This is a genomic window from Chitinophaga sp. 9-1-y (assembly GCF_059511905.2).
The window spans coordinates 6915857-6973527 of record NZ_CM197955.1 but is presented as its reverse complement, the minus strand read 5'-3'; the positions used below and the strand labels follow the sequence as shown (position 1 = coordinate 6973527).

56 protein-coding genes and 2 tRNA genes (1 of these 58 cut by a window edge) are annotated in these 57671 nt (G+C 45.0%); 24 read left to right on the top strand and 34 right to left on the bottom strand.

Going from position 1 to position 57671, the window contains the following annotated elements; all coding sequences use genetic code 11:
- Positions 1-1729: the 3' portion of an ATP-binding cassette domain-containing protein gene (locus AC5ZC7_RS27595; RefSeq protein ID WP_496162262.1), read on the top strand. It extends 182 nt beyond the left edge of the window; only the last 1729 of its 1911 coding nucleotides appear in the window; the start codon falls outside the window, past its left edge; its stop codon occupies positions 1727-1729.
- A gap of 149 nt (positions 1730-1878) precedes the next feature.
- Here the strand turns inward: AC5ZC7_RS27595 and AC5ZC7_RS27590 are convergent, their stop codons facing one another.
- From AC5ZC7_RS27590 to AC5ZC7_RS27580, 3 genes are all read right to left on the bottom strand, one after another.
- Positions 1879-3300 (bottom strand): hypothetical protein, encoded by a 1422-nt coding sequence (locus AC5ZC7_RS27590; protein ID WP_496162261.1) that lies wholly within the window; start codon positions 3298-3300, stop codon positions 1879-1881.
- Positions 3301-3391: 91 nt separating this feature from the next.
- Positions 3392-3466: transfer RNA gene (locus AC5ZC7_RS27585), tRNA-Arg, on the bottom strand.
- A 47-nt stretch (positions 3467-3513) separates the two neighbouring features.
- The gene (locus AC5ZC7_RS27580; RefSeq protein ID WP_496162260.1) at positions 3514-4080 is read right to left on the bottom strand and encodes a MarC family protein; all 567 of its coding nucleotides are present in this window, start codon (positions 4078-4080) and stop codon (positions 3514-3516) included.
- A gap of 87 nt (positions 4081-4167) precedes the next feature.
- On the opposite strand from AC5ZC7_RS27580, the gene AC5ZC7_RS27575 reads away from it, so the two are divergent.
- From AC5ZC7_RS27575 to AC5ZC7_RS27560, 4 genes are all read left to right on the top strand, one after another.
- Entirely contained in the window at positions 4168-4752 is a 585-nt protein-coding gene (locus tag AC5ZC7_RS27575) for a helix-turn-helix domain-containing protein (protein ID WP_496162259.1), read from the top strand.
- A gap of 104 nt (positions 4753-4856) precedes the next feature.
- Entirely contained in the window at positions 4857-8069 is a 3213-nt protein-coding gene (locus AC5ZC7_RS27570; protein ID WP_496162258.1) for a SusC/RagA family TonB-linked outer membrane protein, read from the top strand.
- A 28-nt stretch (positions 8070-8097) separates the two neighbouring features.
- Complete coding sequence (locus AC5ZC7_RS27565) at positions 8098-9684, top strand: SusD/RagB family nutrient-binding outer membrane lipoprotein (protein ID WP_496162257.1); 1587 nt, start codon at positions 8098-8100, stop codon at positions 9682-9684.
- Positions 9685-9847: 163 nt separating this feature from the next.
- Positions 9848-11164 (top strand): DUF5690 family protein, encoded by a 1317-nt coding sequence (locus AC5ZC7_RS27560; RefSeq protein WP_496162256.1) that lies wholly within the window; start codon positions 9848-9850, stop codon positions 11162-11164.
- An 82-nt stretch (positions 11165-11246) separates the two neighbouring features.
- Here AC5ZC7_RS27560 and AC5ZC7_RS27555 read toward each other — a convergent pair whose 3' ends face one another.
- From AC5ZC7_RS27555 to AC5ZC7_RS27500, 12 genes are all read right to left on the bottom strand, one after another.
- Positions 11247-11462, bottom strand: a complete 216-nt coding sequence (locus tag AC5ZC7_RS27555; protein ID WP_331968682.1) for a Sec-independent protein translocase subunit TatA/TatB — start codon at positions 11460-11462, stop codon at positions 11247-11249.
- A gap of 129 nt (positions 11463-11591) precedes the next feature.
- Positions 11592-12149, bottom strand: a complete 558-nt coding sequence (gene cobC / locus AC5ZC7_RS27550) for an alpha-ribazole phosphatase (protein WP_511911282.1) — start codon at positions 12147-12149, stop codon at positions 11592-11594.
- On the bottom strand, positions 12134-12910 hold the full coding sequence (locus tag AC5ZC7_RS27545) for an adenosylcobinamide-GDP ribazoletransferase (protein ID WP_496162254.1): 777 nt from the start codon (positions 12908-12910) through the stop codon (positions 12134-12136). Before AC5ZC7_RS27545 ends, cobC begins: the two co-directional genes overlap by 16 nt.
- Positions 12907-13953 (bottom strand): nicotinate-nucleotide--dimethylbenzimidazole phosphoribosyltransferase, encoded by a 1047-nt coding sequence (cobT, locus tag AC5ZC7_RS27540; RefSeq protein ID WP_496162253.1) that lies wholly within the window; start codon positions 13951-13953, stop codon positions 12907-12909. The genes AC5ZC7_RS27545 and cobT overlap by 4 nt, the downstream gene beginning before the upstream one ends.
- A gap of 10 nt (positions 13954-13963) precedes the next feature.
- Entirely contained in the window at positions 13964-14479 is a 516-nt protein-coding gene (gene cobU, locus AC5ZC7_RS27535) for a bifunctional adenosylcobinamide kinase/adenosylcobinamide-phosphate guanylyltransferase (RefSeq protein WP_496162252.1), read from the bottom strand.
- 93 nt (positions 14480-14572) lie between these two features.
- Positions 14573-15907 carry a DUF5074 domain-containing protein gene (locus AC5ZC7_RS27530; RefSeq protein WP_496162251.1) on the bottom strand — a complete coding sequence of 445 codons (1335 nt, stop codon included), beginning with the start codon at positions 15905-15907 and terminating at the stop codon, positions 14573-14575.
- A gap of 158 nt (positions 15908-16065) precedes the next feature.
- Positions 16066-16659: a DUF6580 family putative transport protein gene (locus AC5ZC7_RS27525; RefSeq protein WP_496162250.1), complete on the bottom strand. Its 594-nt coding sequence runs from the start codon at positions 16657-16659 to the stop codon at positions 16066-16068.
- A 17-nt stretch (positions 16660-16676) separates the two neighbouring features.
- On the bottom strand, positions 16677-18638 hold the full coding sequence (locus AC5ZC7_RS27520) for a TonB-dependent receptor domain-containing protein (RefSeq protein WP_496162249.1): 1962 nt from the start codon (positions 18636-18638) through the stop codon (positions 16677-16679).
- A 94-nt stretch (positions 18639-18732) separates the two neighbouring features.
- The gene (locus tag AC5ZC7_RS27515; protein WP_477077206.1) at positions 18733-19383 is read right to left on the bottom strand and encodes a tetratricopeptide repeat protein; all 651 of its coding nucleotides are present in this window, start codon (positions 19381-19383) and stop codon (positions 18733-18735) included.
- Between the two features lie 67 nt (positions 19384-19450).
- A complete protein-coding gene (locus AC5ZC7_RS27510) occupies positions 19451-20323 on the bottom strand; it encodes an EamA family transporter (protein WP_496162248.1) in 873 nt (290 codons plus the stop codon).
- Between the two features lie 282 nt (positions 20324-20605).
- Positions 20606-21829: an MFS transporter gene (locus AC5ZC7_RS27505; RefSeq protein WP_496162247.1), complete on the bottom strand. Its 1224-nt coding sequence runs from the start codon at positions 21827-21829 to the stop codon at positions 20606-20608.
- A gap of 157 nt (positions 21830-21986) precedes the next feature.
- Positions 21987-22661 (bottom strand): GntR family transcriptional regulator, encoded by a 675-nt coding sequence (locus tag AC5ZC7_RS27500; protein ID WP_496162246.1) that lies wholly within the window; start codon positions 22659-22661, stop codon positions 21987-21989.
- A gap of 76 nt (positions 22662-22737) precedes the next feature.
- On the opposite strand from AC5ZC7_RS27500, the gene AC5ZC7_RS27495 reads away from it, so the two are divergent.
- From AC5ZC7_RS27495 to AC5ZC7_RS27455, 9 genes are all read left to right on the top strand, one after another.
- Complete coding sequence (locus tag AC5ZC7_RS27495) at positions 22738-23460, top strand: sterol desaturase family protein (RefSeq protein ID WP_496162245.1); 723 nt, start codon at positions 22738-22740, stop codon at positions 23458-23460.
- 81 nt (positions 23461-23541) lie between these two features.
- Positions 23542-25935: a prolyl oligopeptidase family serine peptidase gene (locus tag AC5ZC7_RS27490; RefSeq protein WP_496162244.1), complete on the top strand. Its 2394-nt coding sequence runs from the start codon at positions 23542-23544 to the stop codon at positions 25933-25935.
- A 189-nt stretch (positions 25936-26124) separates the two neighbouring features.
- Complete coding sequence (locus AC5ZC7_RS27485; RefSeq protein WP_496162243.1) at positions 26125-27003, top strand: helix-turn-helix domain-containing protein; 879 nt, start codon at positions 26125-26127, stop codon at positions 27001-27003.
- A 14-nt stretch (positions 27004-27017) separates the two neighbouring features.
- Entirely contained in the window at positions 27018-27479 is a 462-nt protein-coding gene (locus tag AC5ZC7_RS27480) for a DUF983 domain-containing protein (protein WP_496162242.1), read from the top strand.
- Positions 27480-27564: 85 nt separating this feature from the next.
- Entirely contained in the window at positions 27565-27864 is a 300-nt protein-coding gene (locus tag AC5ZC7_RS27475; protein ID WP_496162241.1) for a hypothetical protein, read from the top strand.
- 108 nt (positions 27865-27972) lie between these two features.
- Entirely contained in the window at positions 27973-29325 is a 1353-nt protein-coding gene (locus AC5ZC7_RS27470) for a TolC family protein (protein WP_496162240.1), read from the top strand.
- Between the two features lie 13 nt (positions 29326-29338).
- Entirely contained in the window at positions 29339-30568 is a 1230-nt protein-coding gene (locus AC5ZC7_RS27465) for an efflux RND transporter periplasmic adaptor subunit (RefSeq protein WP_496162239.1), read from the top strand.
- Positions 30565-31317: an ATP-binding cassette domain-containing protein gene (locus AC5ZC7_RS27460; protein WP_496162238.1), complete on the top strand. Its 753-nt coding sequence runs from the start codon at positions 30565-30567 to the stop codon at positions 31315-31317. The genes AC5ZC7_RS27465 and AC5ZC7_RS27460 overlap by 4 nt, the downstream gene beginning before the upstream one ends.
- A gap of 14 nt (positions 31318-31331) precedes the next feature.
- Positions 31332-32552 carry an ABC transporter permease gene (locus tag AC5ZC7_RS27455; protein WP_496162237.1) on the top strand — a complete coding sequence of 407 codons (1221 nt, stop codon included), beginning with the start codon at positions 31332-31334 and terminating at the stop codon, positions 32550-32552.
- Position 32553: 1 nt separating this feature from the next.
- Here the strand turns inward: AC5ZC7_RS27455 and AC5ZC7_RS27450 are convergent, their stop codons facing one another.
- Positions 32554-32880, bottom strand: a complete 327-nt coding sequence (locus AC5ZC7_RS27450; protein ID WP_496162236.1) for a hypothetical protein — start codon at positions 32878-32880, stop codon at positions 32554-32556.
- Between the two features lie 85 nt (positions 32881-32965).
- On the opposite strand from AC5ZC7_RS27450, the gene AC5ZC7_RS27445 reads away from it, so the two are divergent.
- Complete coding sequence (locus AC5ZC7_RS27445; RefSeq protein WP_496162235.1) at positions 32966-33505, top strand: GNAT family N-acetyltransferase; 540 nt, start codon at positions 32966-32968, stop codon at positions 33503-33505.
- A 73-nt stretch (positions 33506-33578) separates the two neighbouring features.
- Here the strand turns inward: AC5ZC7_RS27445 and AC5ZC7_RS27440 are convergent, their stop codons facing one another.
- Entirely contained in the window at positions 33579-33884 is a 306-nt protein-coding gene (locus AC5ZC7_RS27440) for a hypothetical protein (RefSeq protein WP_496162234.1), read from the bottom strand.
- Positions 33885-34076: 192 nt separating this feature from the next.
- Here AC5ZC7_RS27440 and AC5ZC7_RS27435 point away from each other — a divergent pair, with 192 nt between their 5' ends.
- Positions 34077-34652 carry a hypothetical protein gene (locus AC5ZC7_RS27435; protein WP_496162233.1) on the top strand — a complete coding sequence of 192 codons (576 nt, stop codon included), beginning with the start codon at positions 34077-34079 and terminating at the stop codon, positions 34650-34652.
- A 73-nt stretch (positions 34653-34725) separates the two neighbouring features.
- On the opposite strand, the gene AC5ZC7_RS27430 is transcribed toward AC5ZC7_RS27435, so the two are convergent.
- On the bottom strand, positions 34726-35121 hold the full coding sequence (locus AC5ZC7_RS27430; RefSeq protein ID WP_496162232.1) for a nuclear transport factor 2 family protein: 396 nt from the start codon (positions 35119-35121) through the stop codon (positions 34726-34728).
- Positions 35122-35266: 145 nt separating this feature from the next.
- Here AC5ZC7_RS27430 and AC5ZC7_RS27425 point away from each other — a divergent pair, with 145 nt between their 5' ends.
- Entirely contained in the window at positions 35267-36262 is a 996-nt protein-coding gene (locus AC5ZC7_RS27425) for an AraC family transcriptional regulator ligand-binding domain-containing protein (RefSeq protein ID WP_496162231.1), read from the top strand.
- Here the strand turns inward: AC5ZC7_RS27425 and AC5ZC7_RS27420 are convergent.
- Positions 36250-36837, bottom strand: a complete 588-nt coding sequence (locus tag AC5ZC7_RS27420) for an SMI1/KNR4 family protein (RefSeq protein ID WP_496162230.1) — start codon at positions 36835-36837, stop codon at positions 36250-36252. The two genes, AC5ZC7_RS27425 and AC5ZC7_RS27420, sit on opposite strands and share 13 nt — an antisense overlap.
- 144 nt (positions 36838-36981) lie before the next feature.
- Here AC5ZC7_RS27420 and AC5ZC7_RS27415 point away from each other — a divergent pair, with 144 nt between their 5' ends.
- Positions 36982-37263, top strand: a complete 282-nt coding sequence (locus AC5ZC7_RS27415) for a hypothetical protein (protein WP_496162229.1) — start codon at positions 36982-36984, stop codon at positions 37261-37263.
- A gap of 62 nt (positions 37264-37325) precedes the next feature.
- Here AC5ZC7_RS27415 and AC5ZC7_RS27410 read toward each other — a convergent pair whose 3' ends face one another.
- Entirely contained in the window at positions 37326-38168 is an 843-nt protein-coding gene (locus AC5ZC7_RS27410; RefSeq protein WP_496162228.1) for a helix-turn-helix domain-containing protein, read from the bottom strand.
- Positions 38169-38254: 86 nt separating this feature from the next.
- Between AC5ZC7_RS27410 and AC5ZC7_RS27405 the strand changes: the two genes are divergently transcribed.
- From AC5ZC7_RS27405 to AC5ZC7_RS27390, 4 genes are all read left to right on the top strand, one after another.
- The gene (locus AC5ZC7_RS27405) at positions 38255-38653 is read left to right on the top strand and encodes a DoxX family membrane protein (protein WP_496162227.1); all 399 of its coding nucleotides are present in this window, start codon (positions 38255-38257) and stop codon (positions 38651-38653) included.
- The gene (locus AC5ZC7_RS27400; RefSeq protein ID WP_496162226.1) at positions 38653-39600 is read left to right on the top strand and encodes a polysaccharide deacetylase family protein; all 948 of its coding nucleotides are present in this window, start codon (positions 38653-38655) and stop codon (positions 39598-39600) included. The genes AC5ZC7_RS27405 and AC5ZC7_RS27400 overlap by 1 nt, the downstream gene beginning before the upstream one ends.
- A gap of 71 nt (positions 39601-39671) precedes the next feature.
- Positions 39672-40409, top strand: a complete 738-nt coding sequence (locus tag AC5ZC7_RS27395) for a hypothetical protein (RefSeq protein WP_496162225.1) — start codon at positions 39672-39674, stop codon at positions 40407-40409.
- A gap of 36 nt (positions 40410-40445) precedes the next feature.
- Positions 40446-40805, top strand: a complete 360-nt coding sequence (locus tag AC5ZC7_RS27390) for a DUF4180 domain-containing protein (RefSeq protein ID WP_496162224.1) — start codon at positions 40446-40448, stop codon at positions 40803-40805.
- A 57-nt stretch (positions 40806-40862) separates the two neighbouring features.
- Here AC5ZC7_RS27390 and AC5ZC7_RS27385 read toward each other — a convergent pair whose 3' ends face one another.
- Positions 40863-41939 carry an aminotransferase class V-fold PLP-dependent enzyme gene (locus tag AC5ZC7_RS27385; protein WP_496162223.1) on the bottom strand — a complete coding sequence of 359 codons (1077 nt, stop codon included), beginning with the start codon at positions 41937-41939 and terminating at the stop codon, positions 40863-40865.
- Positions 41940-42139: 200 nt separating this feature from the next.
- On the opposite strand from AC5ZC7_RS27385, the gene AC5ZC7_RS27380 reads away from it, so the two are divergent.
- On the top strand, positions 42140-42781 hold the full coding sequence (locus tag AC5ZC7_RS27380; RefSeq protein WP_496162222.1) for a NeuD/PglB/VioB family sugar acetyltransferase: 642 nt from the start codon (positions 42140-42142) through the stop codon (positions 42779-42781).
- Positions 42782-42847: 66 nt separating this feature from the next.
- Here AC5ZC7_RS27380 and AC5ZC7_RS27375 read toward each other — a convergent pair whose 3' ends face one another.
- Both AC5ZC7_RS27375 and AC5ZC7_RS27370 read right to left on the bottom strand, forming a co-directional pair.
- Positions 42848-43285, bottom strand: a complete 438-nt coding sequence (locus tag AC5ZC7_RS27375; protein ID WP_496162221.1) for a GNAT family N-acetyltransferase — start codon at positions 43283-43285, stop codon at positions 42848-42850.
- A gap of 47 nt (positions 43286-43332) precedes the next feature.
- Positions 43333-44691 (bottom strand): redoxin family protein, encoded by a 1359-nt coding sequence (locus tag AC5ZC7_RS27370; protein ID WP_496162220.1) that lies wholly within the window; start codon positions 44689-44691, stop codon positions 43333-43335.
- A 305-nt stretch (positions 44692-44996) separates the two neighbouring features.
- On the opposite strand from AC5ZC7_RS27370, the gene AC5ZC7_RS27365 reads away from it, so the two are divergent.
- A complete protein-coding gene (locus AC5ZC7_RS27365) occupies positions 44997-46262 on the top strand; it encodes an MFS transporter (protein ID WP_496162219.1) in 1266 nt (421 codons plus the stop codon).
- A gap of 37 nt (positions 46263-46299) precedes the next feature.
- Here AC5ZC7_RS27365 and AC5ZC7_RS27360 read toward each other — a convergent pair.
- From AC5ZC7_RS27360 to AC5ZC7_RS27310, 11 genes are all read right to left on the bottom strand, one after another.
- A tRNA-Arg gene (locus AC5ZC7_RS27360) sits at positions 46300-46371 on the bottom strand.
- Between the two features lie 54 nt (positions 46372-46425).
- A complete protein-coding gene (locus AC5ZC7_RS27355) occupies positions 46426-48243 on the bottom strand; it encodes an AMP-binding protein (RefSeq protein ID WP_496162218.1) in 1818 nt (605 codons plus the stop codon).
- 29 nt (positions 48244-48272) lie between these two features.
- Positions 48273-48560, bottom strand: a complete 288-nt coding sequence (locus tag AC5ZC7_RS27350) for a 2TM domain-containing protein (protein ID WP_496162217.1) — start codon at positions 48558-48560, stop codon at positions 48273-48275.
- Positions 48561-48645: 85 nt separating this feature from the next.
- A complete protein-coding gene (locus tag AC5ZC7_RS27345; protein WP_496162216.1) occupies positions 48646-49311 on the bottom strand; it encodes a YceI family protein in 666 nt (221 codons plus the stop codon).
- A 63-nt stretch (positions 49312-49374) separates the two neighbouring features.
- Positions 49375-51030: a phenylacetic acid degradation protein PaaN gene (paaN, locus tag AC5ZC7_RS27340; RefSeq protein ID WP_496162215.1), complete on the bottom strand. Its 1656-nt coding sequence runs from the start codon at positions 51028-51030 to the stop codon at positions 49375-49377.
- Between the two features lie 94 nt (positions 51031-51124).
- Positions 51125-52198, bottom strand: a complete 1074-nt coding sequence (locus tag AC5ZC7_RS27335; RefSeq protein ID WP_496162214.1) for a tetratricopeptide repeat protein — start codon at positions 52196-52198, stop codon at positions 51125-51127.
- Between the two features lie 103 nt (positions 52199-52301).
- Positions 52302-53153, bottom strand: a complete 852-nt coding sequence (locus AC5ZC7_RS27330; protein WP_496162213.1) for a CPBP family glutamic-type intramembrane protease — start codon at positions 53151-53153, stop codon at positions 52302-52304.
- 67 nt (positions 53154-53220) lie between these two features.
- Complete coding sequence (locus AC5ZC7_RS27325) at positions 53221-54465, bottom strand: DUF1015 family protein (RefSeq protein WP_496162212.1); 1245 nt, start codon at positions 54463-54465, stop codon at positions 53221-53223.
- A 131-nt stretch (positions 54466-54596) separates the two neighbouring features.
- Complete coding sequence (gene serC / locus AC5ZC7_RS27320) at positions 54597-55706, bottom strand: 3-phosphoserine/phosphohydroxythreonine transaminase (protein ID WP_496162211.1); 1110 nt, start codon at positions 55704-55706, stop codon at positions 54597-54599.
- 156 nt (positions 55707-55862) lie between these two features.
- Complete coding sequence (locus AC5ZC7_RS27315) at positions 55863-56843, bottom strand: zinc dependent phospholipase C family protein (RefSeq protein WP_496162210.1); 981 nt, start codon at positions 56841-56843, stop codon at positions 55863-55865.
- A gap of 91 nt (positions 56844-56934) precedes the next feature.
- Positions 56935-57543, bottom strand: a complete 609-nt coding sequence (locus tag AC5ZC7_RS27310) for a DUF502 domain-containing protein (RefSeq protein WP_496162209.1) — start codon at positions 57541-57543, stop codon at positions 56935-56937.
- Between the last annotated feature and the right edge of the window lie 128 nt (positions 57544-57671).

Below are 57671 nucleotides of genomic sequence, written 5' to 3'. Positions count from 1 at the left end.
GATACATAAGGATGTTACCGTAGTAATGCTGGAACAACAGGCAGATTTTGATATGTCTAAAACCGTGATAGAGAACATCTTCAATCACGACAATCCCATTTTAAACGCCATCAAAGCCTATGAACTCCTGACCGAAGAAGGCCATGAAGACCCCGATCTCGATAAATTAACAGAGGCCATTGCCAAAATGGATGAGCTAAATGCCTGGCACTTCGACTCAAAAGTAAAACAGATATTAGGAAAACTTAATATACACAATCTGGATCAACCGGTAGGTTCCCTCTCCGGCGGCCAGCAAAAAAGGGTAGCACTTGCGAAAGTATTGATCGAAATCGGCTTCGAACATAAGCACGTTTTACTGATCATGGATGAGCCTACCAACCACCTGGACGTATCTATGATCGAGTGGCTGGAAAATTATCTTGATCAGGAAAGAGTAACCCTGCTGCTGGTGACCCACGACCGTTATTTCCTCGATAGCGTGTGTAATGAAATCATGGAACTGGACCAGGAGCAGCTGTTTATCTATAAAGGAGATTATGAAAACTACCTGGAAAGGAAAGCCACAAGGGAGGAAATGGACAAAGCCAGTGTAGACAAAGCCCGTAACCTTTACCGTAAAGAGCTGGAATGGATGCGCAAGCAGCCTAAAGCCCGTACTACCAAGTCGAAGTCCCGCCAGGATGCTTTTTATGAAGTAAAAGATAAAGCAACCACTAAAGTCGCGGATCAGCAACTGGAACTCAATGTAAAGATGACCCGCCTGGGGGGCAAAATCCTGGAACTCAAAAAAGTATATAAATCTTTCGGAGATCTGAAAATCCTGAAAGGAATGGATTATACTTTCAAGAAAGGAGAACGTGTGGGTATTGTTGGTAAAAACGGAGTGGGTAAATCTACCTTCCTGAACATGCTGCTGGGCACAGAACAACCAGACTCCGGTAAAATCAATATAGGTGAAACCATCGTGTTTGGTAACTATTCCCAAACAGGATTGGTGGTGAAGGAAGATATGCGCGTGATTGAATTTGTGAAAAATATAGCAGAGAATTTTCCTTTAGCAGATGGTACTAAAGTGAGTGCTGCCCAGTTCCTGGAATTATTTCTCTTCCCCGCAGAAAAGCAATACACCTATATTTCCAAGTTGAGTGGAGGAGAAAGAAGAAGGCTACACCTGCTCTCTATTCTGTTCCGCAATCCCAACTTCCTGGTATTGGATGAACCTACCAACGACCTGGATTTGCCCACCCTCAGTATCCTGGAAAGCTTCCTGCAGGATTTCCAGGGCTGCGTCATCATTGTTAGTCACGATCGTTACTTTATGGACAAGCTGGTAGAACACCTGTTTGTTTTTGAAGGAGATGCCAACATCCGCGACTACCCGGGCAACTACACCCAATACCGCGAATGGCAAAAAGAAGAAGATAAGAAGAAAACGACAGCGCCTAAAAAGGAGATAGCGCCCGAACCGATAGTTACTGCTGCCGCCGCACCTGCCGCCGAAAACAAAGGCCGCAAGATGTCGTTCAAAGAAAAGCGGGAGCTTGAAATGTTGGAGAAAGAAATTGAAACCCTGGAAACAGAAAAGAAAACGATTGAAGCTGCCCTGTCCAGTGGAGAACTGGCATTCGATAAAATGGAGCCCATGACTCATCGCATTGGCGAAATCATTCAATTACTGGATGATAAAGGCATGCGCTGGCTGGAATTGAGCGAAATGAATGGATAATGCAACTCAGTATATAAACAAAGAAGCAGGCTATCAAAATAGCCTGCTTCTTTGTTTAGGTGTGTACCGTTTGCGCTGACAAGGTGTATATTGAAAAAGCCGTAAACATTGTGTATAACGTTTACGGCTGTATGATAATATTGTAAGAATTATTTTGTCTTTTTCTCCTGCTGCATCTTCCACTCTTCCAAAGCGGCTATCTTCCTATTCTGCTCAATAAGATACAGTGTTAACTCTTCTATTTTTGCCAGCAATTTTTTATTCATATCACCTACATCAATACCTTCTTTTTCCACTTCGGCTGCCGAAGGAATACCTTCCAGGTGCTGGTGGGTATCTACATATTTTTCCACTTCGGCTAGTGTAGGGAGCTGGTAGTTTTTATGGAATACGTAATCGGCCCAGCCAGTTTGTGTTACTTTAACCTGTCTTGCAGTAATCAGGCCGTTCACAGAGAGCGCAGTCTGCGGATTCACAGCAGTATTACCTGGGGCAATAGTCGCCCCTTTTTCATTAAGGAGAAGTATTGTCTGGTTGCTACTGGTAGTTCCTCCGGCAAGCTGTAATGGAATATATTTTGTTGCACCGGTTGTTCTGTCGAAGCCGATCAATGAGGCGATGTTGGCTGCTGTAACCCCTATCTCCGCCGCCATGCCTGTTCCATTGGCAGTATACCATCCCTTAAAACGCCCTTGCCCTCCAAGATCCAGTGCCCCAAAGCCATCTAACCGGCCTACCTGAGAAATGCCCGCATAAAATTTAAAGCCCTGTGTATTAAGTTGAGAAGGAACGCCAAACCACATATGATTACCTTCCATACCTATGTCCCAGCCAGTATTGGAAGGGCCGGGAACTCCACTCCTCAACGAAATTTTGCTTCCTATACTTCTGGAGTTATAAGTAGGGGCTCCTAAGCCAGACGGGGCAAAGTCTAAGAAAGGGTTGTTAGTATTTGTGAAGCTCAACCCATTTGCAATAGTAACAAGTCCATTCGCATCAATACGCATTCTTTCAGGCTGGGAAACACCTCCACCACCTGTGCCTGTATGAAAAGAAAGTTCGCCGGGTGTAGAGCTGTAAGTACCTCCCCGAAGACCTATCTCTGCCCCACGGTAGCTGTCTACGCCTGCGGCACCTCCGTAAATACTTAGTGCTCCCTGGGAATTATTACTACTAATTGTCTTGCCTGCGAGGCTGGCTATGCTTACAATACCGGAGGCCCTTGAAATAGAAAATGGATTAAGGAGCAAGGTGCCGTCATCCTGATAGCTGCATATCCTGAAATCAGATCCGGTGTTGCTGCCGCTTTCTGCGCCCTGTAACACCATCCTCCATCTCAAATTAACACCAGCTGGGGTAGCTGCACCACCAAAGAAATCGTGATGCGAAACGCCATCAGGATTGGTACCGGTACCCCGAAAAGTCTGTACGTAGCTGGAGGTAAAGCGTCCATTGATCCAGGCATCGGCACTTTGTGCAGCAGCTCTTTGGTTTTGAATGTAAGTGTTATCTTGGCTCTGTGCTAATAACGCACTGCCTGACATGAACAGACAAAGGAGTATTCTTCTCATAGATGAAAGTGGGATTTATGGCTACAAAATTATCTAAGCTGTATAGGCAGTTAAAAAAATGTCCGCAAATGATTCATTTGCGGACATTGGGTGGTAGCCTCGTCAAGAATCGAACTTGAATCTGGAGCTTCGGAAACTCTTATACTATCCATTGTACTACGAGGCCGGAAAGAACGCAAAACTACATTTTCTAAAGTATAATCCCAAATCAGGTTAAAGATTAATATTACTCTTAAATATTTTAACAGCTATCGCCAACAGGATGACCCCGAAAAATTTCCGCAAAACCATTAGCCCAGCCTTACCCAGCATGCGTTCTATGTAATTCAGGGAGCGTAATACAATATACACAATGACCAGGTTCAAACAGATACCCGCCAATATATTATACTGGTCGAAATTGGCTTTTAACGACATAATGGTGGTCAGGGTACCTGACCCGGCTATTAATGGGAAGGCAATAGGGACCACGCTGCCGGCTTTGGCGTCCTGGTCCGTTTTGAAGAACTCCAGCCCCAGGATCATTTCCAGCCCAATAACAAAAATCACAATAGAACCTGCTACGGCAAAGGAATGTACGTCAACACTCAGTAATTTAAGGAACGGCTCCCCCACAAACAGGAATAGGATCATCAGGAAACCGGAAGCCAGCGTGGCTTTCCCGGCGTCTATATGCCCCAGCTTTTCTTTCAGGGAAACGAGTACGGGTATAGAGCCTACAATATCAATGACCGCAAATAACGTAAAGGTAATAGCCAGAATTTGGTCGATACTGAACATGAATGCTAATTTGTGTAAATATAGGTAGAATGCAGAACGTTTATCCTGGCAGCTTTCTGCTTATATTTGTTTCAATATTACTTATATATGACCGAGGATATTATCATTCAGATCAGTAATAAGATCAAAGAAAAGAGAAAAGGGAAAGGGATTACTATCCAGGAATTGGCAGACCGGGCACAGGTGAGCAAAGGGCTGATATCTCAGATAGAAAACAACAGAACCGTGCCTTCCCTGCTGGTATTGATCAATATTATCAAGGCCCTGCAGCTGGATATGAATGAATTCTTCAATGAAATTGACCAACAAACCCAAAGTGCTAAAGTTATTATTAAACAAAAAGCCACTTACCAGGAGTTTGAAAAAGAACCGGCCAAAGGATTCCTATATAAGAGAGTGCTCACCAAAAATGTTAAAAATTTCCCGGTAGACATCGTACTGCTGGAACTCAAAAAAGGCGCTACCCGCACGCAAACCGTGAAAACCGATGCCTACGAGTATAAATATATTATCAAAGGCACCGTTGAATACCTGATAGATAACGAAAAATATGTGCTGGAAGAAGGCGACTCCCTGTTTTTCGACGGCCGCTTAGGCCATAAACCCAGCAATATAGGCGCAGACAATGCCCTCATCCTCGTGATATATTTCTTCCTGGATAGCGATAAATAACCATTTACAAATACTTAACATTAAATTTAGTATAGCTTAACATTCTGATCACATTGGACCCTAAACTTTGCGTGTAAATAAACAATACCCAAACCTACATTTACATGCAATCAAATCTACGTCGAGCGCTTAAAAGGCAGCTATGCGCCTTACTATTGCTGCTATTTACTACCACCTCCCTTTTTGCACAACGGGCTATTACCGGGAAAGTCATCTCAGGTGACGACCAGCAGCCTGTTATCGGAGCCACTATTAAAGTGAAAGGCGCTACCCGCGGCGCCATAACAGATGCCGCCGGAAACTTCGCCATCTCCGCTGCCAACACAGATGTACTTCAAATCAGCTTCATAGGCTTTTTACCACAATCCTATCCCCTGAAAGGTGCTACGGATGTTACCATCACACTGCAACCAGATAAAAAAGCACTGGATGAAGTAGTAGTAACTGCACTGGGTATACGTAAAGAAGTTAAACGTGTGGGTTATGCCGTACAGGAAGTAAAAGGAGCCGACCTGGTAAAAGCCCGCGAACCCAACCCTATCAACGGTCTGGTAGGTAAAGTAGCCGGTCTGACTGTAGGTGCCTCTGCAGAATTGCTCGCTGCCCCACTGGTATTATTACGTGGTAATAATATTGGTCTTTATGTAGTTGATGGCGTGCCTATCAACTCTGATACCTGGAACATTGCCCCCGATGATATTGAAAGCTACACCGTACTGAAAGGGGTAACCGCTTCTGCGTTATATGGCTCCCGTGGCCTGAATGGCGCTATTATGATCACTACTAAAAAAGGAACAAAAGATAAGCGCGGCCTTTCTATTGATTTTAACTCCAGCACCATGTTCGAAAAAGGGTTCAATGCCATCCCAAAAGTACAGGATGAGTATGGCCCCGGCGACCATGGTAAATATGCATTCGTAGATGGTAAAGGTAATGGTACAAACGACGGTGACTATGATGTATGGGGGCCTAAATTCGAAGGCCAGCTGATTCCTCAATATGATAGCCCCGTAGATCCGGCAACGGGTAAACGTAGCGGCACTCCCTGGATTGCCCGCGGTAAAAACAACCTGCAACGCTTCCTGCAAACCGGTATGCTGAGCACCAATAACATTGCAGTAGCTTCGCATACAGATAAAGCGGATCTGCGTTTCTCCCTGTCGCACTCTTATCAGAAAGGTATTGTACCCAATACTTCCCTGAATATTACCAACTTCAATATCTCCGCAGGATACAATTTCTCTTCCCGCCTGCGCCTGGATGCCTATATGAACTACAACCGTCAGTATTCCAATAACTTCCCGGATGTAACATATGGCCCTAACAGTCTTATCTATAACACCCTGATCTGGGCTGGTGCCGACTGGAGCATGGATGATATGCGTAACTACTGGCAGCCTGGTAAAGAAGGTATTCAGTCTATCTATGCAGAATACCAACGTTATCACAACCCATGGTTCATGACTTACGAATGGTTACGTGGCCACTACAAAACCGACATCAACGGCTACGCTAAACTGAACTACAAAATCAATGATAAACTGGAGCTGCTGACACGTACACAAGTTACCAGCTATGACATGATGAGGAATGAAAAAGTACCTTATTCAGCTCACCCTTATGGCCGCGAAGAAGGTAAAGGAGACTACCGGGAAGACAAGCGTTCTATGTTTGAAAACAACACCGATGTGCTGTTGTCTTATACCAACGTATTCCCTCACAAAATAGGTGTACATGCTTCAATAGGAGGTAATGCACGCTCTTACAAGTATAACTCCAGCTACGTTTCTACCAACTATCTGAACGCACCGGGATGGTATGGATTTGCTAACACCCGTGATCCTTTGTTTGCTACCAATTATTCGGCGCCGATGCTGGTATTGAGCACTTATGGCTATGTAGATATTGATCTGGGTAAATATGCCACTGTGTCCCTTACAGACCGTATAGACAAGGCATCGAACCTGCCTATCCGGACCAACGTATATTCTTATCCGTCCGTAGCTGTAAGTACAGTTGTATCTGACTATTTAGACTTGCCAACGCCGATTTCTTTCCTGAAACTCAGAGGTTCCTACGCCAATGTGAAAGGTGGATTTACCGCGAAGACAATTGGCGCTACACCGCTGGCTACCTATCCGCTGGGTTATGGTGCAGAGTACCAGTCTGCCTATGACGGACCTATTTATAATACACCGTTTTACAACGTAACACCAGTATATCAAAACCAGGCAGGTGCTTATATTTCACAAACCATTGCCAACCCTGACCTGAAACCTTTTGCTACCAAAGTATTTGAAGTAGGTGCGGATGTACGCTTCCTTAAAAATCGTATAGGCATAGACGGTACTTACTTTACCAGTCAGAACGGTCCGCAGATTTATGATGTAATTATTTCCAGCGCTACCGGTTATGCTAAAAACCGTATCAATGGGGTGAATACAAAGAAAACCGGTTATGAGTTCACACTGACTGGTACACCACTTAGAAATCCGAATGGTCTTAACTGGAACATTACTGCTAACTGGTCTACTTTCACAGAGAAGTATGTAAGCATCTATGGTGACGAAACCAAGCTGAATGCGTTTGTAGGCGTAGGAGACAGGGTAGATAAATTCTATGGATCTACTTTCGCAAAAACAAGCGATGGAAAAATCATCAATGGCCCGGATGGTCGTCCTATTGTAACCCCTACACAACAATTCCTGGGTTATGCCAGTCCTGACTGGGTTTGGGGCGTGAACAACAGCTTCAACTACAAAGGTATCAGCCTGAGCTTCCAGTTCGATGGCCGTGTAGGTGGCAGCATGATTGATTATATTCAGCAGCAAACCTTCCGTGGTGGCCGTAATATCCTGACCACACAAGGTGCAATGGGAGATGCCCGCTACCAGGACTATAAAGGGGTGAAATCTTACCAGGGTGAAGGTGTAGTGGTGAGCAACAATGTACCTGTTCAGTACGACAATAACGGTAATATCACTAACTACGATAAGTTGCAGTTCTCACCAAATACCACTAAGTCATTCCTGCAAGACTATATCAGCGTTTACTACAAAACCAATGAAGCGAATGTGATCAGTAAAACATTTGCGAAGCTCAGGGAAGTAACTATTGGGTATGCATTACCGGCTAATCTGCTGAAAGGTACTTTCATCAAGGCAGCCAATATTTCGTTTGTAGGCAGAAACCTGCTTTATTTCGCTAAGAATAAAGACGTGGACCTGGATCAGTATCCCGGCGCAGACCAGGGATCATCTACCCTGCAAACACCTACTACCAAAAGATATGGCTTTAACCTGAATGTTTCCTTCTGATCCCTTTCATTTATTAAACATGCATTGTATGAAATCATTTAAAATATTTACCATCATCGCTTTAGCAGGTGCTGTACTCAGCAGTTGTAACAAGAAGTATGAGGAATATGCTATCAATACCAACAAACCGGAGAAGGTACCACCCAGCCTGGTGCTGGGCGGTGTACTGGCCGACATGAATGCGGATAAACCATGGAGCAGCGTAATGCGCTGGAACCAGTTCGACTGCTGTAACTATAACTACTACGGCGACCAACGGTACGACTGGGGCGGTGCCGATTTCAGCAGCTACTATTCTATGATGAACGTAGTGCAGATGGAAGGCGAAGCCACCCGTCTCGGCGGACAAGCAGTGAACCCATATAATGCACTCGGTAAGTTTTTCCGTGCCTGGTTCTTCTATCGTATGACGAACCTGGTAGGTGATTTGCCTATGAAAGATGCGTTGCAGGGTAAGCTAGGCCTGACGCCTAAATATGATGATCAGAAAACGGTGTTTATACAAATTCTGAAATGGCTGGAAGATGCCAATACCCTGCTGGCACAGCAGATTGCCAACCCCGATAAAAGTGCCACTGCCGACGGACAAGTGCTGAAAGGTGATTTTTATTACGGTAATGATCTGACCAAATGGCAACGTGCCATCAACACTTTTCATTTACGTGTACTCATTACGTTGAGCCAGAAAGCTTCCGATAACGAGCTGAATGTAGCCCAGCAGTTTAAAGCCATCGTAAGTGATCCGGTGAAATATCCGCTGATTGAGTCAATGGATGGTAACCTGCAATTCATCTATAATAACATCAACAAATATCCATCCAACCCGGATAACCTGGGCTTTGATGCTACCCGTTACAACATGTCCGCTACTTATCTGAATACACTGGTAGGACTGAATGATCCACGGGCTTTTGTGACAGCAGAACCAGCTACACAGCAACTGAATCTGTTGCATAAATCACCCGCTGATATCACTGCTTATGTAGGTGCGGAACCAGGTATCAGCCAGAGTGATATGTCTTCCAATATGTCAAACGTAGATACAGCAGTATATTCTGTTCGCAGCCGTAGCCGCTATTATAGCAACTATGCCGCAGAACCTGGTGTAATGCTGGGCTATCCTGAACTGTGCTTTAACATAGCAGAAGCCATTAACCGTAACTGGATCAGTGGAGATGCAGAAGCGTGGTACAAAAAAGGTATCAAGGCTTCCATGGGCTTCTATGGTGTGCCCACTGAAAATACCGGATCTGTGGTAAAAACGTATGGTGGTAAGCGTTACGAAATACCTTTCAATTTCGAAGGGGTGTATTACAACCAGACCAGTGTGAAATATAAAGGTAACAATGCACAGGGCCTGGCGCAGATCCTGACCCAGAAGTACCTGGCCTTCTTTGAAAACTCTGGTTGGGAAGCTTATATCAACTGGAGAAGAACAGGTATTCCTACTTTCAGTGTAGGTGCCGGTACGGGTAACAGTGGCGTTATTCCTAAACGTTTCAAATATCCTGATTCAGAGCGTTCTGCCAATGCCATCAACTGGACCGCCTCGCTGAAAAGTCAGTTTAGCGGTACTACCGACGATATCAATGGCGCTATGTGGCTATTGAAGTAATAAGCGATTAACCCTTTTCAAAAAGCAGCGGAGAGCCATCTTCGCTGCTTTTTTGTTTAGAACCGGGCTCGTTTGTTTAATAATACTTAACAATTAGTTCAGCTATTGTTAACAATGCGTTTACATTGAACCTGCACCTTTGTCCCAAACCATTTGTTACGATATGCTACATATTCCCTGGTTACAGCAACGGTTGCAGCGGGCACATCATCTTACGTTTTCTTTATATGCCGCCCTGGTGGCTTTTGGTACTTATTCCTGCATGTATGCTTTCCGTAAACCGTTTACGGCCGGCATTTTTGAAGGCGTAACTTTTTTGGGAATAGATTATAAAATATGGCTGGTCATTACCCAAACGATTGGATATGCCTGCAGTAAGTTTTATGGTATCCGTTTTATTGCAGAAATGAAGGGAGATAAGCGTGCGCAGAGTATCATTATCCTCATAGCTATGTCCTGGCTGTCACTCTTATGTTTTGCCGTAGTACCAGCGCCGTATAATATTCCTTTTCTTTTCCTGAATGGGTTTCCGCTGGGTATGATATGGGGGCTGGTATTTAGTTACCTGGAAGGCAGGCGCAGTACAGAATTTATGGGCGCCGTATTATCAGTGAGCTTTATTTTTTCTTCTGGTTTTGTAAAGTCAGTAGGCAAAATGACGGTGGTAGACTGGCATGTAACAGAGTATTGGATGCCTTTTGTAACAGGGTTAGTATTTATAGTGCCCATCCTGGTTTGTGTATTATTACTGGAGCAGATACCACCGCCTTCGGCAGAAGACGAACGGCTGAGAACCAGGAGAGCACCAATGAATAAACAGGAGCGTAAAGACTTTCTGCAGGCTTTTTTACCCGGGTTGGTATTGTTGATTGCCAGCTATGTGCTGCTCACGGTATTAAGGGATATGCGGGATAATTTTGCGGCAGATATTTGGAAAGACCTGGGTTATGGTGCACAGGCGGGTATTTTTACACAAACAGAAATACCTATATCGCTGGCGATCATTCTGATTATGGGATTGCTGGTATTTGTAAAGAATAATTTCCAGGCCTTTATGCTCAATCACGTAATTGTGATAGCAGGCTTTGGTATTGCATTTATCAGCACGATTTTGTTTAAGCAACATCGGCTGGATCCGGTGTGGTGGATGACTTTAACAGGACTGGGACTATATATGGGATACATTCCGTTCAACTGTATTTTTTTTGAACGACTGATTGCCGTATTCAAATATGTGAGCAACGTAGGCTTCATCATTTATGTAGCAGATTCCTTTGGATATCTTGGAAGTGTACTGGTGATGTTGTTTAAGAACTTTGACGGGATGTCTTTATCGTGGAGCCAGTTTTTTATGGATGCCGTATTGGGTGTATCGTTGACCGGTATTGTGATGATGATGGTTGCGGCGTGGTATTTTAAAAAAAGATTCAGTTCAGTGAACAATAAAAGTATAGCAACAGATGTGCAACTGGCCGCCTGATAACAGGTTACCGGGCATTAAAAAAGGCAAATCACCCCAATATGGATGATTTGCCTTTTAAGTTTTATAAAGCGGAATTCAATTAGCTTTTTGCGTCTGCATCAGCATTGCTTCCTTTCTTTGATGGCTCATCTTTGGCATCTTTGAACTCACGTATGCCGCTACCCAAACCACGCATCAGTTCAGGTATCTTCTTACCACCAAACAATAACAGTACTACTAATGCAATTAGCAGTAATTCTTTGATACCTATTTCCTGCAAAAATAACAGCGGGATATTCAGAAAAGATGTTGTCATTATATCAGATTTAATTGTGTTCTTTTATATACGGTATATGCAAACATAAAGTTAGCACGATTTACCAGTTTTTTTGTTTTTTAAAAAGATATTTAAAAATTTTAACATAATTGTTTTACAGGCAATAAGTTACAAATTAGAAAATATCACTTTAATCTCCTCATTTTCCACCTGCAGGTGCGAAATCCGGCCATAATCCACCTGGATATCGAAGGCATCTACCAGTGCAGTATCGGTCACATGCGCTAAAATGCACCGGATGACTCCGCCGTGTGTTACCAGCACCGCATCGTTTCCTTTGGCGATTACTTCCTCCAACAGGGTGATACTGCGGGTATATAGCTCCTCGTAGCTTTCACCGCCCGGAATATGCTCAAAAACAACATTATCGGCCCATTTGCGGAGTGCATTACGGCTGATATTATCCCAGGGCAACATTTCCCAGGAACCGAAATTCATTTCTTTCAGCCGGTCATCGGTGGTGTATTGACTGCCAAACAAGGCAGCCGCCAGTTTTTCACAACGTTGCAACGGACTGGCATATACATCCATTGTTTTGGCGGGAAGCAGGGGCTTTATCCGTGCTACTTCCGTATCAAAGCTGGCCGCAACATCCACATCAGATGCGCCGTAGCAAATACCACTTTCTATGGCCGGTGTGGTATGCCGGATCAGGTATATTTCCATGTGAGAATACAAAAGCATAAATAAATAACTGTTTCAGACAGCTGCTGTACGGCGCCGAGGCAGTCGCCGGTATAGCCGCCAATCCACTTTTGCATGAGCCGTACCAGGTACCATCGTGCCAGCAATAAAGCCGGGATGGTTAATAGCAGGGTATAGTTATGCAGGTAAAGGATCACCGCTATAAACGGGACGCATCCGAATGCCGCTGCTATTCCCAGGTCCGATAAACCAATGCCTTGCGCAATAGGTTTGGCTTTACTGTCGTCGTTTTCACGTACATAGCGATGCGTATATATCACGGTAACTGCCACAAAGCGACTCAATGGCTGTGCTGCCATAATGGTCAGCATCACCATGGGTAATGATAGCTCCCGCAGTGCCAGGAACTTCATGGCCATTATCAGTAAAAGCCCCAGCATACCATAAGTGCCGATACGGCTGTCTTTCATGATATCCAGGATTTTTTCTTTGGACCAGCCACCGCCGAAGCCGTCGCACATGTCAGCAAATCCATCTTCATGAAAAGCACCGGTTACCCATATACCCATAATCAGTGCTAACAGGATACTGATCATAGGAGGCGCTATAGTACCCAGTATATATAAGATGGCAATCATAAAGCTACCGGTTATCCATCCGATCAGGGGAAGATAGCGTGTAGCTTTGGCAAGCATTTCCGGTGTATAGGGAATACCAACGGGAACGTGTATACGAGTATAGAACAGGATAGCGGTTAGCAATAACTGCCATTGTTTCTTCATATAGTACGATTTGATACCTGGGCACTGTTAAAGCTGGCCATTTCCTGCAGAAACGCTACTGCACTCTGTATCAGGGGAATTGCCAGTGCAGCGCCTGTGCCTTCTCCCAGGCGCATATTCATTTGTAGTAAAGGAGATACTTCGAGGTATTGCAGCATGGTTTTATGTCCTTGTTCTTCGGAGCAATGTGCAAAAATGCAGTAGTCTTTTACATCGGGCTGCATGGCGGCTGCCACTAACAACGCAGCCGTTACAATGAAACCGTCTATCACTACCAGCATTCCAAGGGCAGCCGCCTGCAGTATGGCACCACAAATCATGGCAATTTCAAAACCACCAAAGGTGGCTAATGCCTGTTCCGGTGATGCAGGAGAGGCATGTTTGGCCACTACCTGTTGTAAGATGGCGCGCTTTTGTGCCAGCTGTTGCATATTGCTGCCAGTACCTGTACCGGTGCAGGAAGCGACCGGTATTTTGGTAAAGTGGCTCATCAATAAGGCCGCTGCAGAAGTATTGCCAATGCCCATTTCTCCAAAGCCAATAGTATTACAGCCTTGCGCATGCAATAGCTTTACTTCTTCTGCACCCGCCTGCATCGCCAGTTTGCACTGATCGAGCGACATAGCCGGCATATGCAGAAAGTTCTGTGTACCCATGCCTATCTTACGGTTTTTCAGCAATGGGTGGGGCGGAAACTCATGATTCACACCGGCATCTACTACCGTGAGCGACAACTGGTGCTGCCGGCAAAATACGTTGATGGCGGCGCCACCGTGCAGAAAATTATATACCATCTGCGCGGTAACAGCCTGGGGAAATGGATTCACCTGGCCATCTGCGGCAATGCCGTGATCTCCTGCAAATACAATAATGGATGGATGACTGATAACGGGCGTCAGGGTATTTTGTACCAGGCCTGCCTGTAAGGCGATCGCCTCTAATTTTCCCAGTGAGCCGGGAGGCTTGGTTTTCTGATCTATTTTATCCTGTAAGGCGGCTTTCAATTCCTTTGATACAGGTGTTATGCGGATATTGTTCATCATGCCGGTGAATTTATTGCGCTTCCTTTTTTATGATAACCGGTATGCCGGATACCATTAATACTACGGTGTCGGCTACACGTGCAATGTATTGATTAACCCAGCCTTGTAAATCCGTAAAACGGCGGCCAATGGCTGTTTCAGCATGCACGCCCATTCCTATTTCATTGGTCACTACAATAAAGGTACCTGCCTTTTGTTGTAGTGCATCTATTTCCTTTTTAATGGCTTCCAGGGTAAGATTAATATCATACGCCTGTTGCTCGAAGTAGTTGGTTAACCAGAGCGTTACGCAGTCAATAACGACGGTATGTCCCTCCAGTGGTAAACGGCTTACATACAGCTCTTCTTCATAGTTGGTCCACATGGAACCCCGTTCTGCTTTATGTCGCTGTATCCGTTCTGCAAAATCATCATCCCATACTTTGGCAGTTGCTACATATACGGGGTGCGTACTTTGAGATAACGCCATTTCCTGTGCATACCTGCTTTTACCCGACCTTGCACCTCCCGTAATCAAATGAAGCATATCTATAGCTTTTAGCTTTTAGCCATTAGCTGTTAGCAAATGTTAGTCTTCGCTGCATTTACTAACAGCTAACAGCTAAGGGCTAAAAGCTGTTTAGTTAAATACTGGTATAGACGGGAAGAAGAAGCCGGTGTAAGCTACACTCTTCTTCAGTCCACCGCTGCTGGCATCATAGATGTAAAGCGCATTGTCTTTTGAATTCTGACCGAAACCAGTTTTCATATCTGTAATGACCAGGGTATTATTGCCAGGATTATATCTTACACCAGCGCCATAAAAGGCACGTCCGGATGGAATGGTAATAAATGGTGTTTGTAAGGAAGCAGGATTACCTACGGTATACTTGTACACTTCTCTGCCGCTGTTACCCCATTCGTTGTCTGCTTTGCCGATGAATACTGCATTCTCCACTGTGGAGGCAGTCATCATACCTGGATTCCAGGCGCCCCAGGAACCATACATGTTGAAAGGACTGGCAATGGTATCTACGGTTAATGTTTGTGGATGAATAGCAAACAGGTATTTTGCCTGACCTGCCCAGATAGTACCATCCGGTGTTTTGGCAAAACCAGCATCTGCGGCTGCCAGTTTTTTGGCAACGCTGAAATCATTGCTGTTTAAGGCCACAACGCCATCAGTTTGTGACATCACAAATACATAGGCATCCGCCTGGATCATACCGCCTATCTGGCCACCAACACCAGCTATTTTGGTGCCTACCGTCAGTGTTTGCAGGTTCACCGGGTAAACACCGTCTTGTGTGCCTATTAAGCCTGTATTAGAATTTACACCTATAAAGGAGTTGCCACCAGCCGGCAGCTGATCAATACGGCCTGTTTCTTTCATGGTACCAGCATCGGCTACTACCAAACCAGCACCCTGTTTGGATACGAAATAAAATTTATTGTTGAAGATAGTACCAAAGTCGGTGGTGGTACCTAATGTTTTACCTGGATTGTTGCGTTGAAATACATATTGGTAAACAGAGTCTTCTCCATTGCGGTAAAAATTCACATCACCCGGCTCATGACCAAACCAACCTTCATTTACCAGGAAAAACCCGTTTTCAAATTTACCCAGTACTTTCACCTGGTAGTAGTAGTTAGCCAGGGCATTACCGGAAATAACTTTATAAGAGATAGTATAATCACCTCTTTCTGTTGGCTTGAAGGTGAAGGTAGAATCTGTACCAGCCAGCACACCATTTACCAGCCATTGGAAGGTAGGGTTCTTTGTACTTGCCAGTTGGGGACTTAACACTCTGCTATCTCCGATATAGATGGTGTCCTTACCGTTTTTTAAACCCGGCGCTACAATCTGCGGAACAATTACTTCTGCCTGGTTATCCTTGGAGCAGGAGGCTAACCCTGCTATAGAAATGGCTGCTACAAGAAAAGAAAGTTGAAATTTGCGTGAAATACTGCGCATGTTTAGTTATTTATTTACGTATGGTTTTTACCGTTAGTGAGCCGTACAGAATGCTGGTGCAGGGGAGAGAAACCTCCTATAATGATTTAGAGATCTGGAGTCAGGCTAATGTACCCATCTGCCCAATATCCAAATCTCTAAAAAACAAATTCAAAATATTACTGTGCAAAACGCAATCTGCGTTTTACCAATTCAAAGCTGCCGAAGAAAATAGCGCCGTAAATCAGGTTACCTATCAGGGTATACCGCATGTAAGGAATTGCCTGTGCGTAGCAACTGGTGAGGCCCGCCAGATCTTTGGTGAAAGGCTTTCCGGTCAGGAAATCGGTAGAACCGCTGATCCACACACCAAAGTCGGAAACCACGAAGTGAATCAATGCAGCACCTATAGCTCCCATTACTACATTGGCAACCGTTGCTTTTTTGATCATGAGCTGTCCCAGTAATACGATCAGCGCAAAGCTGGCGTAATTCCAGATCCAGCCGTTGTACAACAGGCCTGATGCATATTCTTTGTGGAAGAACTGCATTAAAATAATGTCACTGATAAATAAAGCCAGTAAAGGGAAAGCATATGATTTCCACTTTTCAGAAAAGGAAGCCCCGCCAAATAAGGCCATGGCGCCAACCGGCGTGAACATCGCTATAGGCGACATGTTCTTATCAGCTCCCAATACAACGCGTATTATACCGGCTGCTATGATGAAAAGCAGCAATACACCAAACCGCGGATTAAGATTTTTTAAAGACATTATGTTGATTTTAATGTTTACAAATTAACAAAAACACCGGCGTTAAAGTTAAACCGCCTTGAATTATAACCAGATATATCAAAATACTTATAATCTGTAATATTCCTGAACCCGGCGTAAATTTTAAGCAAGTTACCAAATTTATACTCACCGTATAAATCCAGGGTATAATAATCCCCCATGGGGAGAGATTTACCTGAGGAAAAGTCAAGCTCGTACCGCTCCGTAGCATACCTACCACTGGCAGATACATACAGGGCTGGGGTTACCTGGTACCCTAAAGTTCCATTGGCCGTAAATTTAGGTACCCTGTACAGGTTGAAGTAAGAAGTATCTTTTTTACCCTGTGAAATGGTAATACGGCCATCCACTACCGTGTAATTAGTGGTCAATGTCAATTTCTTCGTAATCTGCCAGCTCACTTCCAGTTCGGAACCATAGGCTTTTTGCTTATTGGCATTACGGAACTGGCTCGCATACGTTACCGGGTCAGAATAGAAAATGATCAGGTCGCGGGTATCTCTCCAGAAATCGGTTACCCGGAAGTATAGCCGGTTATGTGCCACACTGGCCTGGTAGCCTGCTTCATAGCTGGTAGTGGTTTCTGGCTTTAGTGCGGTGTTACCATAGCCGTTTGTATACAACTGGTACAAAGACGGAACACTATAAGCAGAAGATATATTAACAAATATTTTATGATGTTCATTGATCAGGTAAGACGGATTAAAGGAAATAGTCTGGTTATTTCCATACCGGCTATGGTAGTTAAAACGTCCACCCAGTTCCAGGTTAAAGCCGTTCAGGTTATGTAACAGCAGAGAGGCATACAGGCTGGTTTGGCTGGTATGCGAACTGTCGGGCGACAACATCGTGGTTTCCGGTCCGGGGCTGTAGAACGACTGGAGATAGTCTTTCTGCTGCATATCGGAGCGGGTATAAGCTGCTCCGCTAATCAGCCGGATCTGGTTGGTAACATCCCAGTTTACATAGGTTTCTACCTGGTGGGTATTCGCCGTAAACAAGGTGCTATCGAACTTTGCATAGGCGCCTGGTACCTGGAACGCAGAATCATTCACGATGGTCCGGTTGGTACGCTGGAAGCTGTACAACACATGCCAGGAGCCATTTTTAAAGCGGTATTCACTGCTGAAGCCATTGAGGAGGAATTTAGACTTACCCGTATAATCTTTATCGTCCTGGTAGCCGCCTTCGTCGAGGTCGTGGTGGTAGTTGTTCCAGTTCAGCAGGTACTGGAAATTCCAGCGTTTACCGGCACTGAGGCCCAGTTTGGCAAAGACGGCATCCTGGCGGAAGCCATCTTTATCGAAGCCTGCTTTACCGGTAGAATCATAAGCATCAGAAAAACCGTCGGTTTTCTCATGCTGATAGCTTACCAGGTAAGAGAAGCGTTGTACGTTGCCATGTATATTTACACCACCCTGGAAGTCGCGGTAGCTGCCATAGCTGCCATTGAGGCCAACGCCAAACTTTTTATCGCCGTTTTTGCGGGTAATGATGTTGATAACGCCGGCTACCGCATTGGAGCCATATAAGGTAGACTGGCTACCACGGAGTATTTCAATTTTTTCTACCTGGTCAGGGGTAATAAAATTCAGGTCGAAACTATTATTGGATTGGGAAGCATCCATTACCGGCAGGCCGTCTACCAGGATAAGGGCGTTACCATTGGTGGCCCCCCGCATGCTCACAGAAGGTACGGTGCCCCGGTTGTTTTCAGCTCCAATCAATGCTAATCCTGCTTGTTGATTCAGGATGCTGGCAATGCTCTTGCCGCTGTTCTGCTGTAGATATTCGCGGGTAAGTATGGTCACTACTTTACCGGTTTCGCTGGCCTTTTGGGGGCCTTTATTGGCGGTTACCGTCACTTCATTCAGCTGGTTTACCCTGCTGGAATCCTGGGCAGCAGCGCCCAACCATAATAAGGAAAAAAGGGAGGCGGTGTAAAATTTTAATTGCATCTCGAAATTTTGGTATCAGTAAAACTAAAAATGCAGCGAAGATAAAAGTTTGCTACTTCATCTACGCTGCATTTCTAACAAGGAGAGCGGAAAGTTATCCCGGCATTCTCGAAATATATTTGTCCATTTCTTTAATCTGGTTCACGATCTGTGCAGTGGTAGGCTTTTGTGCCTTGGCTCTGCGGAAGTATTCTTTGGCAGATTTAAAGTCGCGGCGGCTCATGGCAATAGAAGCCAGGGTCAACAGGGCGGCAGCCGTGTTTTCCTTGTCAGGTAACCCTTTACGCATAGCGATTTTCAGGTTCTGATCGGCCGTTTTTAAGTCGTTTTTCTGGTAGGCAATGGTTCCCAGCTGAAAGTACTGCATACCTTCATATTCCTTCATCGGGCTACCGGAGTTGATACTCTGGCGGATAGTAGCCTCCGCTTTATCAAGGTCGTTAGAATACATGGCCATATTGCTTTGCATAAAATAATATACAGAGCGGATAGGTTTGTATAACAGCTTAGGAAATTTTACCTGGTTCATCAGGGCGCTGGCCCTTTCAATATCACCTGCTTCCACGGCTTCCTGTACCATTCTCATGGGACCAAACATCACGTGTGTTACCAAACATACCAGTGCCAACACCAGCACAATAGTAGCTTCCCACCAGCCTACGGTTAAGCCGAGTGCAATACCGCCTGCTAATAATACGATACCTATTGGGAGGCGATATAGAATAAAAAAATTAAATGCTTTCATGAAAAAACAGTTCGTAAATCACTAATAGAGGGTGCAAAGATAGATAAAAAAAACACCTTATGGGTTTTCATTTACGACCTTTCAGGTTGGCCATGGCAATAGCACTTAATATAATCACCACGCCCACGATCTGTAAGGGAGACACCCTTTCATGCAGGAAAATGGTGGCAGCCAGCATGGCTACTGGTAATTCTGCCGTACTGAGGATAGCGCCCAGCGATACCCCCGTTTGCGGTATCCCCTTAGCAAAAAGGAAAGGTGTTAATATGGTGCCAAAAAGGGAGAGGGGGATACCCCAGATCCATAGGTTTGTACTGGTAAAGCGTCCGTTTACCAGGTAAAGTGGCGGGAAAATCAGGGAAACAATTACAAAGGCACCCGTAACAATCCAGGCACTTTTCAATACGGGTCCCAATGACGCACCTATCCGGCCACTGACTACCATGAATACGGTATAGCATAGTGCGGCCAGCAAACCAAAACCGATTCCTTTCCAGTTAAGGGCGCTGGTATTGGCATTAAATAAGCCACTTGCCAGTAAAGTGCCTGCTAATATGAAAAATACGGCGATCCACTGTACCCGGGAAGGCCGTTTTTTATAAATAATCCATTCTGCCAACATGCTCATCCAGGTAAACTGCATCAGCAATACAATGGCGATACTGGCCGGAATATAATGTACACTCTGATAATAAGTAACACTTACCAGGCCCGTGGAACTACCCAATACAAAACAGGTACGGGCATCTTTATTCAACAGCCCACGGGTTTTGCGACCCGATAAAAAATGAATGACCCATAATGTCAGCATCCCAAACCCTGCCTGTACACTGGCGAATTCTGCTAATGTATATCCTTCGCGGTACCCGGATTTAACAATCGTTGATAATACGCCAAAACAACAGGCGCCAATAAGTACCAGCAATATCCCTTTCCACATAACAAGTTTATTTAAAATACAAAAGTATAGGTATTTTGTTGGGAGCAGAAAGCTGCTGTAGCGAATGATCAGAGCGGATGTTGTCTTTGTACAGGATTATACTGATTATACTGATTATTATTTTTAGGATTAAGAAAGATATTGGGAAACCAAAGCATAAATATTCGCTGAATATCTTTTCTCATCTTCTAAAATCTTAAAAACGAAAATCAGTATAATCAGTATAATCAGTATAATCCTGTACAAAGACAACATCCGCTCCGATCATTCGCTATATTATTTTTATGCTTTTCGCTTTTCCAGGTTAGGAAGCAATGCGGTGAGGATTCCTATTAACGGGAGATAAGCACATACCTCATATACGTAAGCAATGCTGGTAGCATCTGCCAAACGGCCCAGGATAGCAGAACCTACGCCCGCCATACCGAAAGCCAATCCAAAGAATAAACCGGCAATCATACCTACTTTACCCGGTACCAGTTCCTGTGCATATACCAGGATAGCAGAGAAAGCGGAAGAAAGGATAACGCCAATGAATACACTTAATATGGCGGTCCACATCAACGAAGCATGTGGCAATAGAAGTGAAAACGGCGCTACGCCCAGGATGGAAATCCAGATCACATACTTACGGCCAATACGGTCGCCAATAGGGCCACCAATGAAGGTGCCGGCTGCTACGGCAAACAGGAATATGAACAGGTACACCTGCGCACTCTGCACGGATACATGGAAGCGGTCTATCAGGTAAAAAGTATAGTAGCTGGTCATGCTGGCCATGTAGAAATATTTAGAGAAAATCAACACCAGCAAAATACCCAGTGAAAATACGATCCGTGTATTCGACAACGTTGGCTGATCCAGCTGTTGCACGGCCTTCTTAGGCTTAATACGATGGGTGTTGCGCAGGTACCATTTGCTAATGTTCAGCATTACCACAATGGCCAGCAGCGCCGCAACGGAGAACCAGATGACATGAAACTGGCCGAAGGGTACAATCACCATCGCGGCCAGCAAGGGGCCGAGTGAACTGCCGGCATTACCACCCACCTGGAATAAAGATTGTGCCATACCATGTTTACCACCAGAGGCCATATAAGCCAGCCTGGAGGCTTCCGGGTGAAATACCGCAGAGCCTATGCCTACCAGCCCTACGGATACCAGTACCATGGGGAAGTTATGCGCCATAGACAAGCTTACCAGTCCTATCAGTGTGAAACCCATGCCAATGGCCAGGGAATAAGGTTGTGGCTTTTTATCGGTGTACAGGCCCACCAGTGGCTGTAGCAGGGAGGCAGACATCTGGAAGGTGAGCGTAATCAGCCCTACCTGTGTGAAATTTAATTTGAGTGAATCCTTGAGTACCGGGTACATGGCCGGAATGAGCGACTGCATGGTGTCGTTCAGGAAGTGGGTAAAGCTGAGGGCCAAAAGGATAGATAGTACCGTTTGCTGTGCTACCTGTTGTGCCGTTGCTTTGGGCTGATCAGTAAGCGTTGTTTCCATTTTTTGTTCTTTTAAGATCAGATCATCTGATGTTTAAGGGTAAAAAATTAGTTCGTTAATAATAAACCGTTTTTAGTGTGATACAGTGGGAGGTAATGAAAAAAGCAAAAACCAATTGCTGTTAACAAACTGGCTTCTCTAAACAGGCTGCAACATTTCATCGCGGCGCATCACTGATCTTTGTTGCCCATACCAGCGCTCTCTTCGGGTCTTTATCGACGATACTCTGCAACAGCGCATCATGGTAATGTTGCGATTCAATGAAACTATTGGTATTGCTGTAACGCAGCAGGAATGAATTCTTCAGATGCTCAGACACTGTTTTGTACAGGTCGCGCAAAATTTCATTCTTACCTGCTTCGGCAATGGCATTGTGAAAATTAATGTCAGCTTGTATACAAGGTTCCAGCTGTTGATTAGCGGCGTATTCAAAGCGTTTCTTTAAAAAGCCTTTCATCTTCTCGATGTCCTTGTTGTTACGATGCATGGCCGCTTTCTCGGCAATTTTCACTTCGATTAAAAAACGTACTTCATTCAGGTCTTCAAAGTCCGCGCGCTGTAAACGCTGCGATAACGCTTCTCCCGGTCCCGACTGCGACAATACAAAGGTGCCAAGCCCCTGTTGTACCCGTACCAGTCCTCTGTGCGCCAATATCTTTATCGCCTCCCGGATGCTGGATCGCCCAACAGAAAATTGGGTCATTAATTCCGGTTCCGTAGGCAGCTGCTGACCCACTACATATTTACCGGAAACAATTAGTTCCTGTAGCCGGTTGGCTACTTCCTCAGCTAAGCTGAGCCGCTTTAAGGGAGAAATGTTTAAACTCGTCATATCATCTGATGATTGCAAAGGTAATCGCTTTTTTAATTTTTTTAAGAATTTTTTGGGAGATTGTTTACCGAAACAAATGGATACACTACTCAACATATTACGGAACCTTCCTTCCTGGCTGCTTTGGATAGTATTCGGGGTGGAAAACACGGCTATTTTGCTGGGGGTGTTGGTATGGGGACATCACCTGCAAAAGAAATATGGACCGCAGCAAACAACGGCTCGTAGCCACCCGTTTGCCTATAATGCCCGGCAGTGGCGCATCGCATTGCTTACTACGCTGCTCAATACCGCCATTACGTATGCAGGCTACTGGCTGTGGACACACCGTGCTATCCGCATTACCACCAGTATCAACTGGCATATATTATGGGATGCGCTCTTGCTCTTTTTCGCTATGGATTTGCTGATGTATCTGTTTCACTACGGCATTCATAAAACCCCGCTATACCGATGGCTGCATGCGCTGCATCACGAAGCAGTTGACCCGGAACCGATAGATCTGTTCATTTTACACCCGGTTGAAACGGCCTGTTTCGGCGCGCTGTGGCTGCTGTTATTATTATGGTTTCCACTGAATATTTATGGGATGCTGCTGTACCTTATTATCAACGTTATGTTCGGTATGGCCGGCCACCTGGGCATGGAGCCATTACCCGAGAAGGTGCGACAGTGGCCCGTGTTGAAATACCTGGGTACTTCCTCTTTTCATCACGCGCATCACCGGGATGAGCAGTGTAATTTTGGATTTTATACCAGCATCTGGGATCATATTTTCCGCACAGTAAATCATAAATAGCGTTGCACTCATCACTTTCTGCTTTGTAAGCTGTGGCAATAAGTTTATTTTGGCCAATTGCTTATAAATACTAAACGCTATATGAGAAAACTGATTTTATCATTATCCTTATTCGTCACCTTTCGTGCCTACGCCCAGGATGCACTGAAGTATCAAACACCTCCTGCCAGTATCCTGGAACTGGTAATGGCAGCGCCTCCCGCCATTACTGAATTTAGCAGCAACGGCGCAACGATGTTGATCATGGACCGCGCCAGCTTTCCTTCCATCGAAGAATTATCACAGCCAGAGTATCGCCTGGCAGGACTGCGTATTAATCCTACCAACTTTGGAACCAGCCGGGCCGCTTATGTAACGGCCATTCGCATTAAAGACATTAAAACCAACAAGGAATACGCCGTCACCGGTTTGCCTGCCGATGCGCGCATCAGCCATGTAAGCTGGTCGCCTTCACAAAAAAGTATTGCCTTTACCGTTAGTGATAACAACACCATTCGTTTATGGAAAGCGGATGTCGCTACGGGTATAGCTGCCCAGGTAAGCAGCCGTCGCCTGAATGATATAGCCGGTCCCGTATTTACCTGGCTGGATGATAACCGTATCCTGGCGTTGGCTGTACCTGCTAACATTGGGAAAGCACCGGAAAAACCACTGGCGCCGGAAGGTCCCACTATTCAGCAAACCAGCGGGAAAGCGGCGCCAGCTGCCACTTTCCAGGATATGCTGAAAAACCCATTCGATGAGCAACTGTTTGATTATTATTTCCAATCAGAACCAGTGATCATCAGCAATAGCGGAGAACAGGTAATCGGGCAGCCAGCTGTTTACACTACTGCTGCTCCATCGCCCGACAATCAATACCTGTTGATAGAAACACTACATCGTCCCTATTCCTACCTGGTAGGCGCCAGCCGCTTTCCAACAGATGTAGCCATATGGAAAATGAATGGGGAACTGGTGAAGAAATTAGCCAGCAATCCTTTGGATGAAGTAAGACCCAAAGGCTTCGATGCTACCAGCAACTATCCGCGGCAGTTCTCCTGGCGCAGTGACGCTGCGGCTACCATCTGGTGGGTACAAGCCCTGGACGGCGGCGATCCTAAAAAGAATGTGCCTTTCCGGGATGAAGTAAGCTTGTTGGCAGCGCCTTTTACGGCTACTCCCACCTCACTGGTGAAAACAGTCAACCGCTTTTCCGGGATCAACTGGGCCAACGACCAACTGGCACTGGTAGCTGATGCCAACAGCGCACAACAGAAAGTAAAAGTAAGCCGTATCGATCCGTCCCACCCGGACCAGGCACCTGTTACACTGATAGATCGTTCTGAGAATGACCGGTATAATGATCCGGGAGATCCCGTAATGGTGAAGAATCAATATAACCGGTCGGTGTTGTACGTTTCTCCCAAACATGAATTGCTGATGACGGCGCCCGGTGCATCACCGGAAGGAGATCGCCCGTTTCTCGCTGCTTTTAGCCTGGACAATGGCAAACAACGTATCCTGTGGCGTTCCCAGGCTCCGTATTATGAACAGGTAGCGAACGTGATAGATCCTGCCAAACTCGTAGTAGTGGTAAGACGTGAGTCAGTATCATCTCCCGGAAATTATTACCTGCAGGACCTGAAGAAAAAAACAAATGTAGCGCTTACTGCATTCCCGCATCCACAGCCACTCATGGAGGGGGTACAGAAACAGCTCCTGAAATACAAGCGCAAAGATGGCGTAGACCTCACTGCTATGTTATACCTCCCCAAAGGCTATGATCCTGCAAAAGATGGCCGTTTGCCGGTACTGATGTGGGCATATCCACGGGAGTACAAATCTGCCAGTGATGCTGCCCAGGTGCGTGGCTCTGCGTATAGGTTTACCCGCGTTGGTTATGGCTCTGCCATCTTCTGGGTGACACGCGGTTTTGCTGTAATGGATGCCACTGAAATGCCAATAGTAGGCGAAGGTGACAAAGAACCCAATGATACTTTCATTGATCAATTGGTGATGAATGCAGAAGCTGCCGTTAACAAGATAACCGAAATGGGTATAGGAGATAAAGATCGTATCGCTGTAGGCGGCCACTCTTACGGCGCTTTCATGACGGCTAACCTGCTCGCACATACGAACTTGTTTAAAGCCGGTATTTCCCGTAGTGGCGCCTATAACCGTACTTTAACACCTTTCGGATTCCAGAATGAAGAACGTACCTACTGGCAGGCATCAGAGGTGTATTATAAAATGTCGCCCTTTTCTTATGCCGACAAACTTAAAGCACCAATTCTGCTGATTCATGGAGAAGCCGATAATAACTCCGGCACTTTCCCCATCCAGAGTGAAAGATTATACAATGCCCTGAAAGGCAATGGTGGCACTGCACGCCTCGTATTCCTGCCACAGGAAAGCCACGGCTATGCAGCCAAAGAAAGCATCCTGCATATGCTGTGGGAAATGGATGAGTGGCTCATGAAGTATGTAAAATAGCAGAAAGCATAAGGCGGAAAGCAAAAAGCGATTATAGCGGATGATCATACTCATTGGTCATTCGCTATAATCGCTTTTTGCTTTCCGCCTTATGCTTTCTGCTCAAAAAAAAGCAATAAGTAAAAAGTACCATTAAAGCCCCTAATACCACAACCCCCTTCGGAACTTCCTTTGTACCTTTGTTGCATCATGCTAAAGGCACTCATTCCTACATACGATATCTGTTCTCTGGCTATGGGAAAGCCCGCATCAGAGGATATCCTGGTGGCTCGTTTTTCAGCATACCTGGCGGCGCATAAGGATATTCATTTTCCGCACCGGCATTCATTTTACCATTTGGCGTTTTTTACTGCCGGCGGGGGAAGCCATACGATAGACTTTGAACGTTTCCCGGTAAAACCAGGGCAGTTATACTTTATGGTGCCCGGACAGGTGCATAGCTGGTTTTTTGAGGGGAAAACAGAAGGGTATGTGATGAATGTGTCTGCCGGTTTCTTTAATGCCTTTTTGCAGGATGCCGCTTATGTGGAAAGATTCCCCTTTTTTAGCGGCGTTAGCGCGGAAGGAGTAGTGCAGTTACCCAAAGTAGCGGTGCCAGCTGTCACCGGGTTGTTTGAGGCCATGTTAAAAGAAATGGATGGTACGGAGGCATATAGCCAGGATATGTTGCGTTTACTGGTACTGGAAATGTTTATTGCCGTAAGCCGTAGCAACAGGCAGGAACTGGCCAGGCAAGAGCCGCCGCACAACTATGTGCTGTTACGCAATTTCCGTAAACTGGTGGAACAACATTATATGCAGTTACGCTTACCCAAAGAATACGCTGCGCTGCTATATGTAACACCTAATTATCTCAATGCATTTTGCCGGCATATGCTGGGGAAATCGGCCGGAGAAATTATCCGGGACCGGGTGCTGCTGGAAGCAAAAAGATTATTGATCAACGCAGATATGAGTATTGCCACCATTGCCTATCAACTCAATTTTGCTGATAATTCTTACTTCACCAAGTTTTTCAAAAAATACGCAGGAGTAACACCGGAAGAGTTCCGGAAAAATATTTCCTGATAAATCTTCAATATATGTGTGCAGATAAAAAACATGAAAAGCCCAACCTGCTGAAAAGCCTGTTGGGGAACAAGTGTGCCCGTTGCAGACGTGGATCTATTTATACTACCTCAAATGCCTATGACCTCAAAAATTGCATGAAAATGCCGGAGAAATGCCCCGTATGCGGACAACAGGTAGAAGTGGAAGTGGGCTTTTACTATGGTACCGGCTATGTAAGTTATGCTTTATCAATAGCCGTTTGTGTAGCCAGCCTGATTGCCTGGTGGCTGTTCATCGGTTTCTCGATCTATGATAACCGTATCTACTGGTGGCTGGGAGTAAATGCCATGCTGCTATTGATATTACAGCCTTTACTGATGCGCTGGTCCCGCACTATCTGGATGGCCTTCTTCGTGTATTATGATGAAGACTGGCAGCAGGGGCCACCGGCTGGCACCGGCAGATCTAATGGTACCTTTAAGAATGCGATATAATTTAATGTGGGGATACTTTTAACAAATTGCGGATTTACAGGTTATATAATGTGGATCCGCAATTTTTTTAAGCAATCCTCCGGGCATGAACAAGCGAATGGTGCCCCTTCTGTTAGGGTGCATGATTTCCCCATTACTGCTAACCGCACAAACAATACCTCCCGAAAAGGAGGTCAAAAATCAATGGCAGTCGTGGATTTCCATGAATAGTACCTTTCGCCTCGGCGACCATTGGGGTGCTATTGGTGACATACACATCCGGCGTACGGTTTTTGTGTCTGCCACCAATTTCTATTTCCTGAGACAGCATCCGGCTATCAGTACGATCGGAATCACACCGCCCGCCTGTTTTTCTACTATAACTTCGACAGGCGCACGAAAATGAAAAATGCAGACCCACCGTTGATGTATGAAGACGAATAATTCGTTATATTGTATTACTATTTAACCCCTTATTCCTTCAGTAGCTTTTACTAACATCAATGCTTAAACGATGATGTTGTTCAAACAGCCGGGTATTTTATCGCTCTTCCTTTTTTATCTTTTAACCGGACCTTTACTCAAGGCACAGGACAGCAGTTTCGTAACACTACCGGAGAAATGGACCTTGCAGCAATGCTTTGATTATGCAGGAAAGAATAACATCCAGTTAAATAGTTTACGCCTGAACCGCCTGAATGCAGAACAGGATTTACTTTTATCCAAAGCGGCGAAGCTGCCTAATCTTACCGGGTCTGCATCACAAAATCTCAACGGAGGCAAAAGCATTAATACCGTTACCGGTAGCAGTTCCTACGAGGTATATACTTCCGGCAACTATAGCGTTAATTCCGGTGTGACCCTTTTTCAGGGTGGCTATCTCAACTATGATATCCGGCAAAAGAATCTCTTAACGCAGGTAGCACAATTAAATGTTGCCCAGCAGATTAATGATATCACGGTATTAATTACCCAGGCCTACCTGAATATTTTACTGGCAAGAGAAAACATTGTGTACGTAAAAGACGTGGTAGCCACTTCCGAAGCACAGGTGAAGCAAGGGCAACAACAGTACGATGTGGGCAGTATTGCGCTTATTGGCCTGGTACAGCTAAAGGCACAGTTGTCGAACGACCGTTACCTGCTCACTACTGCCGAAAATCAACACCGGCAAAATAAACTGGTACTGAAGCAACTGTTGCAGTTACCCAGCGGCTACGACTTTGATATAACGGAGCCGGATACACTGATTTCCAACACGCACTTATTGGCTTTACAGGACGCACAGGATTCGGCGCTTGCTAACAGGCCGGAAATAAAAAGCAGCCAGTTAGGTATTGATGTGGCTAATCTTGACTTGGCAAAGGCCAAAACAGGCTATCTGCCTACTTTATCTGCTGGTGGTGGACTAGGTACTTCTTACAATGGTGGTAACGGCGGTAGTGCTTATTTTAAGCAACTGGATAATAATTTTTATCAGCAGATAGGACTCACCTTGTCGGTACCCATCTTCACCCGTCGTGTCGTGAAAACCAATGTGGAGAAAGCAAAGATAGAAGTAGATCAGTCGAAGCTTACCTTACAGGATACCAAAACTAATCTTTCCCAAACAATAGAACAGGCATATATCAATGTTCAGAATGCGCAATCCCAGTACGATGCAGCCGTAGAACAGCTAAAGTATTCACAGGAAGGGTATCGGATTGCCAGCGAACAACTGAAGGTAGGGGCGGCTAACATCGTCGTTTTTTTACAGCAAAAGAATTTATATATACAGGCATTACAATCTTATATACAGGCTAAATATAATGCTGCCTTGACTATCAGGATTTATGATTTTTACAGGGGCATACCGGTAACACTATAAATGCTAATGAGGTATGAGAAAATATAAAGGTGTAATCATCACTATTGTGATCATACTGCTGGTGCTGGCCGTCTGGTATTTCTTTATCAGGAAGAAACCAGTGCCCATTTCCTTTGAAACTGCCCGGCCAGCCTATGGACACATCGCTACCACCGTTACCGCTACCGGTACCATTCAACCGGTAGATACCGTAGCCGTTGGTACACAGGTTTCCGGTACCCTCAAATATCTGTATGTAGACTTCAACAGCCAGGTGAAAAAAGGACAACTTCTCGGAGAGTTGGATAAAGACTTGTTCCAGGCACAGGTAGATCAGTTAAGAGCGAATGTGCAGGTAGCACAAGCGAACCTGACTTATCAGCAAAATAATTTCCAGCGACAGGAACTGCTCTATAAAACAGGCGCCATCAGCAAAGCGGACTATGATATTGCACGGAACCAGATTGATCAGGCCAAAGCCAATGTAGCCAGCATCAGCGCGCAACTGGCATCAGCCCTGAAAAACTTTTCTTTTACAGAAATACATTCGCCTATTGACGGGGTGGTATTAAACCGGAATGTGAGTGTAGGACAAACCGTAGCCGCCAGTTTCAATACACCCACCTTATTTGTGATAGCAAAAGACATTACCAAAATGCAGGTGGAAGCCAGTGTAGATGAAGCCGATATTGGTAATGTAACCGACTCACAGCGTGTAACCTTTACCGTAGACGCTTACCTGGAAGATGTATTTGCAGGCCATGTGCAGGAAATCAGGCTACAGCCCTCGGTTTCGTCTAACGTTGTGACCTACAATACCATCATCAACGCTCCCAACGATAATAAAAAATTGAAACCGGGGATGACTGCGAACGTTACAATTTATACAGCAGAAAAAGATTCAACATTGCTGTTGCCGGTGAAGGCACTGAAGTTCAGGCCAGACTCCACGCAGCTGAAAGATTATGTGATTCAAAGTGCTGTTCGGAAAACACCTGCGGAGCGAAAAGATACCACCGGTAAAACGTTTAAAAGTACCGCACGTATTGGGTCTACCAATTATGTGTGGTTGCTTCGTGGAGATACACTCCAGCAAAAGCGCATCAGAACCGGCCTGAATGATAATACACATATAGAAGTGCTGGGAGGCATCAATGAAAATGATATCGTGATAATAGGCCTGAATGCAGCCGGAACAGCGCAGGCGGCAGGAGGTACCAGCAGTCCGTTTTTACCAAAAATGGGTGGAGGGCGCAGACGATGAGCAACGGGAAAATATTGGAGCTACAGCAAATCAAGCGTGAATTTGTAATGGGTACGGAAGTCGTTCGTGCCCTGAAAGGCGTGAGCTTCGACGTATCTGCCGGCGAGTTTGTAACAATTATGGGTAGTAGTGGTTCCGGTAAAACCACCCTGCTTAATATCCTGGGATGCCTGGATAAACCTACTTCCGGCAACTACCTGCTTGATGGCATTAATGTAAGCAGTTTGTCGCGCAATGAACTCGCCAGGTTGCGCAATCATAAAATTGGTTTTGTGTTTCAGGCATATAACCTGCTACCACGTACTTCTGCACTGGAGAATGTAGAGCTGCCATTGTTCTACAACCCGGAACTATCTACCCGGGAGCGCCGCGACCGGGCCATGGGCGCACTGGAATCAGTGAAGTTGGCCGACCGCGAAGGACATACCCCCAGCCAGTTATCCGGCGGACAGCAACAACGGGTGGCAATTGCCCGGGCATTGGTGAATCAGCCGGTGATGATACTTGCAGATGAAGCCACGGGTAACCTGGATACCCGTACTTCTTACGAAATTATGGCCCTTATGCAGGAACTGAATCAGCAGGAAGGAAAAACAATTGTATTTGTAACACATGAACCAGATATCGCCGCTTTTAGCAGCAGAACTGTGATGCTGCGGGATGGCAAAGTAGTAAAGGATAGCAGGAACGAAAATGTGCGCTCCGCAAAAGAAGCGCTGGCAGCATTGCCACCGACAGAAGATTATTAATTCAACCCGTAAGGATGAGTGCTATTAATCTCATATTAATCGCTTTAAGGGCCCTGGAGCGGAATAAGCTCCGGGCATTCCTGACCATGCTCGGTATCATTATCGGCGTAGCGGCAGTAATTGCGATGGTGGCAATAGGTGAAGGGTCCAAGCAAAGCATTCAGTCGCAGTTAGGCAACATGGGTTCCAATATGATTACCATTTTGCCGGCCAGTAATGTGACCGGTGGTGTAAGAGTAGGCGGTAGCAGCTTTCAATCGTTAACGATTGCAGATGTACTGGCCATACAAAAAAATGCCAGCTACATAAGTGGGGTTTCTCCGGTAGCTTCCACGAAAGGACAGGCCATTTACGGAGCCCTGAACTGGAATACCTCCCTGCAGGGAGTGGCACCTTCTTATTTCGATATCCGTAAGCTCACCGTGAATGATGGTATCAGTTTTTCAGATGCCGATGTAGCTACCGCTGCCAAAGTATGTTTATTGGGACAAACCGTGATCAATAACCTTTTTCCCAGTGGTGAAAGCCCCGTGGGTAAAGTCATCCGGCTCAATTCCATTCCGTTGCAGGTAATTGGTACGCTGGCGCCGAAGGGACAAAGTTCCTTTGGTCAAGACCAGGATGATATTATTCTCACCCCTTATACTACTGTGCAAAAGCGTATCCTGGCAACTATTTATTTCCAGAGCATCTATGCATCTGCAGTAAGTGAAGGTGTGTCGGACAAAGCCACGGAAGAAATAACGGATATCCTGAGGACCACGCACCGGCTGCGTCCCAGCGACGAGAATAATTTCCAGGTAAGAACCATGGAAGAACTGATCAAAACCCTTAGCTCTACCAGTAGCCTGCTGACTATCCTGTTGACGGCTATTGCCGGCATTTCCCTGGTAATAGGGGGGATTGGTATCATGAATATCATGTACGTATCTGTAACGGAGCGTACTCGTGAAATAGGACTGCGCATGTCTATCGGTGCGAGGGGAATTGATATCTTATTGCAGTTCCTGGTGGAAGCGGTGATAATCAGTATTACCGGCGGATTAATAGGGGTAGCGTTGGGGATTACCTCTGCCAAAGTAATTACGCTCACGTTAGGGTGGCCAACGATGGTATCAGAATCATCTATTATACTTTCTTTTGTGGTATGTGCTTTTACGGGGGTATTCTTTGGTTACTATCCTGCGCAGGCAGCTTCCCGGCTGGATCCTATTGAGGCACTACGATATGAATAAACTATTGTTGGCAATCGTAGGGGGTGGCAATACCTTCCGCTATCCATTTCCTGAAAGCACTTTCTTTTTCAAATGGCAGGAGATTTAATGGCCGGCCGGTAATATCGGCCAGTGAAAAGCCATTGGCATGGGTTTCCACGGCCTGTTGGGTGGCCAGTATTTGTTCAGTTGTAGTGGCTCCCAATATTTTTCTGAACTCAAATACCACGCTGTCTGAGGTGTCGTTGGCGTGAATCAGCATCACAATAAATTCATATTCTCCAAACTTTTGAAGAGAAGGAATATAGCGGGTATTTATTTTGTAACAGGTGCCAGGTGTAAGTTGCATAAACAGGCGTTTGATGACGATATGAATATACGTAACTATTCCTATCTTGTTACAATATACCTTCCGTATAAATTGGTTGACATACATGGAACTAATTACTTCCCGGATGTTACTGCATCCGGTTACCACCGCAGACATTCCAGCTATACACCGGTTGCATAGTATACCCGAAACAGATCAGTATAATACGTTGGGTATTCCTGCTACTATTTTTGTCACCGCAGATGTGGTAGCAGGATGGTTAGCCGATCGGGATCACAAAGTGTGGTGTGTAACGTTAAAGGATACACGTGAATTTATCGGACTGACAGGGATGATGTTTAAAACAGCGCGGTTCAGTAGTGCGGAGATATGGTATAAACTGGACGTCGCCTACTGGGGGCAAGGGTTAGCAACGGAAATGGTAACCGGCTTAATGCAATATTCCTTTGAGGAATTACGGTTGCACCGGCTGGAGGCGGGATGTGCCGTGGACAATGTGGGATCTGCCAGGGTATTGGAAAAATGTGGCATGCAGCGGGAGGGGCGTAAACGAAAGGTATTGCCAATACGTGGCAGTTGGTCAGATAACTTCATGTACGGCATCCTGGAGGAGGATTATCAGCGAAGAAAGGGAGGTAGATAATTTGGCGATAAAAAATATAAAAAGGCCGGCAGGATTTCCCTGTACCGGCCTTTTCTATGTTCAGATGGAAAAATCAGCTTTTCTTCTTGTTATGTATTTGTGATTTCTTAAGGTATACTTTTTTCCCTTTATCATCTACTATGTATTTCTGGTCTTTTCTGTTGATATATACCGTTTCTCCGTTTGGACCTTCCTTGTCTTTATATACTTTGTCAGTCACGGCAGAGGCGCCTTTTACGGCAATAGAGGCTGTTTTATGACCAATTTTCTTTGCGGTGCTGTCGATGCCCTGTGCAAAGGAAGCGGAGCCGGCAAGTGATATTACCGCGCCAAGGGCTGCGGCAAATAAAAATTTCGAGATATGCTTTGGCGTTTTCATACTGTTTCTTTTAATATTTAATGAAATGATGGTTTATGTTGAAATAATTTCAACAATAATGCCATATCAGTTGTTGTATGAATGCCAGCTTTTTACAGATATGTTTTTGCTGTATGGAGTGGGCATACCGGGGATTTTCCCCATAATGAGATTGTTTTATTTCGTATATTCATCTCCGGTAACCCGATACCTATGAAGTCAACGATTAAAGGTCTGTATCTATCTGTTCCTACACCTTGCAACGAGGATTGGAATCAAATGACCCGCACTGCGGCAGGGAAGCACTGTAGTAGCTGTAATAAAACGGTAGTTGATTTCTCCTTATTATCAGATGCTGAAATTTTTTCCGTTATCGTTAACGGAGAGGGGCGTATTTGTGGGCGCTTTACGGATACGCAGCTAAATAGGGCGGTGACTGCGCCATCACTGCAGCGGCATCAACTGATGCCGGCTATGGTGATTACGGCCGGATTGGCCATTGGAATGGTCACCGCCAGTCACGCAGAAACGAGGGTGTTGGAGCAAATTGAAATGGGCGTGCCGGTAGTGTGTAGCGCTGATACAAGTGCAGCTCCTAAAGCGGCGTGTTTGCAAGAAATTGTGGTAACGGGATTTGCAGTTAAGCGTGGTTATACTACGGGTGTTGTAACGGTGACCTACGACGTAAAGGGCGGAGATAAACCGCTGATAGCACAACCAATTATTTACAAAAGAACATCGCCGGTAGCGCCGGAAGAAAAGAAGAAGAAAAAATTCCTGTTTTTCTAAATACATGCTGTTAAAAATAAAACTCCTTCCAGGCTGCCCATAGCCCGGAAGGAGTTACCCGTGTCCATCTTCCTTAGTTTCCCCAGAAAGTATTTTCCTGTTGGATATCGGCTGCGTAAATCTTAGCCGCTACTATTTTACCCTCTTTTACCGTATACACGTCTACGTTATCTGTGTGCAGTTCCGCACCAGGCCTGCTGGCTTTCCAGGTGAGTACTACAGATGCCTGATCACCGTTTACGGCAATGGTTTTAATATCGGATAATGACATGGTATTTTGTGACACTTCAAACATCCCGCCTACCATTTGGAATACTTCTCCACTGGAGTTTTTGGTGCCGGAGAAGCGGTTGTTGCCTGGCTGCTCCCAGCTGATATCGGGGTGTAACAAAGCGCCAATTTTTTCGAGATTTACCTGCTGTACGGCATTTACAAATTCAGTTACTACCTGTAATGTTTGCTTTTCCATTTTTATATTTTTTTTAGTTTGTTGATGAATTGATAATGCAAAGCTACTTCCGGCAGCAGGTTTATCATTTACCTTTGCACGACAAATACTTACCATTTGACGCCAACTTGTTTTTTGTAAACAGGGAGATGAATACCTTTGTAATATGAATAAGTTAGTATTAAGCATGATTGCCTATGCGGTACAGCGGGATGTGGATGCCACTCAGTTATGTAAACTGGCTGGTATCGATCTGGCAGTGCTGAAAAGAAAGAATGCACCACCGGTAACAGCACAGCAACTGCAGGATTTGTGGTTAAATGCCAGCCGTTTAACCAATGATCCACTGTTTGGTCTTCATTTCGGGGAATCACTCCGGCCGGCAGCATTAGGAATAGTGGGAGATATTGTACAGAGTAGTGCTACGGTAGGCGAAGCGTTGACACATGCTGCTGCGCTTACGCACCTGGTAACAGATCAGTGCAGGATGGAATTACATCGTAGTGCCAAAACCTTTACCGTGGCATTAGTGCCCACCACTGACCAGGGCCCTACGCCGCCTTATGCTTTCCGGCAGTTGATAGATGTGCTGATGGTGATGGTAATTCATGAATTAGATGGTTTGTTGTTGGAAAAAATAGTACCGCAGGCAGTGCGTTTAGCCTATACCGTACCAGATCCTGCTGCCTATGAGCGTGTTTTCCGTTGTAAGCCGTCAAAACGCGCGGGAGAGTACGTGCTGGTGTTTGATGCCAGGTATTGGGAAGAACCGCTTTTAACCGCCAATTATGAGCTACAGAGCCTATTGCTGCAAAAGGTCAGCAGTATGCCCCAACCGGCGGTGCAGTCGCATACTTTGAAGACCCGTATTTACAACTACCTGCTGGCAAATTCCTATCTCGGCGTTTCTTCGTTGGATGATATGGCAGCCAACTTCAATATCAGTCCCCGTAGTTTACAACGGAAACTGAAAGAGGAAGGTGTGAAGTACCAGGATATTGCAGATGAGGTAAGACGTTCACTGGCGGTGTATTACATATCTTCAGGTAATTATCCTTTGAAAGATATTTCATGGATGTTAGGCTATAATGAATTGAGTGCTTTCACCAGGGCCTTTAAACGATGGACAGGCAGTACGCCGGTTAGCTATCAGTCGTTGTAGTTCAGGAAAGTATCTTTGTGTACGATGCCCCATTTCTTCACAAAAATATATTCTCCTTTTTCAATGCTGCTGATATAATGCTGCAGCCAGGCTTCAAAGGAAGGGGCTTCAATGGCGCGGTGACCATCGTCGTGCCAGAGGCTGATCACCTGGCCGCGTTTACCATGCGGCGCCGGGTCCAGGTCAATACAGAGGTGGTTGCCGAAGCCGTCGCTGGTAAAAGGGATCCACAGCGGATTCCACCAGTCATTTTTAATACCCGTATCCGGCGTAGCCAGGATAGGCGCATCATGCCAGCTGAAAGTCCCTGCGTCCAGCTGATCTTTCCAATGCTGCCATTGCGAAATGATATCTTCCACACTTAACAACTGATCTGCATCTACCAGGCCCGCCCTGGCTTTTTGTTGTCCGTTGTGTATGGCGTAAAATGCTTTGAAAGACGCCGGTAGGGCTGTTCCTATTAGTTTTTCAAGTGCTTCCACCGCCTCAAAGGTAACTCCGGGATGAAGGATGTTAAGCAGTCTTGGGGCATGCTGCTGCATCCAGTATTCCCATCTGATCCAATATTCTTGCATATGGTATGGGTTTTAACGACTATAAAGATGTGAAATTTTCTCTATAAATTTATTCATTCTTGGCGTATGTTTTTTGTAATGTATTTATCTATAGCTTTGTAACTCTTAAACGTGTACAACATCATAAAAAGTAAATAACTCATTATGGCACAGTTACCTAAATTTCTGATTGCAGATGATCCTGTAACAGATCCGGAAAATGAATATATTTTTCATACTGAAAAACCCCGCTTCTTCGCTAAGCGTGTGGAAGAAGATGAAGAAACTGCCTACATCGATATCGTGCATGAAATTGATAATGTAGAAGAATTCTACAAAAACGCACCAGAAAAGAAACAGGAACTGTTGGAACAACTGGAAGACTGGTACTATTCTTATATGGAATGGCTGGAAGACGACGGAGAGGATGAAGAAGAGGAAGAATAGTTCCCATTACATCTTTTAAAAAAGCGTCCTGCTGTGAAGCCGGGCGCTTTTTTTATGTGGTTTTAATTAGCTGTTGCCTGTAATTCTTTTCTATAGGCAGATGGATTCACTCCTTTATACTTTTTAAACATCCTGTTCAGGTGACTTTCGTCTGTAAAGCCCAGCTCATCTGCAATTTCTCCTACCCGCATACTGCTGTACTGCAACCGCGCTTCCACCAGTTTTAATTTATATTGGGTGATATATTGTTGTAAGCTATCGCCATTGTTTCGCTTAAAATACTCACTTAGGTAAGTAGGCGAAATATTAAAATTCGCTGCAATCTGCTCTGCGCGTAATTTCTCCGGAGAATATATATTTTCATGTATATAATGCAGTATATTCAGGGAAGCATCTTGCTTCGCAGGATGTTTGGGTTGCTCCGGCAACTGTAGTATAATGTTCCTGGCAATAATCATGATCATCGTGTTCACGATTTGTTGCGCCATCTCCCGGTGATAGGGCTGCTGGTTTACCAGCTCCCGGATCAGCGCTTCCACCAACGCTTTTACCAGGGGTTTATCGTTTTTGTTTTTTAAAATACAGCCCGGCATATGATTGGTATGCTGGAAAATGAATTCCAGCTGCTGTATCCATTCCTTATGATGTTGCAGGTAAATGTTATTGAAACGGATGAAGAAGAATTTAGTACTCTCCTTCACATCAAATGAATGACAATCCTGGGGCATTACCAGGAATAGTTTGCCCGGGCTATAAGGCAATTGGTTTTTGTTAACACACTGTATGCCACTGCCTTCCACAATGTATACCAGTTCAAAAAAATTGTGCTTATGAGGATCTATCGGGCATTCGCTGCATTCGCGGTATTCAATCTCAAAGGGCTGATATAAGTTCTCTTGTAGCATACCTGCAAAAGTACAGAATGATCCTAAAAAAGTACAGTTTTATTTGTACCATTCACCCTGATCTTTGCCCTGTAAAAACATATAAAATGGAAAATAATGCGATTGTATTCTTATTGCTCCGGCTGTCGGTAGCCGCCAGCATGTTCGGCCACGGCCTGGTCAGGCTCCCTAAATTAAATGGCTTCAGTGCCTGGATGGTGAAAAGTTTTGAAAAATCGATGTTGCCGGCACCGCTGGTGGTTCCCTTCAGCTATGCGTTACCCATTGCTGAATTCATAATCGGAGCCTTACTGCTGCTGGGGTTATTTACCCGTATTTCCCTGATTGGTGGAGGTGTGGTGATGCTACTGCTGATTTTCGGTACCACCCTGATAGAAAATTGGGACGCACTCCCTTCCCAGCTAATTCACGCTATTTTATTTGCCGGGCTACTGGCTTTTATTCAATACAACACCATTGCAGTTGATCATCTCATAAAAAAATAATGGCTACAAGAAAAGAATTCCTGAAAACAGCCGGCCTGGTTGGATTGGCCGGTATGGTAAGTCCGGGCAAGGTGATGGCCCAATCGGCCCCGCAGTCCGCCCCGGCAACTGGCCCTTACTGGGCAGATGGATCCCGCCTCATCGTATCCGTGTCAATGCAGTTTGAGGCGGGCGGACAACCAGAAGATAATCCCGAAAGTCCTTTTCCGCGAAACATGTCCCGGGGTTATAAAGATCTGCCCGCCACTACCTGGTACGAGTACGGCTATAAAGAAGGGATCCCACGTATGCTCGATAACTGGGATAAACACGGCATTAAAGTGACCTCCCATATGGTGGGAAGCGCCGTAGAAAAACACCCCGCACTGGCCAGGGAAATAGTACAACGTGGCCATGAAGCGGCCGCCCATGGCCGGGACTGGACATCACAATATATGCTGCCCTATGAAGAGGAGAAACAGTTTGTAAAGGATGGTATGGACGCTGTGAGGAAAGCTACCGGCGTAACGCCCGTTGGCTACAACGCCAACTGGATGCGTCGCGGAGAAAATACCCTGACCATATTACAGGAGCTGGGGTTCCTCTATCATATCGATGATTTGAGTCGTGATGAACCCTTTATCACCAAAGTAAATAATGTGGATTTTGCGGTGATTCCATATACACTGCGCTGTAATGATATCCAGCTCATAGCAGGACAATGGTTTTCGACCGACCAGTTTCTGCGACAAGTAAAGATGGAGTTTGATCAATTGTATGAAGAAGCCGCTCACCGGCGCCGCATGATGTCGATCAGCTTCCACGATCGCATAGGTGGTACGCCACAGTTGGTAAAGGCGACCAACGAACTGCTTACCTATATGAAACAGCATGCTGGCGTGGTGTTTAAGCGAAAAGATGACATCGCAAAAATGGCACTGGCAGATAAACATACCATCAGGGAATAAAGAAAGAGACAGGCGAAATCGGGTCTTTTTCGCTTCCTTTGCAATGAATATTATATTATTTTGTTGCTACTATGGAGGTATTTAAAACACAACGGGAAGGCTTCGCCAGTATCAAAAAACAAACGCTTACCCGGTTTGTGCCGGTGATGTTGTTCGGCCTGATCGTTGTACTGGCAGCAAATTACAGCAATGGGTTTGATCTGTATGCCGCTTTAATCGCTATTCCGGTGATGCTGGCAGCCGTGGGCATCGGCATCTACCGGGGCCTGAGAAACAGGAGGAGATTATACGACAGTTTTACGATTGCCATAAATGAAGATACCGTTATCAGAACCCAGGAAGATACAGCGGATCTCTCCCTGAATCGCCTCGAAATTTCGGCCATCAGTAAAGATGCTACGGGCGTTATTACGATTCGTGGCATGTCGGCAGATGATATTATCCAGATACCCGCCGGCATGGAACGCGCTGCAGAACTGGAAGAAAGACTCTCGCAAATTATGCCTTTCTCAGAGGAGGAGGAACGTCCGTTACTGGAACGTTTCAGGTGGATCACAGGAGTGGTGGCCATCATACTGATGGTAATCATCCGGTTTGTAGACAATAAAATAGCAGTAGTAGTGAGTGGTGTGTTGCTAATCACGTTACTGTCCTGGGGCGTATTGAAAACGTATCGTAATAAAAATCTCCCGGAAAAATACAAACGCACGGTATGGATCATGCCGTTATTGATAGCCGCCGTGATAGTGGCTATATTAACAAAGTTAGGCGTGTTCAATTTTTCCTGGAGCATGGACATCGACTTCTAACAAGGTGGGCAAATAATATATCACAAAAAAGAAACCATGGAAATAGCATTGGCCGACATCAACGGTAAAAGCATCGCGGAAATAGTATCAGACCAGGTAGTAGTAAATAATGTAGATGATGCCCTGGATATATTAGGCAATTGCCGGTACCAGGGCGCAGATAGTATCATCTTGCAGGAACAGCATATTACGCCGGAATTCTTTGATTTGAAAACAGGCGTAGCGGGAGAAATTTTACAAAAGTTTTCTACTTATCAAATGAAACTGGCCATAGTAGGAGATTTTGAAAAGTATAGCAGTAATGCCTTAAGAGACTTTATCTATGAAAGTAATAAGGCCGGCCGGATTAATTTTGTTCCGGGTATAGCGGAGGCAAGAGAGAGATTAAGCAGATAAAATATTGTTTTACAAAAGCATAAAAAAGCTCAAAGTGGTGAACACTTTGAGCTTTTTTTATAAGTTCTTCAGGATCACTTTTAGGATCATGTCCTGGTCTTCTTTTCGCAGGTTGTGATAGAGCGGTAAGCACAATACCCTTTGCGCAATTGATTCTGAATGAGGGCAACTGCGATGATCCACGTAATTGATCGTATTCAGCGACGGGAAGAAATAGCGTCTCGGCTGCACATACTGTAGATTCAATGCGGCCACCACTTTCAGTAACACCGCTTCACTTTCAAAAACAACAGGGAAGTAAGCGCAGTTAAAATCGCATCCTTTGGTGACGGTCAGCAGCTGCACCTTATTGGATTCCTGTAGTACCGCCTGGTAGTGTTGCCACTGTGTTTTGCGGTTTTTGAATATTTCATCCATGTGTTTCAGGCAGCAGAGGCCCATGGCTGCATGGAACTCAGAGTTCTTCGCATTAATGCCAATACCATCAAATGTAACAGGAGAAGTATGCCCGAAATTGCGGAGTAGCAGCATCTTTTCCAGCAGTTGGGGCTGCGTGGTAAATACGGCGCCTCCCTCTACGGTATGGAAAATTTTAGTAGCATGAAAACTACAGGTGCTGATATCTCCGTATTCAAAAACTGATTTACCGTTATAAAGACTGCCGAAGCCATGTGCCGCGTCATAAATCACTTTCAGTTGGTGCTTTTTCGCGATGGCTGCAATGGCGTCTATATCGCACGCATTACCGAAAACATGCGTTGCCAGGATAGCAGTTGTTTTCTCCGTAATAGCAGCTTCTATCTTAGCCGGATCAATGTTAAATGTCAGTGGATCTATATCTACAAAAACAGGCTTGCAGTTTTCCCATACAATGGTACTGGTGGTAGCCACGTAAGAGAATGGGGTAGTAATTATTTCGCCGGACAATTCAAGCGCTTTAATGGCAATCTGAATAGCGATGGTGCCATTGGAAAGAAACAGCAGGCTGGAGGTATCCAGGTGTTCCTTCAATTTGCTTTCCAGCTCATTCACTAACGGACCATGATTGGTAAGCCATTGACGCTCCCATATGTCGTTCAGATATTTGTTATATTCTTCCCGCGGCGGAAGAAAGGGCTTGGTTACTGGTATCATCTGATTAATATTATAAATCCCCGCAATTTGTAATTGCAAGGATTTAATGAAGGTACAAAGATTGGCTATAAAATAAAGGCATTCATATATGTTTATATTTTTTATTGTGTATTTAACTGAATTTCTGCTTTTGAACCTTTATTTATTTTCATACTTTTGAGATGCTAATCATTATGAATACCTAAATTAACCGGAAGTATATGACAGCAGGTAAAAAGAAAATATGTATTGTAGGTGCGGGAGGATTTGGCCGTGAAACATTGTGTTGCTTAATAGATGGACTGGATAAAACGCAGGATGTGCGTGACGTCGCTTGTTTTATGGTGGACGACGAATACTATAAGGAAACGACGATACTGGGAATAGACGTGATTCCTTTTTCAAAATTTGATGCAGCATTATACGATGTAGTGGTGGCTGTGGGCGCGCCGGTAGAAAGAAAGAAGATTGTGGAAAGGCTGCCTGCCAATACTACTTATGCTACTATCATTCATCCATCTGCAGTAATATCCCAATGGGTTGAAATTGGTGCAGGCAGCATTATTACTGCCGGTGTTATTATTACCTGCAACATAAAAATTGGGAAGCATGTTCATCTGAATCTGCAAACCACTATTGGTCACGACTGCGTAATCGGCGATTTCTTTACATCCGCACCAGCAGCCAACATTAGTGGTAACTGTCACTTTGGAGAATGTGTTTATTTTGGAACCGGTGCTATTATCCGGGAAGGCATTAAGTTGGTGGATAATGTAACGATTGGCATGGGAGGAGTAGTGACGAAAAATATAAATGAAGCTGGCGTCTATGTTGGTATGCCCGTACAACGAATGGTGAAGTAGTTCCTGATCAGGCGAACCACAGGTATCAGTGGTTTGCCTGCATCCATTTCATTTGTTTAAATGCTGCTAAAGCGCGCGCTCCATCCAGTAAAGATCCAATCCTGGGCCCCAATAATCTTTCTCCGTTTTTATCAGTTGGTAACCGAATTTTTCAAAAAAGCGATACGCTTTTTGGGAAGTAGTGACTATTAGTTTTTCAATAGCTGGGTATGATTTGAACAGCGTGATACAATGTGTTACTGCCAGTGTTCCCAGTCCCACGCCAGCATAATCCGGGTGAAATAGTATCCAGGTAATCTGGCCTGATTTAGTGGCGTCATTAACATGATATCCTACGCCGCCGGCTATACGATTATTGTATACAATCGTAAAATAACGCTCGGCATGCTCATTTAAATAGTTACGGTAATCAACCAGTTCATTTGGATCGAAATACTCAGGAGTATTGAGTTGGAAAATATGCAGTAATTCGTTTTGATCTGTGGCGATATATGGGCGTATCATATGTTGTTGTTTGAGTTAGATGATTAAATTATAGCCGCTTATATCTATCAATGTTTCGTTAGCATTTCCTCATCCAGGTGAGTGAATCCCTGGAGGCTTGAATCTATAATATTCCCTTCCGGAGAGATAAGTAAGTATCTCGGAACGGCAAATATGGCATAATCCTTCGCAAACTGGCTGTTAAATCCACCCATAGCCAATCCGTTAATCCCTTTGGGTTTATGTTTACCAACAGCTGCTAACCATGCTTTTTTATCCGTATCTAAAGAAATATAAAGGAAGATGATGTCTTTTCCTTTAAACCGGTTAAAAGTAGTTTCACTATAATGGTTGATTTCGCTGATGCAGGGGGCACAATAGCTACTCCATACATCAACAAAAATGTATTTGCCCTTATAATTTGTGGTGGCATCGGTTTTTCCATCTTCCCGCAGGAAAGTGATAACAGGCGCTTTACTGCCATTTTTTATTTTAGCAATCGCATCATAATAACTGATAAGCTCGTTTTTTAGACCAGGATCGTCTACAAGTTCCAGTTCTTTATTAAAACCATCAACAGGAAATTTGTCTGTTCCTTTGAAAAGCAATTTATGCTGGATCTTTGTAGCAACCAGCCACTGAACAATTTTTTTATTCGCAATCATCGCATTTAGTAATTGCTGATACTGAAATGTTGAATTACCGAAATCTATCCCCAGATTCCGGTATGAGATGTTGTTTGTAAGATCTCCAAGATAAGTAAGGAGGAACTCCCGGTAACAGCTGCTTTGATACAAGGCTACCGTGTCAATGATGCTATAGGTAGAAATAAAAGTATTGGTAAGTTGGGCCCGGCTAAATTTTTCAATCATCTCGGAAGGGGCATTATTCTTTTTCATGCTAAGGTCAATCGCATTTTTCAAACTATCTAAATAACGACTGTAGAGCGGAATAAAAGGAAAACCCTGTAAGCTGTGATCGGAGAAGTTATAGTTCATAAATGCAGGGGCATCCACAATGCTACCCAGGTTATCATAAAATATGTCGGTGGCGCATTTCAGGTATTCTGCGGGCGTTAGTTGACCCCCATTTTGTCTCAGGAAATCAGATTGTGTTTCGTTGTTCGCTTTTATGGTTTTAATAACGGCTTCCAGTGAACCCATTGAATTTATTTTGTCCTGTAGTTCTTCTTTTTTATCCTGGAATTTATTTTGATAGGCAATGAGGAATCTATTCATGTGATCATCTTTGTCTGACACCATTAATGATCCCGGGAAGTTATCCTGCTCCCATTCAAGTTTTATAGTGGATTTATTGCCGGTGTATAAGTCAATCGTACTATTGTTTCCATACGCTATAAGCAGGTCGGGTGTCTCGCCTGCTGAAATCTCCTGGTGAAATCGGCCATCTTTATCAACTTTAATCATCTCCCTGGGGTTAACCAAAAGCAATCCTTTTGCAGTAACAGCCAGCGAATCAGGTCTGAGGCAATTTTTTATTTTCCCTTCTATGATGATATGTCTGTTTGACTGTGACTGTGAAGGAAAAGAGGAAGCTACAAATAGAGTCAGGATGATTAAACAGTATAGTTTCATTGTTGGTAGTTAATGGGTAAGGGTCGTATTGTTACATAATATAATTAATTCTTTGGTTAAATCCCTAAGCTGAGTACTTTGCATAGATTTGCAGCGGGTGAAGCGAATATAAGTCGAACTTTTTAAAGCCCTGAATAGTGGAGCAAATAAGATTAGGATTAAAAGAAAACTGGCAACAATTTACCCTTTTGATACTCGTGAATATGATGGTGGGAGGGATGGTTGGTCTGGAACGCACAGTAGTACCATTGGTAGGTACCTCAGAGTTCAGGATACAGTCAGATGTAGTTGTTTTTTCGTTCATCATCGCCTTTGGTGTGGTAAAGGCATTTACCAACCTGATTTCAGGCGTACTGGCAGATAGATACACCCGTAAGAAGGTATTGACAGGAGGTTGGATAGTGGGGCTTCCGGTACCTTTTTTATTGGCTTATGGGCCTTCCTGGAACTGGATTTTATTTGCCAATATTTTATTGGGCATCAGTCAGGGCCTGGCCTGGTCAATGACGGTGAATATGAAGATTGATCTTGTGGGGCGTAAAAGCCGTGGTCTTGCCATGGGATTGAATGAAGCCGCGGGATATGGGGCTGTGGGGCTAACCGCGCTACTTACCGGTTATCTGGCCTCGCATTACGGACTACGCCCACAGCCTTTTTATATTGGGATTGCTTATACCGCTATCGGATTATTACTTTCCATTTTTGTAATCAAAGACACCAGGAAACATGCGACATTAGAAGCAAAAGAGATACAAATAACTACCTCAGGAGAACAAACGCATAAACCCAACTTGTGGTGGGTGTTTAAAGAAACCTCCTTTAAAAACAGGAACCTGTTTGCTGTTTCACAGGCCGGGCTAATCAACAATCTAAACGATGGGATGTCTTGGGGCGTATTTCCATTACTCTTTATGTCAATGGGGGTTGGCCTGGAAGGGGTAGGCTGGATCAAGGCCATTTACCCGGTAGTATGGGGTGCCGGACAAATCATTACAGGACCGTTGGCAGATAAATGGGGCAGAAAGCCGCTGATTGTTTGGGGAATGTTTGTACAGGTAGCGGGACACATTGTCATTGGTTTGGAGATATTCGCACCATTACCTTCGGGTGTAGTAGGTTCTGTTTTGTTAGGACTAGGAACCGCCATGGTTTATCCTGCTTTATTAGCGGCAGTGAGCGATGCCGCACATCCAGCCTGGCGGGCTTCATCATTGGGCGTATACCGGTTTTGGCGGGACATGGGATATGCTATTGGCGCATTGATGGCAGGTATTGTAGGGAATTATTTCGGGTTAATTTGGGCGGTGCATATTGCAGGTATGGTGACGTTGTTGTCAGGGATAGTGGTTTGGGTGAATATGAAAGAAACGATGAGTAAAAATCTGCAAGTGGGGGTAAAATAGAAACAGGAAAAGCAATGTTAATTACTTTTCCTGTTAGTAGCCTCAACAGGGATCGAACCTGTATCTAAAGTTTAGGAAACTTCTATTCTATCCATTGAACTATGAGGCCATATCCCAATTTTTCTGGGATTGGGTGGCAAAAGTAAGGGTTTTAAATTAATATTTAAAGACTTTCTATATCTACTTTCCCGCCCGACGGGGTGTACATGCCCTCAATTTCTTTTTTGTATTTCTCCAGGATCACTTTCCGCTTTGCTTTCAGCGTAGGGGTGAGTTCGCCGGCATCTACTGTCCATTCATGGGGGAGAACAACGAACTTTTTCACTTGTTCAATATGACTGAAAAACTGGTTGTACTTGTCCACCGCTTGTTTGAAGAGGTCTATCACTGCTGGATTTTTCACCAGTTCTTCGTTGGAAGTGGCAGAAATATTGTTTTTGGTGGCCCAGCCGCGCAGGTTACTGAAAGAGGGAACAATTAGTGCGCCGGTGAATTTGCGGTCTTCGCCTACCACCATGATCTGCTCTATATATGGCGATTCTTTGAACTTGTTTTCAATGGGCTGAGGTGCTACAAACTTGCCACCAGAGGTTTTGAAGAGTTCTTTTTTGCGGTCTGTTATTTTCAGGAACTTGTTATCAATCAGTACGCCGATATCGCCGGTATGAAACCAACCGTCTTTTATGGCATCAGCGGTGAGATCGGGGTGCTTGTAATAGCCGATAGTTACGCCGGGGCCCTTGCAGAGGATTTCACCGTCTTCTGCCAGCTTTACTTCTACGCCACTGATAATGGGGCCTACGGTGCCAAACATCCGGTCTTGCTCTTCATACCGGTTTACGCTGATTACCGGAGACGTTTCCGTAAGACCATAGCCTTCCAGGATAGGAATGCCGCCGGCAGTAAATATTTTGAGTAACCGTACCTGGCAGGCGGCCGCTCCATTTACGATACATTGGATTCTACCACCCAAAGCAGCACGCCATTTACTGAAAATCAGTTTGTTAGCTAATTTGAGTTGTAGATTATACCAGGCGCCCTGGTCTTTGTTAATTTCGTAGCGCTTGCCAATGCCTACTGCCCAAAAGAACAGCGCCCTTTTAATGCCTTTGAGTTCCAGGCCGGTGGTCATAATCCTTTCATATACTTTTTCGAGCAGGCGTGGTACGGTAGTAAAAATGGTAGGTTTTACTTCTTTCAGATTATCTCCAATGGTATCCATGGTTTCCGCATAGTAAACGGGCACGCCGGACAGGAGATACAGGTAGGTCACCATTCGCTCAAATACATGGTTTAATGGAAGAAAGCTGAGGGCTCTGGCTTCTTTGCTAACCGGTAAATAAGGCTGGCAGGCCAGCACATTGCTCATCACGTTATGGTGGCTGAGCATCACGCCTTTGGGCGTGCCGGTGGTGCCGGAAGTATAAATAATAGTGACCAGTTCTTCGGGAGATATATTTTTCCGGGTGGTGTCTATTGCTTCAAAGTCTGCCTCATCGCCCAGTTCCACTACTTCTGTCCAATGCCTGGCGCCTTCCACTTTATTAAAAGTGAATATTTCCCGGATGGTGGGAAACTGGTCGCGCATGCTATTGATTTTGTTAAGCAGGTCTTTGTCGCTGACAAAGAGAATGCGTGCTTCAGCATCATTGAGTACATAAGCCAGTTCATGTTCGCTGATGGTAGGATAAATGGGCGTAAGTACGGCCCCCAATTGCTGACAGGCCAGGTCGGTGAGTATCCATTCTGGTCTGTTGGGTGAAATGATGGCTATTTTATCTTTTTCCTCGTTGTTTTTAATGCCTGGCCGGATACCTAGTTTGAGCAGGCCGGCGCTGAATTTGAGGGTAATGTCCGCTACTTCTTTTGTGCTATACTTTTTCCATGCTCCATTTTCTTTGCCGGCTAACATATCGGTTTTAGGATAGTTCGCTAATTGGTAAGAAATCACGTCAAATAGTCGCTGCGGTTGATCCTTCATGCTGTTGTAATTTTGTTTTGCCTCAAATGTCAAATACGCGTTTGCTGTTGTTCCTTTAGCTTTTCATATTCCTTCAGTGTGTCTCCGAATGGGTCTTTGTGATAGGCATTAAAATATTGGAAAGACAATGCAATGCCCCAGCCCAGTGCCGGCCATACCGGCCATGGTGTGCCATTTGTTTTATCACTGTCGGTCAGAAACCAAACAGCCCACATTCCCATATTAATCACGAGATATATGATAAGATGTGATTTAAATCCGGCTCTTGCTTTCGCGATGCGCCAAAGCCGGTCATCTCTTTCTTGTGGAGTTTCCATTGAAGTCAAGTTTTAGGTAATAGTGGTGATACTAAATTTAAAATATTTTATTGGCTTCACGGAGAAAAAAAACGAAAAAGCAGGCTTAGCGGGTCGCGCGGATATTAAAGCTGATATTTACCTGTGAGTTAATCAGTTTGTCCTGCAATGATTTGTCAGCGCGATAGGTGATACCCCATTGCGTACGGTCTATATTGAAGCTGGCAGTGGCATTCACGGTGTTATGACTGAAAGTAATGCTGGCAGGGAAAGACACATTTTTAGTAATAGATTTCAGGGTGAGATTACCCTTAATAATGTGTGTGGCATTTTTTAAAGTGAGTTCATCACCGGCAGCAGGTTGAAATGGGGCTACGTTAGTAATTTCAAATGTGGCGGTGGGATATTTTTTGACGTCGAAAAACATTTCACCTTTTAGTTCAGTTTCCAGCTTATGTTGCATGGCGGTATCGCCCACGAGGTCTTTGTCTTCGAGGGAAGTCATGTTAATCACCAGTTGGCCACCGGTAACGCTGCTATCGTTTACATACAGGGCGCCGCCTGCGAGTTTCAGCGTGCCATGATGTTTGCCGGTTGGTTTGGTACCAATCCATTCTACTACGCTGCTGGTGGTATCCGGCAGGTAGGCGTGTCCGGTGCCGGCATGTACGGTTTGCGCATCCGTAATAGTGGCTTTGTCGGCTTTAGGCGCCTGCTCGCATGCTATAATGCCGCAGGCAAAAAGAAGAATGATACATAGCAGTTTTTTCATAAATACATATATGCTTTAAAAAACAAGCGCCCCGTCAACCGGGACGCTTGTTAATAGGTTTCGCTATTCAGCCAGTTCCCGGTTACCTACCCACACAAATCGCTTCACAATGAATTCCTGGTTGGTAAAGCTGGCGTTGCCTGCCGGGTTGCCACCGGTAACATGGAAGTCGGAAAATGCCGCATGTTGGTTTACCCATATAAAGCCGGTGAGATTAAAGGATACCGGGGTAAACACGCTGTTCATTTCTGTCGTGATTTTTTCTTTGGTGTCGTGATCGGTGGTATAAGCACCGCAGGTAATGGCGCCATATTTTATGGCCATTTGTCTGGCGAGTTGAATACTGTGATCGGTATCCCGGGTTTTAATGAGTAATACCACAGGGCCGAAAAGTTCCTTTTCGTAGATAGCAGTATCTGCACTGGTTACTTCCAGTATGGTGGGGGCACATACCCTGGCATTGGTAAATTCTTCATTTACCACCGGAGTGCCTTCCAGTATTACTTTACCGCCGAGGTGACGTACTTCTTTTGCCCGGGTAAGGGTGCTGTCGTTTTGGATGGCGCCCAGGGTGCCTGCACCCATTTTAGGATGGTTCACGAGGCCTACTACAGCGTCCTTAAACCGTTGTACTACTTCATTGAAGGGTACCAGTCCATTTTCTGTCTGTATGCCATTTTCGGGGATGAAAAAGTTCTGTGGTGCGGTACACATCTGACCGGAATACAGGCTAACCGAAAATGCCAGGTTCTGGATAACAGCATCCAGGTCTTTTACACTGTCGAGAATAACAGAGTTTACCCCTGCTTTTTCTGTAAACACCGTTTTACCGGGAAGTGATTCAATGTATTCACCGAAGCTGCTGCCGCCGGTATAATCTATCAGTTTTACTTCCGGATGCTCACACAGTGTTTTGGTGATCAGCTGCTCAGAGCTGTCTGCAGCCAACTGGCAGAGATTGGGATCATAGCCGTTGTCTTGCAGCGATTGCTGAATGGCGCTCACGGCAATGGCTATAGGAAGAATCGCTTTTGGATGTGGCTTTACAATCACGGCATTGCCGGTGATCAGGTCGGCATATACACCGGGTAGGGTATTCCATACCGGGAAGGTGGAGCAGCCAATCACTACGCCGATGCCCTTAGGAATCGGCTTGAATGTTTTATATAGTTTGATACTGGTTTTGCCCATCGGCTTTTCCCAGGTAAGGCTGGGAGGGTAGCGTTGTAATTCATGGTACCCGGTGGCTACTGCTTCCAGTGCACGGTCATTGGCGTGTGGGCCGGAAGCCTGGAAGCTCATCATAAAGCTTTGGCCGGTGGTATGCATGGTGGCATTGGCAATATCGAAAAAATAGTCTTTGACGCGTTCCAGGGTTTCTGTCAGGATGCCCGCTCGTTCTGCTACCGGTACCTGCCCCCAGCTTTTACCAGCGATGGCTGCTTTTGCCAGCAGGTCGTTGACCGCAAAAATAGGATAGGTAACACCCAGCACCTCGCGGGTATAGGGAGATACTTCTTCCCCGGTCCACCCGGTTTCACCAGTTTGCAGTAATTGTTTGAAGGGTTTGCCCAGTAATTGCTGATAACTTTGAACGCCCCTGGCATGCGCCTCATCGCCGTAAGCTTTAGGGTGCTCCGGATATTGCGAATAGAAGGTTCTTTCGTGATTTGCCTTTACGGCATTGTCGATAATGTTTTGGTGTTTGTTAACGAGCATATTCAGAATTTGAGATTTACAATTTACGCATTTAGTCATTCAGTTGCTACAGCAACTAAATGACTAAATCCATAAATCAAAAAATATCTAAATACTAATATCCCGAATTGATCAGCGTAAACCTTCCATCGTTGTAATACTCGTCGGGTCTTGGCTTTAATGGATGGCTACGTTGGTAGTTCAGGAAGTCATCATAGTCCTGTTTATGTAATGCAATCCATGCTTTGTAACCGGCCTGGTTGGCAGCAGGGCCAAACAGCCATTGATTATATGATTCAAACATTCCTGCCTGTAACAGGTTACGTTGAAAATCGAAGAGCGCAAAGGGATATTTCATCCCGTAGAAGTTAAACCAGTCCAGCAAAAAGCGGGTACGTACCATTACCAGTACTTCCGGATCAATGCCACCTGTTACTACATTGATTTGCTTGCCCATGCAGGTTTTGTAGGCCTCCACAAAATCTGAGCTCCCTTTTTTGCTTTTTTTATCATCAGGGAGCATGGCGTCAAAGAGCGACGGGTCATTGAATAACTTCTTATAAGATTCCAGCACAATGTTTCTTATTTCGGCCGTGCGGGTGGTGAAACTTTCCATATTCATGAACGTTTCGCCGTATAAGATGCACCATAACGGCGCGTTACTAAAGTCGTATGTTTTAGCGGCATTATAATAGTTCCCCGGAAATGCAGGGTCTTGTTCTATGCCTTTGAGCCAGCTACGCAGGGCGCCATCATACATTTTAAAGTTCATCAGCAGGGTACCATTGTCGTTGTACAACTCACCACTGTTGGGAAACTTCTTCAATGCCCGCTCATACATACGCTGGGCGACCTTCCATTCTTCCCGGCCAATGTAAATATTCCCTGCAATCTGGAAAGCCTGAACATCTACTTCTTTGTTACTCAACAAGGGCTCTATCACACTTTTGGCTTTTACCAGGTCTCCTTTCAGGTAGAAGGTGAAGGCCAGTTGCTTCTTATATTCATAATTATCCGGCTCCAATTGTAAAGCCTGGTTCAGCACCAGTACGGCGTTAGAATAATCTCCGGTACGAATGAAGCCGGAGGCTGTATTGTACAACTCTTTGGCATCCTGGGCTACTACCGCCTGTGAAAATAAAACTCCCGCAACTATAAAAGCTCTCAATAAAGAAGACCGTTTGTTCATTCCTTGTCTGTTCGTTTGCTGTAAAAGTAAGGAAAATGGGGTAATGTCCCGCGGATCAATCAATGAGTGCAGCCGGTGCGAAGAATTTAGATTATATATTAATTTATTTCTTGTTGGGTTGTGGTAAACTTGTTTGAAGGGTAATAACGCAGATAATGACAATGATGGCGCTGGCAGCCACCCAAACAGGAGAATTAAAAACCTGTCGTAGCTGCGCAGTTACTTCATCCCGTAGGGTAAATACCAATAAAAGGGGGATAAGGCCGCATAAAAGTTGCATATAAATAGTGTTGCCAAGATTCTTTGTTTTCAGATATAGCCACGATAGCATTACACTGAAAGAAATTACATATATGAAAGAGGTAAAGGATAAATTAAAGGCAAAACTAATGGCCATCACATTGAAAATAGCTTTTACGGGGGTGTAGTTTTTCAGAAAACTATCCAACACAATCCCTCTCATCAGTATTTCCTGGATAAGCGGGTCAACAAAGAAGTATATAAAGCAATAAAATAACGGAGCTTCCCGGATCACAAGAAATACAGAGGAGTCCCATTCTGTCAGCATGCTTAAATGAAACCACTCCTGCATGCCAAATACAAATACATAGAGTGCAGACATCAGGAATGGGCCTGTTAATAGTACAACTGTAGCAGGAAATTTGATAACAAGTTTATAATCTGGCTCTACTTTTTTCTTCCTGTTATAACTATAGAGTAGTATAACCGCCAACAGGCTACAGTAGAGCACTATAGATGCTATACTGGTCAATAATTTATTCTTTATAAAGTCCGGGAAAATAACTTCGCTGGTGGCGAAAAATACCAGGATCAAAACAAAGACGTAAACAGGCATTAGCCAGGCTGGACCAAGTGTGGGGTAAAATTTTTTCTTTTCTGTTGCCAGTAAAGGGTCATCATCAAAAATCGTTCGCGTATTGTCTGATGCTTTCATAGTAAGGAATATAGAATGGGAAACAAAAACGTCCCCGGTTCTTGAATAACCGGGGACGATATGTTGATTAAATGATATGTGTGATCAGTCCGTCTCTCAGCTTTGGTTCAAACCAGGTACTTTTGGGGGGCATTACATTACCGCTGTCGGCAATATCAAACAACTGTTGAATGGTAACCGGGTACAAGGCAAAGGCTACTTTCATTTCGCCACTGTCAACCCGTTTTACCAGTTCTCCCAATCCGCGGATGCCACCTACAAAGTCAATTCGCTTATCGGTGCGCTGATCTTTGATTCCCAGTAATTTATCCAATACATTATTAGAAAGGATGGTCACATCCAGGATGCCGATAGGATCAGTGGTATAGGTGCCGTCTTGTGCTACCAGCCGATACCATTTGCCATCAAGATACATGCTGAATTCGTGTAACATCGAAGGCTGCTGCGGAAGATGGCCAATTTCTTCTACGGTGAAATCATAGTCCAGCTGCGATAATAACGCGGCGGTACTTAGGCCGTTCAGGTCTTTCACTACCCGGTTGTAGTCTAATATTGCCAGTTGGCTGGCAGGAAATATTGTGGTGAGGAAATAGTTGACCGGGTTTTCCACGGAGGTGATTTTGCCGGCGGCTTCCATTTCTTTTTGTACGAGGCTGGCAGAAGCGGCACGGTGGTGTCCATCTGCAATATAGGTGCAGGGAACTTTTTCGGCGAACAGGGAAGTGATATCCGCTACGGTGGCCGGAGCATTGATTACCCAAACGGTATGTTGTATACCGTCATCTGCGGTGAAATCGTAAACGGGGGAGTGATGTTCTTGCCACTGATCTACCAGCGCATTGATTTCCGGCACATCGTTATAGGCCAGGAAAACATTACCGGTTTGTGCTTTGGTGGTTTTAATATGATTGATGCGGTCCAGTTCCTTGTCCGGGCGCGTGAATTCATGTTTCTTGATGATCCCGTTGTTGTAGTCTGCGATGGATGATACGCATACAAGGCCGGTTTGTGCGCGCCCATTCATCACCAGTTTATAGATATAATAAGCAGGCTGGGTTTCGGCAAAAAGCACCCCGTCGTTTATCAGGCGGTGCAGATTTTCTGCTGCTTTATCATATACCTGCTGGCTATGGGTATCTATTCCCTCCGGCAGATCTATTTCTGATTTTGAAACATGATAATAAGAGTACGGGTTACCGGAGGCGGCAATTTTTGCCTCTTCCGAACTGAGTACGTCATAGGGCCTTGCGGCTACTTTGGGTGCCAATTCTGCTGTTGGCCTTACTCCGTTAAAAGGTCTGATAATAGCCATGATGGATGAATGTATGTGTGAGTAGTAAATGTAACGATAAAAACAACGAATAACCAATAACGCACTACGGAGTTGCAGGCAGATCACAGTAGATCTGGCCACAACTCCGTAGCTGTTAAGGAGAAAAAATTTTAGGCCTTTTTCAGGGAGAAATATTTCATGGCTTCCACCATTACTTCTACACTCTCATAAGGCAGGGCGTTATACATAGATACCCGGAATCCGCCAGACAGGCGATGTCCTTTGATACCTACAATGTCTTCTTTTTTACAGAATTTCAGGAACTCTTCTTCCATTTCCGGCTTATCCATAATGAAGCAGGCATTCATTTTACTACGGTCTTCTTTTACCACGGTGCCGCGGAACAGCGGGTTATGGTCAATTTCATCGTAGAGCAATGCTGCTTTCTTATCATTTATTTTTTCAATAGCAGGGATACCGCCTTGCTCTTTCAGCCAGCGCAGGGTAAGCATGGAAATATACACGGCGAAAACGGGAGGGGTATTCAGCATAGAGCCGTTTTCGATGTGATTCCGGTAGTCCAGTATAGCGGGTATTTTGCGCGATACCTTCCCCAGCATGCTTTTGCGTATAGCTACCATGGTAGCGCCAGCAGCGCCCATGTTTTTCTGTACACCGGCATAAATCAGCGAGTACTTGTTAAAGTCCATACTGCGACTCATGATGTCACTACTCATGTCTGCTACCAGGGGGACATCGGTAACAGGCGTCATATGCCACTGCGTACCATAAATGGTATTGTTAGTGGTAATATGCAGGTAACTGGCTTGAGGCGGGATGGTAAACTGCTTGGGGATGTGATTGTAGTTGCTTTCTTTGGAGCTCGCCACTACATCGGCGAAGCCAAACAATTTTGCTTCTTTGATAGCCTTATTGGACCAAACGCCGGTATCTACATAAGCGGCCGTTTCACTGCTTTCCAGCAGGTTCATGGGCACTTGCATAAATTGCGTGGTGGCGCCGCCATGTAAAAAGAGCACTTCAAAGTCGTCATCAAGCTGCATCAGTTCCCTCACCAGGTTGCGCGCCTCGTCCATCACCGCAATAAACGGTTGTGTTCTGTGTCCAATCTCCAGTATAGACATACCCGACCCTTCAAAGTCGATCAGCGCTTTACTGGCCTTGTACAATACCTCGTTAGGTAATACAGAAGGACCTGCGTTAAAATTATGCACCTTCATGTTGCGATTCAGATTAAATTCATTTTTTGATCTTTCCACTTTGTTTTGGTTTTTCTAAGGAAACGGAAAAAAACGGCACGGGTGTTTTATAATAAAACCTAAGGTGCGTGGTGTAGGATAGGCTAAAAGATGGTATGGGCAAAGATAAAATTTCTTTTCTAATTATTAAGTATTACCATAAATATTTTAGCCGTTTTACTCCTCCCTAACGGGTAATTGCCCTTGTAACCATTGTTGTTGCAGCTTTTGCACCTCCTGTAACTCCTCCGGGGTAAGGGTTGTATGGGTCAGCTCCCGTAAAGAAGGCTGCCCTGCATTCACCCAGGCCGTATACCAGGCCGCCGCCACCCCCGCTATCGCATTTTTCATGCGCCGGGCTACCATATCACCCATCGATAAATAGTACGCTTTCGTATAGTCATCTGCGTAAGTACGTATCAATACTCCGTTTCGGTTTTCATACGCATACTTACGACCTGGCGGAAACTGCGCGCTTAGCCGCTTTTCATACTGCAATACAGTATCTGCGGCCTGGCCACTCACCCGGATAATATCCCAGATAAAGGTGCGCGGCTCCCGGATATAAACGGCTTTCCCGGCCCAGTAATCAAATTCCTGGTCGGCCAGCAACTCGGGAATGCGCGATTCCCATAAGCCATGTATGCCCTGCTGTCCCGTAAACTGCCCGTTATGATTGGAACAGGCATGCAGGGGAACATGTGCATCTGCTACATAATGCCCTAATTCCGCCGATAACTGTAGGATACGCTGCTGGTCCCTGTCACGGAAAGCTTTGGTAAGCATAGCCATCATCTTTTCAAGATGCCAGGGCAAGATGCCGTTGCGGTTCAGCGAATCGGCCGTATACCGTGCCACGGCATCTGCCCAGTTACGGGGAATGTGATCATATGGCGGCGTATCAAACAAATCTATATCAATGAAGTGCCGGGCGCCTTCCGCCGCCACTGCATAACGGCGTTTGTCCGGATCTGTGGCATGCACGGTAAGATATTCCAGTGCCGGCTTATACAAAATCATCATTTCCGGGGGCAGGCAAAATACGGCCAGCCGGTTAATGCGTTGATGCGCAAAAAATCCCCAGGCATGGGCATCTTCACATGATAATATCAATACAGAAAATAATACGGAAATCCGCAGGTAGGCTTGGGTTAACATATGGCTATATATTTTTTGGGAAGATAAATATAGCCATTTTTTTTCCGCAAAAACGAAAAGGAATCCTTTGCGCCTTTGCGGGAAAATTTAATTAAATATTGGTGACACCACCACTTACGGCAAATTTCATGGCTTCTCCGGCAGATATATTGGTTAACTCTTTCACCCGGTCTTTAGGCACCATAAATACCTTACCCGTAATGGCGTAGGCATGCGGCACATATACTGCCATGTAGCCCTCCAGCCCAAAATTGCTGACATCCGTCTGCGTAATGAACCCCATCTCCCAAACATCTACCCCATAAATCTGCACCAGCACCGGGTGGTCAAATTTTTTCTTCTCGCCCACAAAGGCATCAAATACATCCTTAATGGAGGTATAGATGTACTTGATAAACGGGGTGCGCTCCAACAGGTGGTCAAACAAATCAAAGATTCTGCCTATAATAAAAGAGGAGCTAAGGTATCCTACCACGATAATCAACAGGAATACCAATGCAAATCCTACCCCCTTGTATTTCAGAAAACTGAAAGAGGCGCCATCCGGAATCATCTCTTTGGGAATAATGTTATCAATGGTAACAAAAGCCCAGTACAGGGTGAGCGCCGTAATTCCTATGGGAGCCAGGATAAGCAGGCCCTGAAAGAAATAACGCAACAGCCTCGATGCAAATACCTTAAATCTAAGTTTTGGCGACATGGTTTGTGATTAGAAGCGCAAAATTAGTCAATAAAGCGGATGATGTGAGCGGATTTTGTCTTTGTGCAGGATTAGGCTCATTATGCTGATTATATTTGAAAGATTTAAAAAGATGATAACAGACATCT

What these genes read in the sequence shown, in the direction of transcription:
- AC5ZC7_RS27590 (WP_496162261.1), bottom strand. Translation starts at nt 3,300, where the DNA reads ATGAGAAGAATACTCCTTTGTCTGTTCATGTCAGGCAGTGCGTTATTA.
- AC5ZC7_RS27580 (WP_496162260.1), bottom strand. Translation starts at nt 4,080, where the DNA reads ATGTTCAGTATCGACCAAATTCTGGCTATTACCTTTACGTTATTTGCG.
- AC5ZC7_RS27575 (WP_496162259.1), top strand. Translation starts at nt 4,168, where the DNA reads ATGACCGAGGATATTATCATTCAGATCAGTAATAAGATCAAAGAAAAG.
- AC5ZC7_RS27570 (WP_496162258.1), top strand. Translation starts at nt 4,857, where the DNA reads ATGCAATCAAATCTACGTCGAGCGCTTAAAAGGCAGCTATGCGCCTTA.
- AC5ZC7_RS27565 (WP_496162257.1), top strand. Translation starts at nt 8,098, where the DNA reads ATGAAATCATTTAAAATATTTACCATCATCGCTTTAGCAGGTGCTGTA.
- AC5ZC7_RS27560 (WP_496162256.1), top strand. Translation starts at nt 9,848, where the DNA reads ATGCTACATATTCCCTGGTTACAGCAACGGTTGCAGCGGGCACATCAT.
- AC5ZC7_RS27555 (WP_331968682.1), bottom strand. Translation starts at nt 11,462, where the DNA reads ATGACAACATCTTTTCTGAATATCCCGCTGTTATTTTTGCAGGAAATA.
- cobC (WP_511911282.1), bottom strand. Translation starts at nt 12,149, where the DNA reads ATGGAAATATACCTGATCCGGCATACCACACCGGCCATAGAAAGTGGT.
- AC5ZC7_RS27545 (WP_496162254.1), bottom strand. Translation starts at nt 12,910, where the DNA reads ATGAAGAAACAATGGCAGTTATTGCTAACCGCTATCCTGTTCTATACT.
- cobT (WP_496162253.1), bottom strand. Translation starts at nt 13,953, where the DNA reads ATGATGAACAATATCCGCATAACACCTGTATCAAAGGAATTGAAAGCC.
- cobU (WP_496162252.1), bottom strand. Translation starts at nt 14,479, where the DNA reads ATGCTTCATTTGATTACGGGAGGTGCAAGGTCGGGTAAAAGCAGGTAT.
- AC5ZC7_RS27530 (WP_496162251.1), bottom strand. Translation starts at nt 15,907, where the DNA reads ATGCGCAGTATTTCACGCAAATTTCAACTTTCTTTTCTTGTAGCAGCC.
- AC5ZC7_RS27525 (WP_496162250.1), bottom strand. Translation starts at nt 16,659, where the DNA reads ATGTCTTTAAAAAATCTTAATCCGCGGTTTGGTGTATTGCTGCTTTTC.
- AC5ZC7_RS27520 (WP_496162249.1), bottom strand. Translation starts at nt 18,638, where the DNA reads ATGCAATTAAAATTTTACACCGCCTCCCTTTTTTCCTTATTATGGTTG.
- AC5ZC7_RS27515 (WP_477077206.1), bottom strand. Translation starts at nt 19,383, where the DNA reads ATGAAAGCATTTAATTTTTTTATTCTATATCGCCTCCCAATAGGTATC.
- AC5ZC7_RS27510 (WP_496162248.1), bottom strand. Translation starts at nt 20,323, where the DNA reads ATGTGGAAAGGGATATTGCTGGTACTTATTGGCGCCTGTTGTTTTGGC.
- AC5ZC7_RS27505 (WP_496162247.1), bottom strand. Translation starts at nt 21,829, where the DNA reads ATGGAAACAACGCTTACTGATCAGCCCAAAGCAACGGCACAACAGGTA.
- AC5ZC7_RS27500 (WP_496162246.1), bottom strand. Translation starts at nt 22,661, where the DNA reads ATGACGAGTTTAAACATTTCTCCCTTAAAGCGGCTCAGCTTAGCTGAG.
- AC5ZC7_RS27495 (WP_496162245.1), top strand. Translation starts at nt 22,738, where the DNA reads ATGGATACACTACTCAACATATTACGGAACCTTCCTTCCTGGCTGCTT.
- AC5ZC7_RS27490 (WP_496162244.1), top strand. Translation starts at nt 23,542, where the DNA reads ATGAGAAAACTGATTTTATCATTATCCTTATTCGTCACCTTTCGTGCC.
- AC5ZC7_RS27485 (WP_496162243.1), top strand. Translation starts at nt 26,125, where the DNA reads ATGCTAAAGGCACTCATTCCTACATACGATATCTGTTCTCTGGCTATG.
- AC5ZC7_RS27480 (WP_496162242.1), top strand. Translation starts at nt 27,018, where the DNA reads ATGTGTGCAGATAAAAAACATGAAAAGCCCAACCTGCTGAAAAGCCTG.
- AC5ZC7_RS27475 (WP_496162241.1), top strand. Translation starts at nt 27,565, where the DNA reads ATGAACAAGCGAATGGTGCCCCTTCTGTTAGGGTGCATGATTTCCCCA.
- AC5ZC7_RS27470 (WP_496162240.1), top strand. Translation starts at nt 27,973, where the DNA reads ATGATGTTGTTCAAACAGCCGGGTATTTTATCGCTCTTCCTTTTTTAT.
- AC5ZC7_RS27465 (WP_496162239.1), top strand. Translation starts at nt 29,339, where the DNA reads ATGAGAAAATATAAAGGTGTAATCATCACTATTGTGATCATACTGCTG.
- AC5ZC7_RS27460 (WP_496162238.1), top strand. Translation starts at nt 30,565, where the DNA reads ATGAGCAACGGGAAAATATTGGAGCTACAGCAAATCAAGCGTGAATTT.
- AC5ZC7_RS27455 (WP_496162237.1), top strand. Translation starts at nt 31,332, where the DNA reads ATGAGTGCTATTAATCTCATATTAATCGCTTTAAGGGCCCTGGAGCGG.
- AC5ZC7_RS27450 (WP_496162236.1), bottom strand. Translation starts at nt 32,880, where the DNA reads ATGCAACTTACACCTGGCACCTGTTACAAAATAAATACCCGCTATATT.
- AC5ZC7_RS27445 (WP_496162235.1), top strand. Translation starts at nt 32,966, where the DNA reads ATGGAACTAATTACTTCCCGGATGTTACTGCATCCGGTTACCACCGCA.
- AC5ZC7_RS27440 (WP_496162234.1), bottom strand. Translation starts at nt 33,884, where the DNA reads ATGAAAACGCCAAAGCATATCTCGAAATTTTTATTTGCCGCAGCCCTT.
- AC5ZC7_RS27435 (WP_496162233.1), top strand. Translation starts at nt 34,077, where the DNA reads ATGAAGTCAACGATTAAAGGTCTGTATCTATCTGTTCCTACACCTTGC.
- AC5ZC7_RS27430 (WP_496162232.1), bottom strand. Translation starts at nt 35,121, where the DNA reads ATGGAAAAGCAAACATTACAGGTAGTAACTGAATTTGTAAATGCCGTA.
- AC5ZC7_RS27425 (WP_496162231.1), top strand. Translation starts at nt 35,267, where the DNA reads ATGAATAAGTTAGTATTAAGCATGATTGCCTATGCGGTACAGCGGGAT.
- AC5ZC7_RS27420 (WP_496162230.1), bottom strand. Translation starts at nt 36,837, where the DNA reads ATGCAAGAATATTGGATCAGATGGGAATACTGGATGCAGCAGCATGCC.
- AC5ZC7_RS27415 (WP_496162229.1), top strand. Translation starts at nt 36,982, where the DNA reads ATGGCACAGTTACCTAAATTTCTGATTGCAGATGATCCTGTAACAGAT.
- AC5ZC7_RS27410 (WP_496162228.1), bottom strand. Translation starts at nt 38,168, where the DNA reads ATGCTACAAGAGAACTTATATCAGCCCTTTGAGATTGAATACCGCGAA.
- AC5ZC7_RS27405 (WP_496162227.1), top strand. Translation starts at nt 38,255, where the DNA reads ATGGAAAATAATGCGATTGTATTCTTATTGCTCCGGCTGTCGGTAGCC.
- AC5ZC7_RS27400 (WP_496162226.1), top strand. Translation starts at nt 38,653, where the DNA reads ATGGCTACAAGAAAAGAATTCCTGAAAACAGCCGGCCTGGTTGGATTG.
- AC5ZC7_RS27395 (WP_496162225.1), top strand. Translation starts at nt 39,672, where the DNA reads ATGGAGGTATTTAAAACACAACGGGAAGGCTTCGCCAGTATCAAAAAA.
- AC5ZC7_RS27390 (WP_496162224.1), top strand. Translation starts at nt 40,446, where the DNA reads ATGGAAATAGCATTGGCCGACATCAACGGTAAAAGCATCGCGGAAATA.
- AC5ZC7_RS27385 (WP_496162223.1), bottom strand. Translation starts at nt 41,939, where the DNA reads ATGATACCAGTAACCAAGCCCTTTCTTCCGCCGCGGGAAGAATATAAC.
- AC5ZC7_RS27380 (WP_496162222.1), top strand. Translation starts at nt 42,140, where the DNA reads ATGACAGCAGGTAAAAAGAAAATATGTATTGTAGGTGCGGGAGGATTT.
- AC5ZC7_RS27375 (WP_496162221.1), bottom strand. Translation starts at nt 43,285, where the DNA reads ATGATACGCCCATATATCGCCACAGATCAAAACGAATTACTGCATATT.
- AC5ZC7_RS27370 (WP_496162220.1), bottom strand. Translation starts at nt 44,691, where the DNA reads ATGATTAAAGTTGATAAAGATGGCCGATTTCACCAGGAGATTTCAGCA.
- AC5ZC7_RS27355 (WP_496162218.1), bottom strand. Translation starts at nt 48,243, where the DNA reads ATGAAGGATCAACCGCAGCGACTATTTGACGTGATTTCTTACCAATTA.
- AC5ZC7_RS27350 (WP_496162217.1), bottom strand. Translation starts at nt 48,560, where the DNA reads ATGGAAACTCCACAAGAAAGAGATGACCGGCTTTGGCGCATCGCGAAA.
- AC5ZC7_RS27345 (WP_496162216.1), bottom strand. Translation starts at nt 49,311, where the DNA reads ATGAAAAAACTGCTATGTATCATTCTTCTTTTTGCCTGCGGCATTATA.
- paaN (WP_496162215.1), bottom strand. Translation starts at nt 51,030, where the DNA reads ATGCTCGTTAACAAACACCAAAACATTATCGACAATGCCGTAAAGGCA.
- AC5ZC7_RS27335 (WP_496162214.1), bottom strand. Translation starts at nt 52,198, where the DNA reads ATGAACAAACGGTCTTCTTTATTGAGAGCTTTTATAGTTGCGGGAGTT.
- AC5ZC7_RS27330 (WP_496162213.1), bottom strand. Translation starts at nt 53,153, where the DNA reads ATGAAAGCATCAGACAATACGCGAACGATTTTTGATGATGACCCTTTA.
- AC5ZC7_RS27325 (WP_496162212.1), bottom strand. Translation starts at nt 54,465, where the DNA reads ATGGCTATTATCAGACCTTTTAACGGAGTAAGGCCAACAGCAGAATTG.
- AC5ZC7_RS27315 (WP_496162210.1), bottom strand. Translation starts at nt 56,843, where the DNA reads ATGTTAACCCAAGCCTACCTGCGGATTTCCGTATTATTTTCTGTATTG.
- AC5ZC7_RS27310 (WP_496162209.1), bottom strand. Translation starts at nt 57,543, where the DNA reads ATGTCGCCAAAACTTAGATTTAAGGTATTTGCATCGAGGCTGTTGCGT.